At 40.2% G+C, this 57,671-nt stretch carries 48 protein-coding genes, 1 other RNA gene, 1 pseudogene and 1 CRISPR repeat array (2 of these 51 cut by a window edge); of the genes and pseudogenes, 37 read left to right on the forward strand and 13 right to left on the reverse strand.

Annotated elements, in window-relative coordinates:
• The 17 genes from pyrH to J8L98_RS04835 form a co-directional block, all read left to right on the forward strand.
• Positions 1-61, forward strand: partial view of a UMP kinase gene (gene pyrH / locus J8L98_RS04755; RefSeq protein ID WP_119862042.1) — the end only. The gene continues 677 nt to the left of window position 1, outside the view; the window shows 61 of its 738 coding nt (coding positions 678-738); its start codon lies off the left edge, out of view; the stop codon is at positions 59-61.
• Positions 62-84: 23 nt separating this feature from the next.
• Positions 85-642, forward strand: a complete 558-nt coding sequence (gene frr / locus J8L98_RS04760) for a ribosome recycling factor (RefSeq protein ID WP_010361626.1) — start codon at positions 85-87, stop codon at positions 640-642.
• 77 nt (positions 643-719) lie between these two features.
• On the forward strand, positions 720-1,493 hold the full coding sequence (locus tag J8L98_RS04765; protein WP_192508269.1) for an isoprenyl transferase: 774 nt from the start codon (positions 720-722) through the stop codon (positions 1,491-1,493).
• An 11-nt stretch (positions 1,494-1,504) separates the two neighbouring features.
• Positions 1,505-2,371, forward strand: a complete 867-nt coding sequence (locus tag J8L98_RS04770) for a phosphatidate cytidylyltransferase (RefSeq protein WP_192508268.1) — start codon at positions 1,505-1,507, stop codon at positions 2,369-2,371.
• Positions 2,368-3,561 (forward strand): 1-deoxy-D-xylulose-5-phosphate reductoisomerase, encoded by a 1,194-nt coding sequence (ispC, locus tag J8L98_RS04775; RefSeq protein WP_210995520.1) that lies wholly within the window; start codon positions 2,368-2,370, stop codon positions 3,559-3,561. Before J8L98_RS04770 ends, ispC begins: the two co-directional genes overlap by 4 nt.
• Before the next feature lie 2 nt (positions 3,562-3,563).
• Positions 3,564-4,916, forward strand: coding sequence for a sigma E protease regulator RseP (gene rseP, locus J8L98_RS04780; RefSeq protein ID WP_210995521.1), 1,353 nt, complete (start codon positions 3,564-3,566; stop codon positions 4,914-4,916).
• A 71-nt stretch (positions 4,917-4,987) separates the two neighbouring features.
• Positions 4,988-7,459: an outer membrane protein assembly factor BamA gene (bamA, locus tag J8L98_RS04785; protein ID WP_210995522.1), complete on the forward strand. Its 2,472-nt coding sequence runs from the start codon at positions 4,988-4,990 to the stop codon at positions 7,457-7,459.
• An 11-nt stretch (positions 7,460-7,470) separates the two neighbouring features.
• Complete coding sequence (locus J8L98_RS04790) at positions 7,471-7,989, forward strand: OmpH family outer membrane protein (RefSeq protein ID WP_210995523.1); 519 nt, start codon at positions 7,471-7,473, stop codon at positions 7,987-7,989.
• Positions 7,989-9,029, forward strand: coding sequence for a UDP-3-O-(3-hydroxymyristoyl)glucosamine N-acyltransferase (gene lpxD / locus J8L98_RS04795; protein ID WP_210995524.1), 1,041 nt, complete (start codon positions 7,989-7,991; stop codon positions 9,027-9,029). Before J8L98_RS04790 ends, lpxD begins: the two co-directional genes overlap by 1 nt.
• Before the next feature lie 13 nt (positions 9,030-9,042).
• Complete coding sequence (gene fabZ, locus J8L98_RS04800) at positions 9,043-9,495, forward strand: 3-hydroxyacyl-ACP dehydratase FabZ (protein ID WP_192508262.1); 453 nt, start codon at positions 9,043-9,045, stop codon at positions 9,493-9,495.
• 2 nt (positions 9,496-9,497) lie between these two features.
• Positions 9,498-10,268, forward strand: a complete 771-nt coding sequence (gene lpxA, locus J8L98_RS04805; protein ID WP_210995525.1) for an acyl-ACP--UDP-N-acetylglucosamine O-acyltransferase — start codon at positions 9,498-9,500, stop codon at positions 10,266-10,268.
• 85 nt (positions 10,269-10,353) lie between these two features.
• Positions 10,354-11,508 (forward strand): lipid-A-disaccharide synthase, encoded by a 1,155-nt coding sequence (gene lpxB, locus J8L98_RS04810; RefSeq protein WP_210995589.1) that lies wholly within the window; start codon positions 10,354-10,356, stop codon positions 11,506-11,508.
• Entirely contained in the window at positions 11,498-12,091 is a 594-nt protein-coding gene (gene rnhB, locus J8L98_RS04815) for a ribonuclease HII (protein ID WP_210995526.1), read from the forward strand. Before lpxB ends, rnhB begins: the two co-directional genes overlap by 11 nt.
• Positions 12,092-12,093: 2 nt before the next feature.
• Entirely contained in the window at positions 12,094-15,582 is a 3,489-nt protein-coding gene (dnaE, locus tag J8L98_RS04820) for a DNA polymerase III subunit alpha (RefSeq protein ID WP_210995527.1), read from the forward strand.
• Positions 15,583-15,601: 19 nt separating this feature from the next.
• Complete coding sequence (gene accA, locus J8L98_RS04825) at positions 15,602-16,558, forward strand: acetyl-CoA carboxylase carboxyl transferase subunit alpha (RefSeq protein WP_192508258.1); 957 nt, start codon at positions 15,602-15,604, stop codon at positions 16,556-16,558.
• Positions 16,559-16,612: 54 nt separating this feature from the next.
• Entirely contained in the window at positions 16,613-17,935 is a 1,323-nt protein-coding gene (gene tilS / locus J8L98_RS04830) for a tRNA lysidine(34) synthetase TilS (protein WP_210995528.1), read from the forward strand.
• Positions 17,925-18,272 carry a hypothetical protein gene (locus J8L98_RS04835; protein WP_210995529.1) on the forward strand — a complete coding sequence of 116 codons (348 nt, stop codon included), beginning with the start codon at positions 17,925-17,927 and terminating at the stop codon, positions 18,270-18,272. Before tilS ends, J8L98_RS04835 begins: the two co-directional genes overlap by 11 nt.
• A gap of 51 nt (positions 18,273-18,323) precedes the next feature.
• Here J8L98_RS04835 and J8L98_RS04840 read toward each other — a convergent pair whose 3' ends face one another.
• Positions 18,324-19,217 carry a GGDEF domain-containing protein gene (locus J8L98_RS04840; RefSeq protein WP_210995530.1) on the reverse strand — a complete coding sequence of 298 codons (894 nt, stop codon included), beginning with the start codon at positions 19,215-19,217 and terminating at the stop codon, positions 18,324-18,326.
• A 143-nt stretch (positions 19,218-19,360) separates the two neighbouring features.
• On the opposite strand from J8L98_RS04840, the gene J8L98_RS04845 reads away from it, so the two are divergent.
• Entirely contained in the window at positions 19,361-21,334 is a 1,974-nt protein-coding gene (locus J8L98_RS04845; RefSeq protein ID WP_210995531.1) for a monovalent cation:proton antiporter family protein, read from the forward strand.
• Positions 21,335-21,341: 7 nt separating this feature from the next.
• Here the strand turns inward: J8L98_RS04845 and J8L98_RS04850 are convergent, their stop codons facing one another.
• The gene (locus J8L98_RS04850; protein ID WP_210995532.1) at positions 21,342-22,493 is read right to left on the reverse strand and encodes a patatin-like phospholipase family protein; all 1,152 of its coding nucleotides are present in this window, start codon (positions 22,491-22,493) and stop codon (positions 21,342-21,344) included.
• Positions 22,494-22,644: 151 nt separating this feature from the next.
• Between J8L98_RS04850 and J8L98_RS04855 the strand changes: the two genes are divergently transcribed.
• From J8L98_RS04855 to J8L98_RS04905, 11 genes and pseudogenes are all read left to right on the forward strand, one after another.
• Positions 22,645-23,571 (forward strand): DUF3014 domain-containing protein, encoded by a 927-nt coding sequence (locus J8L98_RS04855; RefSeq protein WP_210995533.1) that lies wholly within the window; start codon positions 22,645-22,647, stop codon positions 23,569-23,571.
• 122 nt (positions 23,572-23,693) lie between these two features.
• Positions 23,694-23,790: signal recognition particle sRNA small type (gene ffs / locus J8L98_RS04860), an RNA gene on the forward strand.
• 238 nt (positions 23,791-24,028) lie between these two features.
• Positions 24,029-24,349, forward strand: a pseudogene (locus J8L98_RS04865) (type I-F CRISPR-associated endoribonuclease Cas6/Csy4); the annotation flags it as partial.
• A 122-nt stretch (positions 24,350-24,471) separates the two neighbouring features.
• Positions 24,472-24,679: a CRISPR direct-repeat array (repeat unit 29 nt; unit sequence GTGACCTGCCGCATAGGCAGCTGAAAATT).
• Between the two features lie 200 nt (positions 24,680-24,879).
• The gene (gene drt5, locus J8L98_RS04870) at positions 24,880-26,361 is read left to right on the forward strand and encodes an antiviral reverse transcriptase Drt5 (protein WP_210995534.1); all 1,482 of its coding nucleotides are present in this window, start codon (positions 24,880-24,882) and stop codon (positions 26,359-26,361) included.
• Between the two features lie 32 nt (positions 26,362-26,393).
• The gene (locus J8L98_RS04875) at positions 26,394-27,467 is read left to right on the forward strand and encodes a hypothetical protein (RefSeq protein ID WP_210995535.1); all 1,074 of its coding nucleotides are present in this window, start codon (positions 26,394-26,396) and stop codon (positions 27,465-27,467) included.
• Positions 27,468-27,530: 63 nt separating this feature from the next.
• Positions 27,531-28,637 (forward strand): hypothetical protein, encoded by a 1,107-nt coding sequence (locus J8L98_RS04880; protein ID WP_210995536.1) that lies wholly within the window; start codon positions 27,531-27,533, stop codon positions 28,635-28,637.
• Positions 28,638-28,708: 71 nt separating this feature from the next.
• Positions 28,709-29,251, forward strand: coding sequence for a hypothetical protein (locus J8L98_RS04885; protein WP_210995537.1), 543 nt, complete (start codon positions 28,709-28,711; stop codon positions 29,249-29,251).
• A 387-nt stretch (positions 29,252-29,638) separates the two neighbouring features.
• Positions 29,639-29,893 (forward strand): hypothetical protein, encoded by a 255-nt coding sequence (locus J8L98_RS04890; RefSeq protein ID WP_210995538.1) that lies wholly within the window; start codon positions 29,639-29,641, stop codon positions 29,891-29,893.
• Positions 29,886-30,071, forward strand: a complete 186-nt coding sequence (gene gmtX / locus J8L98_RS04895) for a gamma-mobile-trio protein GmtX (protein WP_210995539.1) — start codon at positions 29,886-29,888, stop codon at positions 30,069-30,071. The genes J8L98_RS04890 and gmtX overlap by 8 nt, the downstream gene beginning before the upstream one ends.
• 355 nt (positions 30,072-30,426) lie before the next feature.
• The gene (locus tag J8L98_RS04900; RefSeq protein ID WP_210995540.1) at positions 30,427-31,548 is read left to right on the forward strand and encodes a DUF262 domain-containing protein; all 1,122 of its coding nucleotides are present in this window, start codon (positions 30,427-30,429) and stop codon (positions 31,546-31,548) included.
• The gene (locus J8L98_RS04905; RefSeq protein ID WP_210995541.1) at positions 31,549-32,265 is read left to right on the forward strand and encodes a HEPN domain-containing protein; all 717 of its coding nucleotides are present in this window, start codon (positions 31,549-31,551) and stop codon (positions 32,263-32,265) included.
• A gap of 480 nt (positions 32,266-32,745) precedes the next feature.
• On the opposite strand, the gene J8L98_RS04910 is transcribed toward J8L98_RS04905, so the two are convergent.
• Entirely contained in the window at positions 32,746-33,708 is a 963-nt protein-coding gene (locus J8L98_RS04910) for a DUF5050 domain-containing protein (RefSeq protein WP_210995542.1), read from the reverse strand.
• A 119-nt stretch (positions 33,709-33,827) separates the two neighbouring features.
• Between J8L98_RS04910 and J8L98_RS04915 the strand changes: the two genes are divergently transcribed.
• Positions 33,828-34,085 carry a hypothetical protein gene (locus tag J8L98_RS04915; protein ID WP_210995543.1) on the forward strand — a complete coding sequence of 86 codons (258 nt, stop codon included), beginning with the start codon at positions 33,828-33,830 and terminating at the stop codon, positions 34,083-34,085.
• Between the two features lie 63 nt (positions 34,086-34,148).
• On the opposite strand, the gene J8L98_RS04920 is transcribed toward J8L98_RS04915, so the two are convergent.
• On the reverse strand, positions 34,149-36,035 hold the full coding sequence (locus J8L98_RS04920) for a PKD domain-containing protein (RefSeq protein WP_210995544.1): 1,887 nt from the start codon (positions 36,033-36,035) through the stop codon (positions 34,149-34,151).
• Positions 36,036-36,579: 544 nt separating this feature from the next.
• Positions 36,580-37,950 carry a hypothetical protein gene (locus J8L98_RS04925; RefSeq protein WP_210995545.1) on the reverse strand — a complete coding sequence of 457 codons (1,371 nt, stop codon included), beginning with the start codon at positions 37,948-37,950 and terminating at the stop codon, positions 36,580-36,582.
• Between the two features lie 203 nt (positions 37,951-38,153).
• On the opposite strand from J8L98_RS04925, the gene J8L98_RS04930 reads away from it, so the two are divergent.
• Complete coding sequence (locus tag J8L98_RS04930) at positions 38,154-39,005, forward strand: pesticin C-terminus-like muramidase (RefSeq protein ID WP_210995546.1); 852 nt, start codon at positions 38,154-38,156, stop codon at positions 39,003-39,005.
• 187 nt (positions 39,006-39,192) lie between these two features.
• Here J8L98_RS04930 and J8L98_RS04935 read toward each other — a convergent pair whose 3' ends face one another.
• Entirely contained in the window at positions 39,193-39,942 is a 750-nt protein-coding gene (locus J8L98_RS04935; protein ID WP_210995547.1) for a hypothetical protein, read from the reverse strand.
• A 23-nt stretch (positions 39,943-39,965) separates the two neighbouring features.
• Complete coding sequence (locus J8L98_RS04940; RefSeq protein WP_210995548.1) at positions 39,966-40,769, reverse strand: type II CAAX endopeptidase family protein; 804 nt, start codon at positions 40,767-40,769, stop codon at positions 39,966-39,968.
• 184 nt (positions 40,770-40,953) lie between these two features.
• On the opposite strand from J8L98_RS04940, the gene J8L98_RS04945 reads away from it, so the two are divergent.
• From J8L98_RS04945 to J8L98_RS04955, 3 genes are all read left to right on the forward strand, one after another.
• Complete coding sequence (locus J8L98_RS04945; protein WP_210995549.1) at positions 40,954-42,489, forward strand: winged helix-turn-helix domain-containing protein; 1,536 nt, start codon at positions 40,954-40,956, stop codon at positions 42,487-42,489.
• A 205-nt stretch (positions 42,490-42,694) separates the two neighbouring features.
• Positions 42,695-43,216, forward strand: a complete 522-nt coding sequence (locus J8L98_RS04950; protein ID WP_210995550.1) for a hypothetical protein — start codon at positions 42,695-42,697, stop codon at positions 43,214-43,216.
• Between the two features lie 69 nt (positions 43,217-43,285).
• Positions 43,286-43,684, forward strand: a complete 399-nt coding sequence (locus J8L98_RS04955; protein WP_210995551.1) for a hypothetical protein — start codon at positions 43,286-43,288, stop codon at positions 43,682-43,684.
• A 159-nt stretch (positions 43,685-43,843) separates the two neighbouring features.
• On the opposite strand, the gene J8L98_RS04960 is transcribed toward J8L98_RS04955, so the two are convergent.
• Positions 43,844-45,163, reverse strand: coding sequence for a hypothetical protein (locus J8L98_RS04960; RefSeq protein ID WP_210995552.1), 1,320 nt, complete (start codon positions 45,161-45,163; stop codon positions 43,844-43,846).
• Positions 45,164-46,219: 1,056 nt separating this feature from the next.
• On the opposite strand from J8L98_RS04960, the gene J8L98_RS04965 reads away from it, so the two are divergent.
• Positions 46,220-50,383, forward strand: a complete 4,164-nt coding sequence (locus J8L98_RS04965) for a hybrid sensor histidine kinase/response regulator (RefSeq protein ID WP_210995553.1) — start codon at positions 46,220-46,222, stop codon at positions 50,381-50,383.
• Between the two features lie 482 nt (positions 50,384-50,865).
• Positions 50,866-51,900: an AraC family transcriptional regulator gene (locus J8L98_RS04970; RefSeq protein WP_210995554.1), complete on the forward strand. Its 1,035-nt coding sequence runs from the start codon at positions 50,866-50,868 to the stop codon at positions 51,898-51,900.
• Between the two features lie 61 nt (positions 51,901-51,961).
• Here J8L98_RS04970 and J8L98_RS04975 read toward each other — a convergent pair whose 3' ends face one another.
• The 4 genes from J8L98_RS04975 to J8L98_RS04990 all read right to left on the reverse strand — a co-directional run bounded on the left by J8L98_RS04975 (position 51,962) and on the right by J8L98_RS04990 (position 55,215).
• Positions 51,962-52,810, reverse strand: coding sequence for a hypothetical protein (locus tag J8L98_RS04975; RefSeq protein WP_210995555.1), 849 nt, complete (start codon positions 52,808-52,810; stop codon positions 51,962-51,964).
• Between the two features lie 34 nt (positions 52,811-52,844).
• Positions 52,845-53,639 (reverse strand): hypothetical protein, encoded by a 795-nt coding sequence (locus tag J8L98_RS04980; RefSeq protein ID WP_210995556.1) that lies wholly within the window; start codon positions 53,637-53,639, stop codon positions 52,845-52,847.
• Between the two features lie 34 nt (positions 53,640-53,673).
• A complete protein-coding gene (locus tag J8L98_RS04985) occupies positions 53,674-54,498 on the reverse strand; it encodes a hypothetical protein (protein WP_210995557.1) in 825 nt (274 codons plus the stop codon).
• A gap of 546 nt (positions 54,499-55,044) precedes the next feature.
• Complete coding sequence (locus tag J8L98_RS04990) at positions 55,045-55,215, reverse strand: hypothetical protein (RefSeq protein WP_210995558.1); 171 nt, start codon at positions 55,213-55,215, stop codon at positions 55,045-55,047.
• A gap of 605 nt (positions 55,216-55,820) precedes the next feature.
• Here J8L98_RS04990 and J8L98_RS04995 point away from each other — a divergent pair.
• Positions 55,821-56,810 carry an FHA domain-containing protein gene (locus J8L98_RS04995; RefSeq protein ID WP_210995559.1) on the forward strand — a complete coding sequence of 330 codons (990 nt, stop codon included), beginning with the start codon at positions 55,821-55,823 and terminating at the stop codon, positions 56,808-56,810.
• Between the two features lie 173 nt (positions 56,811-56,983).
• Here J8L98_RS04995 and J8L98_RS05000 read toward each other — a convergent pair whose 3' ends face one another.
• Positions 56,984-57,671 carry the 3' portion of a hypothetical protein gene (locus tag J8L98_RS05000; RefSeq protein ID WP_210995560.1) on the reverse strand. It continues 542 nt past the right edge of the window, so only the last 688 of its 1,230 coding nucleotides appear in the window; the start codon falls outside the window, past its right edge; its stop codon occupies positions 56,984-56,986.

Genomic DNA, 57,671 nt, shown 5'->3' on the forward strand with positions numbered 1-57,671 from the left:
AAAACGCGTCATTATGGGCGAAGAAGAGGGTACTCTTATCTCTTCAGCACCTTCTGAATAATCAAACAAGACTAGGATTGAATTGTGATTAACGATATTAAAAAAGACGCGCAAGAGCGCATGCAAAAAAGTGTGGCAGCCCTAGCTAGCCAACTTTCTAAAATTCGTACTGGCCGTGCACACCCTGCATTGCTAGACGGCATCATGGTTTCATATTACGGTGCAGATACACCACTAAACCAAGTTGCAAACGTCTCAACAGAAGACTCTCGTACATTGACGATTAGTGTATTTGATAAGTCTTTGGCTCAGGCTGTTGAAAAAGCAATTATGTCATCTGATTTGGGCTTAAACCCTATGTCTGCAGGTACGATTATTCGCGTACCATTACCTCCGCTAACTGAAGAGCGCCGTAAAGACTTAATCAAAATAGTACGTGGTGAAGTAGAAGGCGGTCGTGTTGCTATCCGTAATATTCGCCGTGATGCCAATGGTGATATTAAGTCTTTATTAAAAGATAAAGACATTTCTGAAGATGAAGCACGTCAAGCTGAAGATGAAGTTCAGAAGTTGACAGACAAGTTTGTTAAGGAAATGGATACACAATTGAGCGCAAAAGAAGCTGAGTTGATGGAAATCTAAGCAGTTCGAAATTATTAGTTTTGCAACGCTGTCTGGGGTATACTAGGCGGCGTTTTTTTTTATAGAAATCGGGATTTATGAGTTTAAGCGCTGACACAATTTCGCAGCAATCTTTGCCAAAACACGTCGCTATTATTATGGATGGTAACGGACGATGGGCGCAATCTCGCAATCGCCCACGTACATATGGCCATAAAAAGGGCGTTGATGCGGTTCGTACGGCAGTACAGTTTTGTTCGAAACTTAACATTGAGTCTCTCACTTTATTCGCATTTAGTAGCGAGAACTGGCGTCGGCCAGAAGATGAAGTCAGTACACTGATGGAATTATTTCTATTTGTGTTAACTAAAGAAGTAAAAAAGCTTCATAAAAATAATGTTAAATTGAATGTTATTGGTGAAATTTCTCGTTTTCCGAACTCGTTACAAGAACGAGTTGCAGTAGCACATGCGTTAACTGAGAATAATACCGGCCTGCAGCTAAATATTGCTGCAAATTATGGTGGTCGTTGGGATATTACCCAAGCGGCACAAAAACTTGCTATTGAGGCTAGTGAAGGAAAAATTCAGCCAAGTGATATCACGGAAGAAGCAATAACTAACCATCTTTCTATGGCACATCAAAGTGAATTAGATTTATTAATACGAACTGGTGGTGATTGTCGTATTAGTAATTTTTTGCTTTGGCAAGCAGCGTATGCTGAACTCTATTTCACAGATACACTTTGGCCTGACTTTAATGAAGAGGCGTTTGCAGAGGCCATTGCATGTTATGTATCTAGAGAGCGACGCTTTGGCTGCACAGGCGATCAAATAAAAGAATTACTCGCAGTGTCAAAAGTAACAAGTTAAAGGTAATTAATTTGCTTAAACAACGTATTATAACTTCAGTGGTTCTTGCGCCGCTGGCTTTGCTTTTGGTTTTTTATACACCATTAGCTTTATTTAGTTTTATCGCAGCAGCTATCGTATTGCTAGGTGCTTGGGAGTGGTCTGCTTTTATGGGGCTCGGGAGAGTGCGTCAGCGTTTGTCAGTTGTTGCATTGATGGGCATCATCATTTCCATATTACATACCCATTGGCCGATAGAGTCCTTATGGCAACAGGGTAAGTTAGTTGCCGATGCAAATTATATTTTTACTTTGGCTTTTGCCTGGTGGCTGGTCGCAACCTTTTTGGTTTTTAAATACCCTTCAATGAGCAGAGCATGGAATGAGGGCATAATTATGCGTGCCATTGCAGGCATATTAACGCTCATTCCGCTTTGGTTAGCACTTAATGTGATGCGCAGTGCAGAGTATGAGCAGTCTCAACAATATGGGTCAACTCTCATAATGGTGGTACTCGGTATCGTATGGAGTGCGGATATCGGTGCATACTTTGCGGGTAAAAATTTCGGTAAGCGCAAATTAATGCCCAAAGTGAGCCCCAATAAAACCATTGAAGGTTTGCTTGGCGGGGTTGTAACTTCTGTGATATTTGTTTTGCTTTTTTGTTATTTTGCAGAAGTTGAATCACACCAATGGCTATTATATTCAGGGCTCACAATCGGTGTAGCGCTATTTTCTGCGATTGGAGACTTGCTCGAGAGCATGTTTAAGCGCGAAGCTGGTTTAAAAGATTCAGGATCTATTTTGCCTGGGCATGGTGGCATACTCGACCGAATAGATAGTTTAACTGCGGCAGCGCCCATCTTCGCTTTATGTTACGCTTGGATTGTTACTCTATGAGTATGAAAAACAATGTTGTAATACTGGGAGCGACAGGCTCGATCGGACTTTCTACAATTGATGTTATTGAAAGAAATAAAGATGAGTATACGATTTTTGCATTAGCCGCAGGTACAAATGTGGCTAAAATGACGTCATTGTGTGTTACACACCATCCTCAGTATGCAGTGATGCACTGTGAAAGAGCGGCTAAGCAGCTTAAAGATGCTTTAAAACATACCTCGGTTAAAGTTTTGAGCGGCACTCAAGCTATGTGTGATGTGGCTGCCCATAACAATGTTAATACGGTTATGTCAGCAATTGTTGGTGCAGCTGGGTTGTTACCGACGCTTGCAGCCGTTGAAGCTGGTAAAAAGGTGTTATTAGCAAATAAAGAGTCGCTAGTGATGTCTGGCCAGTTATTTATGGACAAAGTAGCGCAACACGGTGCCACTTTATTACCTATAGATAGTGAGCACAATGCAATTTATCAATGTTTGCCACAGGCGTTTCAACGCAATACTGATTTAGGTATACACCATCAAGGGATCAGTAAAATTTTGCTAACAGGGTCAGGTGGTCCGTTTTTGACGCGAGACTTAGCCACACTCCCGAGTGTGACAGTGAGTGAAGCTGTTGCACACCCAAACTGGTCCATGGGCCAAAAAATCTCAGTAGATTCAGCAACAATGATGAATAAAGGACTTGAGTTTATTGAAGCCAAGTGGCTTTTTAATTGTACAGCTGAAGATATCGAAGTGGTCATTCATCCGCAAAGTATGATCCATTCTATGGTGCAATATAAAGATGGCTCTGTGATCGCTCAGATGGGCCAACCTGATATGAGAACCCCCATAGCTTACGGCTTGGCTTATCCAGAACGGATTGATGCAGGTGTACAGCCTCTTGATTTTTCTAGCATAGCAAACTTTACCTTCACAAAACCAGATTTTGAGCGCTATCCAAATTTGGCATTGGCAATGGATGCGTGTAAGTCTGGGCAGGCCGCAACGACAACGATTAATGCTGCAAATGAAATTGCTGTCGCTGCGTTTTTGGCTCAGCAGATCGGCTTTTGTGATATCTATAGAGTAAATGCCGAGGTGCTTGCTAAATCGACATTAACTTCATTAAATTCGGTACAGGAAATTATGGCTCAGGATGCTCAAGCTAGGTTACTGGCAAAACAATGTATTAGTGAATTGAGATAATTATGTTTGAATTTTTCTGGAACTTAGGCTCATTTATTATAGCATTGGGTATTTTAGTAACCGTGCATGAGTATGGTCATTTTTGGGTTGCACGCAAAGCCGGTGTGGAGGTTTTACGCTTTTCAATTGGCTTTGGAAAACCATTATTCAAATGGCATGATAAGTTAGGTACTGAGTATGTTATTGCTTTGATACCGCTTGGCGGTTACGTCAAAATGCTTGATGCACGAGTTGATACTGTACCTGCTGATAAGCAGCATTTGGCTTTCGATAGTAAGCCTGTTTTATCTAAGATAGCCATCGTTTCAGCAGGCCCCATTGCAAACTTCTTATTCGCTATTTTTGCGCTTGCCATGATGTATATGATTGGGGTTCAGAATGTAAAACCGGTTGTTGGCGGGGTTGCAGAACATAGTCGGGCAGCAACGGCAAACTTTCTACCTGGCGACCATATTTTGCAGTTGGGTGATAAGGCAGTCTCTTCATGGCAAGAGGTTACTTTTGGCTTAATGAGTCATTTAGGTGAACAAGAAGTACAAGTTAAAGTACAAGACGCAGAGCAAAAAATTCAGTTACGAACGATTGCACTTAATGGCTGGAAGCTAGATAAACAAGACGAAGCTCCACTTCAGTCTATTGGCATTGAGCCTTTTAGACCTGCATTAACATTAACTTTAGGCCATATTCAAACTGGTTCGGCAGCGGATAAAGCAGGTCTTAAAGTGGGTGATACGATTGTATCGATTAATGAAATTGACGTCGTTGATTGGCAGTCCTTAGTGGATAAAATAAAAGTCTCGGCCAAACAACCTTTGCGTTTTTCTATTCGTCGAGCAAGTAATGTGCAATTGCTTACGGTTATTCCTGAAGCGAAGCAGATGAGCGATGGACGCTCTATCGGGTACTTAGGAGTTGTGCCTCAGTTAGAAAAGTGGCCTAACGGATATATTGAAACTAGACAGTACGGTCCTTTGGATAGTATGGTGCTGGGCATAAAAAAGACGTATGAGCTTATCAGTCTGAGTTTTGATATGATTGGCAACTTAATCACAGGTCAAGTATCAGTAAAAAACTTAAGCGGGCCTGTCGGAATTGCCGTTGGTGCTGGAAATAGCGTGAGCTATGGTATTGTTGCCTTTTTGAGCTTTTTAGCTTTGATTAGTGTTAATTTAGGTGTTTTTAACTTATTACCTCTACCAGTCTTGGATGGTGGGCACTTAATGTATTACATAATTGAACTAATCCGTAAAAAACCAGTCTCTGAAAAGACACAAGAGTTAGGGTTTAAGGTTGGTGCCTTGTTATTAATCGCTCTAACATGTTTTGCTTTATTAAATGATGTATCGAGACTGTAGCTCGAATTGGTGTATACAACACCCGTCACAGCGTTATGACGCTAATTGTTGTAAAGGATAAAGATAATAAAATGCCTATAAAAAAACATCTCGCAGTTACCAGTTTACTGGGCGCAAGTTTTGCCGCACTTGGGCAAAATACCTTTATCGTAGAAGACTTAAAGGTTGAAGGGCTACAGCGCGTAGCTTTGGGAGCAGCACTTACGCATATTCCAATTAATGTTGGTGATTCTGTAGATGACTACACGATTTCACGCACCATAAAAGCGCTCTATAAGTCGGGTCACTTTGATGACATCGCTGCATTACGTGATGGTAACCAGGTTATTTTCAAAGTTCGTGAAAGGCCCACGATTGCTTCAATTGAGTTTGATGGAAACAAAGACATCAAAGACGAGCAGTTAAATGAAAGCCTAGAAGGTCAGGATATTCGAGCGGGTGAGCCTTTAGATAAAACAGTATTAGACAATATTGAAAAAGGGCTTATCGAGTTCTTTCATAGTATTGGTAAATACAATGCGAAACTTGAAGTTAACATTGTTGATTTACCTCGAAACCGTGTGCGATTAATGCTTGAATTTGACGAAGGTGACGCAGCCTCTGTTCGACAAATCAATCTGGTAGGTAATGAGTTATTTTCTGATGAAGAGTTGTTAAAGCTTGCCGATTCTCAACAAGATTTACCTTGGTGGAAATTCATGTCGAATGACCGCTATCAAAAGCAAACGATTGAAGGCGATTTAGAAAAAATCCGTAGCTATTATTTAGACCGAGGGTATTTTCGTTTTAATATTGACTCAACACAAGTATCGGTAAGTCCAGAGCGTGAGTCAGTCTATGTTACGGCTAATTTGACTGAGGGTGAAAAGTATTCAGTTAAAAGTTTTGACTTCATCGGTGATTTATTGGGAAGAGAAGAGCTGATTAAAAGTGTGATCCCATTACGCGCTGGTGAGCTTTATAACGGTTCAATCGTTACTTCATCTGAAGAGTTTATTAAAAGCTATCTAGCACGGTTTGGTTATGCCAATGCTGAAGTTCGTACCATCCCAGAAGTTGATGATGAAAATAAAGAAGTGAAACTCACTTTATCGGTTAACCCCGGTAAACGTGTATATGTTCGCCGTATCATGGTCAATGGTAACCAGGTGACCGCTGATGAAGTGGTACGTCGAGAAATGACACAGCTTGAAGGGGCATGGTTGTCCAATCAAAGTCTTGAACGTTCTAAGTTACAAATACAGCGCTTACCTTATATGGAAAGTGTTGAATTTGAAGTCAAACCAATTACAGGAATTGACGACCAAGTTGACGTAGACTTTGATGTAAAAGAGCAGCCAGCAGGTAGTTTTCAGGCTGGTGTTGCATATGGCTCATATGCAGGAATGCAATTTAATGTCGGTGTCAGTGAATCCAACTTTTTAGGTACGGGTAACCAAGTTGCATTTAATGTGAGTACAGCAAAAGGTTCTGACCGATATAGTGTGTCGTATACAAATCCGTATTTTACCCCAGATGGTGTATCTCAAGGCAGTAGTATTTTCTTTAGTAATTACGATGCGAGTAAATTCAGCTTAGTTGAGTACAAGTCACGTAGTTATGGTTTAGGTACGAGCTTTGGTTTCCCTATTGACGCAGTAAATAGAATTAACTTTGGTGGCCGTTGGATTGAAGAGTCATTATCAGATATTGCTGATTATGAGCAAACACGTATTTTACGTTTGAGTTTCCTTGATCCCGAAAACCCTGAAGCTGATTTTGACTTCACTAAGTACGAGCTGAGTTTAGGCTGGTCTCGAGTGACAGTTAACCGTGGTATGTTCCCTACCGATGGTTCCCGTCAAACGTTGAAGTTGACAGCAACAACACCGAATTCAGATCTGAATTATTTTAAATTGAATTATGATTCACGTTTCTATTGGCCAATAAGTAACGATCATCGCTGGGTATTTTCAGCGAGAGCGGCCCTTGGTTACGGCAACGGTTATGGCGAAACGAATGGCTTTGAACAGATTCTACCTTTCCAAGAATTCTTTCGTATAACCGAAATGGAATTGCGTGGATTTGATAGAAATACAATTTTACCGCAAGCGATTCAACGCATTCCAACATCGATCCCTGGTTCGATATTACCAGATGGTTCATCGACGGGCAGTATTGGCGGAAACCCTGAGTTCGATAGACTTCAATTTGGTGGCCGTATCGGTGGTAATGCAAAAGCAATTGCAGGCGCGGAATTGATAGTACCGACACCGTTCTTAGATGAAGATAACACCAACTCAGTAAGAACGAGCTTATTTATTGATGCTGCGAATGTTTGGGATACAGAATTTGATGTAGATAGGTACCTACATTTGCCAGAAGATCAATATAAAAAATTGTCTGATTATTCAGATCCTACAAGATTTAGGGTTTCAGCGGGTTTATCTATTCAATGGATTTCACCAATGGGGCCAATGTTGATTAGTTTTGCTCATCCGTTAAGAAAAGAAGAAGACGATGAAACGAAAACAATCAGCTTTAATATCAGTAATACATTCTAAGGAGTAAATTTGTGAACAAACTATTTAAAACGACAGCAATGGCTTTAATGGCAACATTAATGATGGGTACTTCTGCGAGTGCATTAGCACATAAAGTAGGTATTGTTGATATGCAACAAGTTTATAAGCAGATCCCACAGATGGCTAAAATAGAGCAGCAGTTACTCACAGAGTTTGCAGAGCGTCGTCAAGAGCTTGAGAAAATTCAAGGTGATATCCGTTTTGAAGCTGAAAAATTTAAGCGTGAAAGTGCCACGATGAGTGACGAGCAAAAGGCAACACTGCGTGACAAAATTCAAGGCATGCAAAAAGTATTGGCTGAAAAAGGTCGTCCGTTAGAGCAAGAGATTAAAACTCGTCAAAGCCAAGAGCTTGCTAAAGTACAAGACGTTATCATCAAAACGATTCAAAGCGTTGCTAAAAAAGGAAAGTTTGACGAAGTAAGAGTAAAAGATACCACTATCTACTTTAATCCTGATAAAGTAACAGACCTTTCTAGCAAAATTGTTGATGCGGTAAGCAAAAAATAATGACCAAACAGTTTACTTTGGGTCAACTAGCGACGCATTTAGGTGCGTCACTAGTCGGTGATAGTGATTATCAGATTGATAAAATCGCGACATTACAAAAAGCCGGCCCAACAAACATCGCTTTTTTAGCGAATAAGAAATACCGTAACCAACTGGCTGACACAAATGCTGGTGCGGTTATTGTGTCTGAAGATGATGCAGAGTATTTTTCTGGCAATAAGATTGTTGTAAAAAATGCTTATACTGCATACGCTTACCTGGCACAAATGATGGACACTACTCCTGCGTCTGCATCAAATATTCATTCATCAGCCGTTATTCATGGCCGTGTGACTTTAAGCCAAGATGTGAGTATCGGTGCGAATGCAGTGATTGAAGCCGGATCTGTCATAGGCAAGAATGTTCAAATTGGTCCAGGATGTTTTGTCGGCCAAAATACAGTCATTGGTGATAACACTAAATTGTGGGCCAATGTGACGGTTTATCACGATGTTACCATAGGTGATAATTGTTTATTTCAATCTGGCTGTGTAATCGGTAGTGACGGTTTTGGTTACGCGAATGAGGCTGGTAAGTGGATAAAAATTCCTCAAGTCGGCGGTGTGAATATTGGCAATAACGTAGAAGTTGGCGCGAATACCGTTATTGACCGTGGCGCATTAGATGATACGATCATTCATGATAATGTTATTTTGGATAATTTAATTCAAATTGCACACAACGTTGAAATTGGAGAAGGGACAGCTATTGCAGGTGCAACGGTTGTAGCAGGAAGCGTGACAATCGGTAAGCATTGTCAAATCGCGGGCTTGGTTGGGATCAATGGACATATTGATATTTGCGATGGCGCTATCATTACAGGTATGACAATGATTACTAAAGCCATTACTAATTCAGGTGTTTATTCATCTGGAATACCGCACTCAACGAATAAAGAATGGCGTCGAAATATTGCCCATTTTCGTAATTTATCAGAGTTCAAGCAGCGTTTGAAGTCGTTAGAAACACTGACTGAGCACTTAAAAAACATTGATGAATAAAAAGGATGCTACTTTGGCAAACGAATTAAACAGCTTTGATACACAAGAAATTTTAAAGCTATTACCTCATCGTTACCCAATGTTATTGGTTGATAAAGTTATTGACTACAAAGCGGGTGAATATCTACATGCGATAAAAAATGTAACAGTGAACGAGCCTATTTTCACTGGTCATTTTCCTGGTCAACCTATTTTCCCCGGTGTGATGATTTTAGAAGCAATGGCACAAGCCACGGGTTTACTTGGGTTTAAAACGGTGGAAAATCGCAGCGAGAGTGAACTATACTTATTTGCAGCGATCGATAATGCACGTTTTAAGCAACCAGTATTACCTGGTGATACCATGCATTTGCATATCGATTTTGTAAAAGAGCGCCGTAACATTTGGAAGTTTCACGGTGAAGCAAAAGTAGACGGCAAAGTGGTATGCAGTGCCGAGCTAATGTGCGCGAGAAGAGAGTTATAATAGTGATCCATCCTACTGCGATTGTTGAATCGGGTGCGAAATTAGGCAACAACGTAACCATTGGTCCATATAGTTATGTTGGTCATGATGTCGAACTGGGTGATAATTGTATCATCGAGTCGCATGTTGTTATTAAGGGACCTTCAACCATTGGCTCAGGCAATCATATTTTCCAGTTTGCGTCAGTAGGTGAAGCTTGCCAAGACAAAAAGTATAAGGATGAGCCGACACAGCTCATTATTGGAGACAATAATGTGATCCGTGAGTGTGCGACAATCCACCGGGGTACAATTCAAGACCAAGGTATTACGCGCATTGGTAGTAATAACTTATTTATGGCATATACGCATGTTGCGCATGATGCAGTAATAGGCAGTAATGTTATCTTTGCTAATGGCGCTAGTGTGGCAGGGCATGTTCATGTCGGTGACTGGGTTATTCTTGCGGGCAATACTGGGGTTCATCAATTTTGTAAAATTGGAGCCCATGCATTTATCGGTATGTACTCAGGTGTTAACAAAGATGTGCCTCCATTCGTAACCACAACAGGTACTCCGGCAAAACCTGCGGCAATTAATACCGAAGGTATGAAACGTCGAGGTTTTGATAGTGATGAAGTGATGGCGGTGCGTCGTGCATACAAAGCTTTTTACCGCAAAGGTTATACTCTTGAAGAAGCAGTACTGTCACTTGAAGAAGATGCAAAGCAGTTTCCAGCGGTACAACAGATGATCGATTTTCTAGATACATCAGATCGCGGTATTATTCGTTAAATCGGCCGTGATAAAACGTTATTGATGAACGCCATACAGATTAATTTGTATGGCGTTTTTATTTATACAAACTCAGATAATAGACATGATAAATAAAAATAAATTAACCATAGGTATTGTAGCGGGCGAATTGTCGGGCGATATATTGGGCGCAGGTCTTATTCATGCTTTAAAGCAACATTATCCTCATGCAGAGTTTGTGGGTATTGCAGGACCTAAAATGCAGCAAGCGGGCTGTAAAACACTGTTTGATATGGAAGAACTGGCAGTCATGGGATTGGTTGAAGTGTTAGGGCGCCTACCTCGGCTGTTAAAAATACGCAAACAGCTTGTTCAGCATTTTATTGACAATCCGCCTGATGTTTATATTGGTATTGATGCACCGGACTTCAATTTACGAGTCGAAAAGCCACTTAAAAAAGCGGGTATAAAAACAGTACAATATGTGAGCCCTTCTGTATGGGCATGGCGCCAAAAGCGCATTTTTACGATAGCAGAAGCAACTAATTTGGTTTTATCATTACTGCCATTTGAAAAGGCATTTTACGACAAACATGATGTACCCTGTACGTTCGTAGGGCATACACTTGCTGACGAAATTCCACTTAAAGTGAATGCTAGTGCAGCCAGAGCTAAGTTAGGCCTCGCTGAAGATGACTTAGTGTTAGCACTTCTTCCAGGCAGCAGAGGTTCTGAGGTTGGCTTATTAAGCAGTACGTATTTGGAAACAGCCAAACTACTTAAAGATAAACTGCCAGAGTTAAAAGTAGTGGTACCGCTTGTCAACGCGAAAAGAAAAGCACAATTTGAATCTGTGTTAGCAGAGGTTGCGCCAAACTTACGACCCTTGTTATTAGAAGGGCAATCAAGCGAAGCAATGTCGGCTGCTAATGCTGTGTTATTGGCGTCAGGCACGGCAACACTTGAAGCCATGCTATATAAAAAACCAATGGTAGTAGGGTACAAGTTTAAACCATCAAGTTACTGGATATTTAAGCACTTTTTTACATTTAATATAAAGTACTTCTCTTTGCCAAATTTATTGGCTGATGCACCATTGGTACCTGAGTTTTTACAGCAAGAATGTAATGCAGACGCGTTAGTTGATGCATTGTTACCAATGCTCAGAGGTGAGAGTGAAGCGCTCGTTGCACGCTTCTATGAGATACATGAGAATATTAGGCTAGATGCAAGTAAACAGGCTGCTAAAGCCGTAGCGGAGTTAATAGATGCAAGTTGAACGTCCAGATGTACAATTTATTGCCGGCGTAGATGAAGTTGGTCGAGGCCCTCTGGTTGGCGATGTTGTGACCGCTGCGGTGATCTTAGATCCGAATAAACCTATTGATGGCTTAGCTGACTCAAAGAAGTTATCAGAGAAAAAACGTATTGCATTGGCGGAAGAAATTAAAGAAAAAGCGCTGTGCTATTATGTTGCGCGTGCGTCAGTGGCAGAGATTGATGAGCTTAATATTTTACATGCCACCATGCTTGCGATGAGTCGTGCTGTTGAAGGGTTAGCGATTCAGCCTGATTTTGTTTTTATTGATGGTAATCGTTTACCAAAATTAACAATGGCTGCTCAGAGCGTGGTAAAAGGAGATAGTTTAGTGGCGGAAATCAGCGCTGCATCTATTTTGGCAAAGGTCACCCGCGACAATGAAATGTTGGAGTTAGACGCTGAATTCCCTGAATTTGGTTTTGCCGCACATAAAGGGTATCCGACAAAGGCACATTTTGCAGCGCTTGAAGCGCATGGCATAACACCGCATCATAGAACAACCTTTAAGCCTGTTCAGCGTATTATTGCAGGTGAGGAATAACGATGGCAGTACCTGATTTTGTGCATTTAAGAGTTCATAGTGACTTTTCAATGGTTGATGGTTTGGCAAAAACGAAGCCTATTGTTGCAAGAGCGCAAGAGTTAGAGTTGCCTGCGATTGCGATTACGGACCAAATGAACTTTTGTGGTTTAGTACGGTTTTATGGCACAACGCACGGCGCAGGTATTAAACCCATTGTTGGTGCTGATATTTGGCTTAAGAGCGACCAGTTTCCTGATGAACCGTCACGCTTAGTGGTGTTAGCCAAAGACAATACTGGATACAAAAACCTCACCTTATTAATATCTGAAGCATACCAACGGGGCCACGTATTTCACCGTCCTGTTGTTGATAAGCAATGGTTGGCTGCACATAAAGAAGGGTTGATTTTACTCTCCGCAGGTAAAGATGGCGATGTAGGCAAAGCGCTTCTAAAAGGTAACCCACAACTCGTAGATGAAACGGTGCAATTTTATGAAGAACATTTTGCTGATAATTTCTATCTAGAACTCATTCGTACAGGTAGAGCCGATGAAGAAACCTATTTGCATGCGGCTGTGGAGCTTGCAACTACGCGAGGGTTACCTGTTGTAGCGACGAATGAAGTGGTGTTTCTTCATGAAGCAGACTTTGATGCCCATGAGATTCGTGTGGCGATATTTGACGGTTATACACTGGAAGATAAACGCAGGCCTAAACGTTTTTCTAAAGAGCAGTATTTAAAAACAGCAGAACAAATGCAGGAGTTGTTTAGTGATATTCCTGAGGCATTGCAAAATACCGTTGAAATAGCAAAACGATGTAATGTCACCGTTCAGCTGGGGACTTATTTCCTCCCAGATTATCCAACTGGGGAGCTAAAAATTGACGATTTCTTGGTTAAGGTCTCCCGAGATGGCTTAGAAGAACGGTTACTGTTTTTATTTCCTGATGAACAGGACAGACAATCAAAGCGCGTTGAGTATGATGAACGACTGCAATTAGAGTTAGACGTTATAAACCAGATGGGGTTTCCAGGTTACTTTCTGATTGTAATGGAGTTTATTCAATGGAGTAAAGATAACAATATTCCAGTAGGGCCTGGACGCGGATCTGGTGCGGGCTCGCTGGTTGCTTATGCCTTGAAGATCACCGATTTGGACCCACTTGAGTTCGATCTACTTTTCGAGCGGTTCTTGAACCCTGAACGTGTATCAATGCCGGATTTCGATGTCGACTTTTGCATGGATCGCCGAGATGAAGTCATCGACCACGTTGCCATGTTGTATGGCCGAGATGCTGTGTCTCAGATCATCACGTTTGGTACTATGGCCGCAAAAGCGGTAATACGTGATGTAGGTAGGGTGCTTGGCCACCCGTATGGTTTTGTTGACCGCATATCTAAATTGGTACCTGGTGATCCAGGCATGACCCTTGCGAAAGCATTTGATGTAGAGCCCCGCTTACCTGAAGTATATGACAGCGATGAGGAAGTAAAAGATCTCATTGACATGTGCCGAATTTTAGAAGGTTGTACACGAAATGCTGGGAAACACGCCGGTGGTGTGGTTATATCTCCGACGACAATAACCGACTTTGCTGCGTTGTACTGTGATGATGAAGGGAAGTTTCCCGTTACTCAGTTTGATAAGAACGATGTTGAAACCGCTGGGTTGGTTAAATTTGACTTCTTAGGTTTGAGAACACTGACAATTTTGCAGTGGGCGCTCGATATGGCCAATGAACGTCTTACGCGAGAAGGTAAAGAGCATGTAGATATTGCGGCTATTCCATTGGATGACCGCAAGAGTTTTGAGCTGCTGTTACGCGCTGAAACAACAGCGGTGTTCCAGTTAGAATCACGCGGTATGAAAGACTTGGTTCGACGGCTGAAACCTGACTGCTTTGAAGACATGATTGCACTGGTTGCGCTGTTCCGGCCCGGTCCACTTCAGTCGGGCATGGTAGATAACTTTATTGACCGAAAGCATGGCCGTGAAGAACTTTCTTATCCCGACGTACAGTGGCAGCATGAGAGCTTAAAGCCTATTCTTGAGCCGACCTATGGCATTATCTTGTACCAAGAACAAGTAATGCAAATCGCCCAGGTGTTGGCTGGTTACACGCTTGGTGGGGCCGATATGTTACGCCGCGCGATGGGTAAGAAAAAACCAGAAGAAATGGCCAAGCAGCGTTCAACATTTGAAGAAGGCTCAGTCAATAACGGTGTAGATGGTGAGTTGGCGATGAAAATCTTCGACTTGGTTGAGAAGTTTGCAGGTTATGGCTTTAACAAATCTCACTCGGCCGCTTACGCACTTGTGTCTTACCAAACATTGTGGATGAAAACGCATTTTCCTGCTGAGTTCATGGCTGCGGTTATGTCAGCAGATATGGATAACACCGAAAAGATTGTTATTTTGGTTGATGAATGTGAAAACATGAAGTTGACCTTGTTACCACCTGATGTAAACGCTGGTGAATATAAATTTACTGTAAATTTAAAAGGTGAGATCGTCTATGGTATTGGTGCTATTAAAGGCGTTGGTGAAGCACCAGTAGACACCATCTTGGAGTGTCGGGCACAAGGTGGTGAATTCAAAGATCTATTCGACTTTTGCGCACGTGTTGATTTAAAGCGGTTAAATAAACGTGTACTAGAAAAGCTGATTTATGCCGGTGCATTGGATAAATTAGGGCCTGATGGCACACAAGCAGGAAGAGCAACGTTACTTGCTAGCGTAAAAGATGCCATGAAGTCTGCGGAGCAACACCATAAAGCAGAAGCGATTGGTCAGTCTGACTTATTTGGATTGTTGGCTGTAGAACCGGAAGAAGTTGAGCAAGCCTTTGTACTGGCAAGGCCTCTGACTGACAATGAGTGGTTAGATGGGGAAAAGGAAACGTTAGGACTTTATTTAACGGGCCATCCTATAAACCAATATCGACGAGAATTGAGGCACTATACATCGGGTAAATTAGTTGATTTGCAGCCAACGAATAGAGATGTGCAGTCAACAGCTGCTGGTTTAGTGATTAATGCGCGTACGTTAATAAATAAAAAAGGGAATCGCTGGGGGTTAATAACTTTAGATGACAAAAGTGCCCGAATTGATGTACGCTTATTCCCTGAACAGTTTGAAACATACCAAGAATTGCTGCAAATTAACCAAATCTTGGTAATATCTGGACAGGTCAGCTTTGATAACTTCTCTGGTGGCATTACAATGACTGCCAGAGATGTCTGTACCATAGCTCAAGCACGTGAAAAACGTATTAGAGCAATTAAAATGACGCTAAATATGGTGCAAATAGACGAAAACTTCTTCGATAAATTGCGAAAAGTGTTAGAACCTTATAAATTTGGTACATGTCCAATAAAAGTTATGTACCAGCGTCCAGATGCGTTAGCAGAGCTAACGCTTGGGACCGAATGGTGTGTGACGCCTACAGATGACCTAATAACTCGGTTGTCGCAAATGGCGGCGCAAGAAATAGAACTAGAATTTTAATTAATAGGTAGTTTAGAGCATGAGTCTCAATTATCTTGACTTTGAGCTTCCAATTGCAGAATTGGAAGCAAAAATTAAAGAATTACAAAATGTTAGCCGTTCAGGTAGTTTAGATCTGAGCTTAGAAGATGAAATTTCTCGACTGAAAGAGAAGAATGTTGAGCAAACAGAAAAAATCTTTTCTGGTTTAGGTGCTTGGCAAGTTTCTCAATTGGCACGTCATCCTCTTCGTCCTTATACTCGAGATTACATTGAACGTATTTTCACTGAATTTGATGAATTTGCTGGTGACAGAACATTCGCGAATGACCCTGCTATTTTAGGCGGTGTTGCACGCTTTGAAGGTCAGCCGGTCATGATCATTGGTCAACAGAAAGGGCGTGATACAGCTGAGAAGATTAAGCGTAACTTTGGTATGCCTAAGCCAGAAGGGTACCGTAAAGCCTTACGTTTAATGGAAATGGCTGAGCGCTTTAAAATGCCAATAATTACCTTCATTGACACTCCTGGCGCTTATCCTGGCGTGGGTGCTGAAGAGCGTGGTCAAAGTGAAGCAATTGCCCGTAATTTAAAAGTTATGGCTGCATTGAAAGTACCGACTATTTGTACCGTTATTGGTGAGGGTGGTTCTGGTGGCGCTTTAGCTATTGGTGTAGGTGACAGAGTTAATATGTTGCAATACAGCACTTACTCGGTTATTTCTCCAGAAGGGTGTGCTTCAATTCTTTGGAAAAGTGCAGATAAAGCCCCACTAGCTGCAGAAGCGATGGGTGTATCAGCTACACGCGTTAAAGAATTAGATCTCATCAATAGCATTGTAGATGAGCCTCTAGGTGGTGCGCATCGTGATTATGATGTGATGGCGAAAAACTTGAAAGCGCAGTTAAAACGCGACCTGACAGATCTTCAGGCATTAAGTACAGAAGAAATGTTGGAGCAACGTTATAACAGGCTAATGTCTTTCGGTTATTGCTAAGTAAGATGAATTAGCGTAAAAAGCCGCAATAGCGGCTTTTTTGCGTTCTATATTATGAAATCGAGTTTTTTATTTAAGCAGTTTAATACTGCGTTACATCAGCTAAACCCAACGCGGCAAACATTATGTGTTGCTTTATCGGGTGGCGTTGACTCAGTTGTATTGCTGCATCTATGTGTGGCTTTAAGAGACACATCAAATGTGGACATAGAAGCGGTTTATGTTCACCATGGTTTATCAGTCTATGCTGACGATTGGCTACACTTTTGCGACAGGCTATGCAAACAGTTACAAGTGCCATTTAAGTATGAATATGTTGATGTTGAACATAAAGCTCGGCACAGTGTTGAGGCGCAGGCACGCGATGTACGCTATAAAGCATTGCATAATCAGGCGTCTGATGATGCACTTATCGTATTGGGTCAGCATGGTGATGATCAACTTGAAACCTTTCTATTACGATTAAAGCGAGGGTCTGGTTTACTTGGGTTAGGAGCGATGCGAGCGCGTACTCAGTTACCCAATGGACGCGAGTGTATCCGACCTTTACTACATGTAAGTCGTGATGACATAGAAGCATTTGCTGATCACTATGCACTCTCTCATATTGAGGATGAATCAAATAAGCATGATCACTTTGATAGAAATTTCTTGCGTAACCAAATAATTCCCCAATTAAAAACACGTTTTTCAGGTTTGTTACCTAGTGCGTTGAGAAGCATTCAATTATTGCAGCAACAGCAGCAACTTATTGATGAAATCACGCAAGATGATTTAGCCCTTAGTATCTGTAATCAAAGAGAGTCGCGATGTGTAGATTTAGCAAAATTAGCGAACCTTTCACCGTTAAGGCAAAAGAACGTCGTCAGAGCGTGGTTAGCACTGCATAATGTGGCAATGCCGTCATTGGTGCAGCTTGAACAGATTCTAGTACAAAGCTTAACGAGTAAAATAGATGCGCAATTAAATATTGATTTAAAGTCGGGTTCAATCAAACGCTACAGAGGCCTGCTGTACTGGGTCGTCACTCAAGATAAGCCAATTGAAAAAAGCAATGTCGGCCTAGATTCTGTGATGTTTGAGACCGGCTATGTTTTATGCGTAAAGCAAGGAAAAGGGATTCGAGCGCCACACCCTGATGAAGTTGTGTCGATTAGGTTTGGGTGTTTAAACGATAAAATAAAACCGCAATTTAAACCCGGACGAAACACGGTTAAGCATTGGTTGAAAGATGCCAAAGTGCCAACTTGGCAGCGTGCATTGGTACCACTGATTTATTATAACGATGTGTTGGTACAAGTGGTTGGGTATTATTTTAACCACGATCACGTAACGCAAGAGTGTGGAATTTATTGGGAAGAACGCAGTGATAGATAATCTGAAAATTGGCGCTTCATTGGCTAAGCAATCCCCTTGGGCATTATTACTCACAGGGCTTATTTTTTTGATGTTATTCCTTAATCAAGCAATGAATATCAACAATGTTATTTATGCTGTATTGCTCGGTCAATTGACCAGTGTGACACTGTTGGCTTATTGGCATGGTAAAGGTGGTATCTTTTTTATTATGGCCGTGTTGGCGCCTTTGGTACTGATCATCGTCACTGAGCTACCGACATTTATAGCGTTAGCATGGGTAATAAATGGCTTCTTTTTTGGTATGGCATTGCTGTTATTTTTCTATCATATGTACGTTAGTAAACTGAGTAAATAATAGGTAAGTGAGTGAGAAAAGGCTCAGCTAGGGGGGCTGAGCCAGTGATTATCAAACTGCGCGAGCGCAGTTTCGTCCCGCCGCTTTTGCTTTGTATAAACCTTTATCAGCTCGTGAAAATATTACGTTTTCACAATCATGGCTTGCAGCCAGTGTAAATCCAATACTGGTTGTTACACCAAAGTTTGCTAACAGACCACACCGTTGCACGGTTGCCATAATACGCTCTGCGATTAATTTATTAGTAGGAAATTCAGGGTCATCAATTAACACCGCAAATTCATCCCCACCAAATCGATACACGCTGTCAGTTGCTCTAATTGACTGTTTTAAAATGTTGGCAAACTCAATGAGTACATCATCACCGGCTTTGTGCCCATGTATATCATTGACTGCCTTAAAGTTATCTAAATCTAATATCATTAAACTAAAACTACGGTGGTGGCGCCGACTACGCTCTAACTTTTGTGCAAGATTGTCATTAAATTGACTGCGGTTGTTGAGCCCCGTTAGTGAATCTTTAGTTGCTAGCTGTAAAACTCGGCTGTACATCAGTGCATTGCGAAGTGGGTAAAGTAGAGCACTGTGTAAATGACGCAATTTGTTCTGAATACTACTGCTTAATTGATACTGGCAAAAATAAACGAGTTGCCCTAAATGCTCACCATTAAGCTCAAGATCAAAAGTATAAGGTGTATATTGATTGTCACTATCTTTCATTTGCGCCACGCCTAAGGAGGAGTGGAACTGTAGGCCAGATAATTTAATAATACGTTTTGCATAGTCGGCAAATAAGGTGAGCTGTTCGTCGAGCTGTAATGTTGTTTGTAACTGCTCAACTAAGCGATGAGTTGGCTCTGGCTGACTCGTGAATTGCTCGTTACTAAACGGCAAATAGTCGCCACGCGTGGGCATTCGCTGAGTCAAAATATGGACATTCTCCATTTATAATTCCCCTAAATACAATTATGGGGAATATAAAGCTAAATTCGTGCCATAAATTTAAACTGGCTGAAAAACAGTTGCTTGCTATAGTTAATGAAAGCTTGTTCATTTAATTAGCAACTTTTTGACGCTCAGGAGGCTGTTTGCAGACTATATTTGCCGAAGTGTTTGCGCTATTACTTGCCGCTGTAATTTTAGTGTGGTTGTTTAAACGCGTTGGTTTACCTGCAATCTTAGCCTATTTAGTGACAGGTATTCTTGCTGGCAGCCATGGTATTGGCTGGATGACGATTAGCTATGAAATGCACTTTATAGCTGAACTTGGCATTGTGTTTTTATTATTTAGTCTTGGGCTAGAGTTTTCAGTTCCTAGATTAATGGCAATGCGTCATTTGGTGTTCGGGTTAGGTAGTTTACAGGTTGTATTGACCACGTTATTAGGTACTGTATTGTTGTGGTTTTTGCAACTAAATTGGCTTGAAGCATTTGTTATTGCAAGTTTAGTCGCGCTCTCGTCAACGGCAGTTGTTGTAAAGTTATTGAAAGAATCCGGTTCACTTAATTTACGCAGTGGCCAGCTCGCAATTGGTGTGTTGCTGTTTCAAGACATTGCCGTAGTTCCGTTGCTTATTGCTTTTCCTTTAATTGCACAATCAGACAATCAAGTACTCGTCGGCGCTTTGAGCCTTGCATTGGCCAAGGGCGCCTTAGTATGTGTGTTTTTATGGGCTGTGGGTAAGTGGTTACTACCTAAAATATTCAATGAAGTAGCGTTAGTTAGAACCGATGAGCTATTTGTGCTAACCACATTGGTTGTCGCATTGTGTGCGGGTGGATTAACTTACTTGTTTGGTTTATCGATGGCATTAGGCGCTTTTTTAGCTGGAATGATGTTAGGTGAAAGCCAATACCGACATCAATTAGAAGCTGAGATACGACCGTTTCGCGATATCTTGATGGGGTTATTCTTTGTCACCGTCGGTATGCAGCTTGATATACCTTATGTTGTGTCTTCATTTTTATACATTGTACTTGCATTAGGCGCATTGCTATTTTTTAAGCTGTTGATCATTATGGTTTCTGCGCAATTGATGGGAGAGCGTAAAAAGGATGCTATTGCAACCGGTATTTTATTATGGCAAATGGGCGAGTTTGGTTTTGTACTGGTGGCGCTGGCCAGCAAACATCAACTTTTAGATGCCAATATTGCCTCCTTCTTAATTGCTTTAGGGGTGCTTTCAATGGCGTTGACGCCGTACTTAATTGAACAAACTGAGCGTATTCTCAGTTGGTTTAAATTAGACAAAGAGCGCTTCTCAGGTGACTTTCATCATGGCTTAGGGGTCGACGCGTTAAATGATCATGTTGTGATCCTTGGTTACGGGCGAGTAGGGCAAACGATCACCCGGTTTTTGAAGCCTGAAGCCATTCCTTATGTTGCAATAGAGCGCAATCCAATACTGGTGCAAGAAGCGCAAACAGCGGGCGAACCCGTATTGTTTGGCCACGCAGGACAAAAAGCCATATTAGAGTCGGCGAGTGTAGATAAAGCACGGTTGTTGATCATTACTTGTGGAGATTTTGAGCAATGTCAAAAGCTCATAGATTCAGTAAAGCAAGCCGCACCTGAGGTAAAGATTTTAGTACGCATGAGAGACGACATTCATTTAGAGGCGTTAAAGCAGCTAGGGGTGACTGAAGTGGTACCTGAAGCGCTAGAAGCAAGCTTAATGCTGGTATCACATGTGTTGTATATGTCGGGTGTGCCGATGCGCCGGATTTTAAAGCGGGTAAGCAAAGAGCGACAAAATAGGTATGAGTACTTACATGGTTTTTTTGCGGGTGACAGTGCTGACTTATCAGAGCACTCGACCGATAGGCTTGAGTATCTTCATGCTATCGCTTTACCTGAATCGGCCTATGCTGTGAATAAAACCATTAAAGAGTTGGCCTTGGATAAGCAAAGAGTTGTAATCACCGCATTGCGTCGCAATGGTGAAGAGATAGACTCGCCCGTTGAAGAAACAATGTTATTGGTTAACGATATCTTATTATTAAAAGGCAAACCAAGACGAGTTGAACGGGCAGAGCAATATTTACTCGAGGGCTTGGCATAATTGCGCTTTATTTTTTATCTAAGTGTAAAAACGCTCTGATCTCGTCAAGCTGAGCCATACCATCGTTAAAACCGATTTCCATTAGCTTCTGTGTATAGGCTTTTTCAAATAATAAATAACTGGATAAACTTGATTGAGAATGCCTTTTTATACCAATTCCACGCAATAGTAGTTTTATTGCCATAGGCATATCATCATAGTACTCTGAAGCTAGCGTAGTAAAGTTTTCAGATGGGTTGACTAATAGCGTAGACACTTGTTTTAACTCTTTATGTTTATCTCGTGCTGGTAGTAACCCCACGGTACGATTAACCCGTTCAAGCCGTTCTAAATCAGACTGTAATGTGTCGCTGAAAACACTATCAAGTAAATGCCCAGCAACGGTAGACATACCAGGGAAGTGCGGCTCGTAGCCCAGAGGTTGATGCGGCTTTGGCTGTTCAACACCAATAATGAATATTTTTTCCGCCCCTAAATGAATCGATGGACTTAGTGGTGAAAGCTGGTGGATTGATCCATCGCCGTAATAATGATGTTTTACTCGAACACTGGGAAACACCATAGGAATAGCACTGGATGCCATGAGCAAATCAAGCGTAATATTATCAGCAACTCCTTCTCGTTTTGAGCGTTGCCATGGTTGAACATTATTCGCTTGATAAAATGCCACTGATTTTCCGGTAGAATAGCTAGATACGGTAATGGACACCGCTTCTAAATAATGTCTATGTAAGTTTCGGTCAATACGAGATAAATCTAATACCTCACTGAGCAGCGTACGTAGCGGAGTGTTATCGAGTAAGCTGGCTGGCGGCAAGTTTAAAAACTCAGCTTTAAAGCTGCGCATGATATTAGAGAATATTCTGCCGTAAACGCCACTAAAATTACTCTTATAAACCATGTGCGTATGAAAGTTCTTCCAAACCCACTCTATTTTACGCACGGCCAAATGCATACATGAAGCATAACAGGCTAAAGCGGCAGAATTGATGGCTCCTGCTGACGTGCCATTGATGATTTGAAAAGGTAATGGCGCTGTGCGAGGCATACTTTGCGCGAGCGCTTTTAGTACGCCGACCTGGTATGCAGCTCGGGCGCCGCCTCCGGTGAGTAACAGAGCAACCTTTGGTTTATCTGAATTGCGTTGCTTTATACTCATAAATCCCCTTTAATAGAATGAACTTTTTGGTACAAACGTCGTCAGTAATGTATGGCTGTACTCTTGCAAGTAAAGTTTGTTACCTTTACTTTATGTTTTTATTTTAAAATATTCAAAGAATATTGTTTTTAAACCAATTAATGGAGCTGCTATGTCAGAACATTCCTCCCCATCAAAGCCTTCTCAAAGCCAAATGTTGCTTGCGGCGATCGCTGCTATGGCCCTTATTGTGGTGGCGGTTTTTGTATTATCGATGAAAAAAGATAATCCGAAGGAAAATAAAAAGTTTGAGCAAGATGTCGTAGTACCCGCAGCACAAGTCTCACAGCTGAATACCGCAGGTTTAAAACCAGAACAAACAGAGCCTAGTGCAGAGCAAGCAGTGAATGCGTCAAATAGTGAAAACACGGCACCTCAACAGCAAGTTAATACCACGATTAATACGCAGCCGAGCCTAGTGCAGCCAGAGCCGGTTGCAAACGTTAACATTGCAGCGCCAGCGCCTTTGAAGCTGGACGATAGCGATAACGCGGTACGCAATCGTATTGCAGAATACATGGCAGAAAAGTCGGTTGAGTTGTTTGTATCAGATGACATGATCAGACGCATGGTGGTATTTGTTGATAATACCGCCAAAGGGACCATCGCGAAAAAGCACATGCCAGTAAATCGCCCAGCAGAGGCATTTATGGCGTTAGAAGACGATATCATAGTGACAGACCCTAATAGTTATGAGCGTTATACCCCATATGCCACCATGTTTGCTAATCTAAGTACTGCACAAATTGTACGCTTATATCAGCAATTTCAGCCCCTTATTGTAGAAGCCTACGAAGAGATTGGTTACGAAGGAGATGAATTTAACGGTGTGCTGGTACAAGCCATTGAAGAGCTATTAGACACCCCAGTGCCTGAAACGACCTTACCCTTGATCAAAAACTCAGTGACTTATCGCTATGCGTATCCTGAATGGGAGCAGTTAAGTGATGTACAAAAGCAGTTCTTACGTATGGGGCCAAATAATATGAAAAAGGTAAAACAACGTTTAGTGACCTTGCAAAAGCAGTTAGCTGAGTAAATTACTACGACCAATTGTTTGATGTTTAAGCAGTTGGTCGTAATTAATGAGTTTTTCCTTGTAACTGATAACAATTCTAGAGATAATTACCCCGCGCCCAACAAGGCCCACTATGGTGGTCTTATTGGTCCTCTCGCAACAATAGCATGTGAACCTGGTCAGGCCCGGAAGGGAGCAGCCACAGCGTGTGACTTGTGTGCCGAGATGTGGCTGGTAAGACTACCACCCAATCTCCTCGTTTTGTTGTTTGAAGTATAAGTCTGCAAATTTGTAGTAAAACCCCGCATAAAAATTGAAATATAGCCCTGCAAGATTAATTAAAGTCTAAGAATTTTTCTATTTCTATTAGACAATTAAATCAATTCTGTGAAGACAACATGCATATCATTGGTTAACTCTAAAAATACTAGGAAGGGATGATCTTTGATAAGATTTTAAGACCAATGCTACCAAACTAGTTCCTGCTGATGCTCGTAAAGTTTCCATTATCCACGACCAAAGCTTAGGTAAGTTGTTTATGGGTGAAAAACGCCGGCGAATGGAACGCGCAAAACGCAGAGCTGAAGCTCGCGGCGAAGAATATATCCCACAATACGTGCCGAAAGATATGGAAATTAGCGCATTTCATAAAATCCCCATCGTCAGTAAAAGCAATCAAAACGACTTTTTACTGCATTTAAGGTTGGAGCCAACAGACTCAATACAAAACACCTTTAATAGCTATGGCTTTGCAACAAACAAAGAATACAAAGGCAGTGTACCGTTGTTAACCTTTTAAATCTCAATAGCTTTAGGAGTGTTGTATATCAGAGAGTTACGAGCCGTCGGTAAAACAAAGGTTATTTGTAAAAGGTTGGTTTAATCGTATGGAATTTATAAACTTTTAGGCTAACTTTAATAGTGACCTGCCGCATAGGCAGCTGAAAATTAATTAGGGCGGCCGTTATTAGTAATTAATGTGTGACCTGCCGCATAGGCAGCTGAAAATTGCAAAGGTTACAGCGGACTGCTTTCACCAAATTGACCTGCCGCATAGGCAGCTGAAAATATTAGTCCACATAATCAGTTTCATATTAACTTGTGACCTGCCGAGTCGGTAGCTGAAATTAGGCCAGGAAGTAAACAACTACATCGTATGACATATAACTGCCGAAAAGGCAGAGGCCAATTTAAAAGCCCCAGAATTTACTGGGGCTTTTTGTTTTAGCAACATATATTTTACTTTTTAGGTTGACGGAGATTAGACTAAAAGGGTTAACTAGGACAGGTATCAGTTACTATCAACAAGCCATTAATATTAGGGAAGATATGTCATCAATTAGCAACACAATAGAGTATTTCAAAGACGACTTCTCCAAAGGTTTGTTCCCACTAGATACAAACAAAATAGTGATCACGAATAATGCTAATGCGATCAGTGATTATGTCTACCAGCAAGTGCTTAACTCAAGTTCTACTAAAGAGCATTTTCTTCCTCAAGCAAGGTGTCATGCTGCGAAGCATGGTTTGCATCTAAGACGAACTTTTAAGCTTGACCCTGTTGCAGAATTTTACATTTACGATCTGGTATACAGGAATAAATCGTCATTTAGGAAGGATTTTTCTGAAAATAGATTAAGTTTTGGGCATCGCTTTCAAGATGGAAAACCTATCCCCTTAAGCACCGCTTATCGTAAGTTTAAGAGGGCGGTATCTAAGGCTAACAATGAGTTTGAATATGGCTTAAAGCTCGATATAGCCTCGTACTTTAACTCAATTTATCATCATGACTTAGTCAAGTGGTTTGATAATGGTCGAGCTCAGTCTGATGTAGAAGGTATAGGCCAGTTTTTGAGGGAAATAAATTCTGGTCGTAGCGTAGATTGTCTCCCTCAAGGAATTCACCCGTGTAAGGTGATCGGCGCTGAGTTTTTGAAATTCATTGATAACTCTAGGCTTCTGAAATCAGAGCTGACATTACGGTTCATGGATGATATTTATATATTTTCCGACGCAGAAAAAATGATACAGCATGACTTTTTATTGATTCAGCACTTAGCAGGTGAGAAGGGGTTAAGCTTCAATAATTCAAAAACTAAACAGGGTAAAGTCGCGTTGTCAGATGTAGATGAGCAAATTGAAGAAGTGAGAAAGCAGTTGCTGCATGTTCGAACGGAATTAGTTGAAACCTACAATGGAGAAGAAGAAGTTGAAATTGAGGAAGAGCTTACACTCGCGCCCGAACAAGAAGAATATCTCTACTCCTTACTCCACACTCCTGATCTAGAGGAAATGGATGCTGAATTGATACTCACATTTATGAGCGAAAAAGGTGAGGATGTTCTTGAATACTTGACAGTTTTCTTTGGAAAATTTCCTAACTTAAGTAAAAAAGTATTTTATTTCTGCAAGAATATCGATGATAAAAGTGGCTTAGCTCAGGTTATGGAGAGTCATTTAGACAACTCTGAAGTTGTTACTGAGGAACAATTATTTTGGTTCGGAAAAATTGCAGAAGAACATTTGTCAAGAACTCCCGAGATAGGTTCGATTTTAATAAAGCTACTCGAACATAGCTACGCTAGCGATATATCAAAAAGCAAAGTGTTAGAGTCAGCCGAACAAAGGTTCGGACTACCTGATATACGAGAACAATACTTACGTGTAGGAAGGGCCGATTGGCTAGCATGGTCTTCAGCTGTGGGCACCAGAGGAATGAGTCGCAACAATAGGAATCACTTGTTAAAGTATTTTAGCAATGTTTCCCAAATGAATTTTTTAGTCGCATCTTCTGTAAGGGAACTGCCTTGATTATTAAAAGATATTTGTGAATAAGGATGAAAATGGAAGCAATTATTTTTCATGAAAGGCTTTACGAATTTAAAAAAGTCGAGTCACTTTTAGTGGATGCAAAAGTATTAATGAATCCCTATGCAATAGAGTCTGAAGAAACGTACAAACTTGAAAATTATCTTTTAAATCCAGGAAAGAGAGTGAGTTGCTTGTTAGATAGGAACATCGTTTCTTACCTTATAGATCTCGCTAAAGGTATACAACTTTCTGATAATTTCGAGCAAAGTCGGTGTCATAGACTAGCAGCTGGACTCCAAGCTTTTTTCAATGCGGCTAAAATTACATCAGAACCGGGGCTTTCTTATCATGAATATATAGAGAGAACCTCTGTGAAAGCTGCTGATTTGGATCTTAGTTATTTTCGCTCGGCTGATAATATTGACGCAAATTACTATCTTGATATTTGTTTGAATAAGATATCAAGCATTCCCAAAACCATAGTCCCAACGTTTGAAAGTGGTGAGCTGATAAGCTTCGATGAGTCGTATCGAGTCAAAGGTTTTGAATTTAATATTGTGGTTATCAAGAAAGCATTATGTATCCGTGCACAATGTAAAAATGACTACGAAGCTGTGGTTATGTTGCTAGATTGGATGTTTGAAGAGTATGTGTTCTGTGCTCCAGGGTTTTACTTCATGGCTATTTATTTCAGTCACAAGAGAATTCCGAAAATGTTGAAGTCCCAATCGGTGTTAGATGTGAGAAATGCGGCATGGGATTTGGCTTTACTCCAACAGTGGATAAGTCTAGCTAATAATGATACTGGGCAGGCGTGGTATTTAGCAACTATGGATAAAGCTATAAGAGAAGTCGCCAATTTGATGCTGATTAAATCAACGGAGACAGAAAAAGACTACTTCGAGCGGCTTCAATATGAATTTTCACTCATGTGGGGGAAAAAGTTTGGAGGTGGTAGAAAGTTGTTTAAACGGCTTACTTTTTGGATGGAAAATCCAGAACATCCTCAAAGAAAAGCCTACCGTTCAAAAAATAATGACAATGAGTATATGCTTACCTTAAGAACCTCTGTAGATGAAGAGTATAAAAGATTAGCGACTCCTTAAGTACAGTTTATAGTCAAATAAACATATTGAAACCCAGGCTCCGTAACTTATAAAGTGAACAAAATGAGAAATTCAGCAGTTATATCAAATTGGTGTATAGACGCGTTTGATTGCCTTTCAAGCAAACTCTATAAAAAGCTATCTTTTGAGCAGATATCTAGAGTTGAGGCATTCATTTCGTCCGTAATTTTATTTGATGAAGTCTTTGTATCTGAAAACTACGTCAATAACAGAATCGTGTTAGAGCTGAGTAGGCGGTGTGAAGGAGCAATTAAAACTGTTGCCAGAGAAGCTCTATCTCACTCAACTGACATGACAGATCATATTTCTATAGATGTAAACTTGCACGTTTTGGCATTTGAGGAGTTAGCAAAAGAAAATGACTTGTGGCAAATACAACATGATCCGGGAATCGGTCTTGAAATTGTACGGAAAGCTCAAAATGACTTGCATTGCAAGGAAATGCTTGAGTCAAAGTTCTTGACTCAACTCAGGCTTTGGCACTGGTGTTATACGAATGAAATGGCAGAAATTACAAATAGTATAAATGTGTTGCCACTTTCCTTAGGCGCTGTTTCTGAGTTCGCTTATAAAAATCATAACATTACAGATGCTATTCTAAAAGGCTATTTGGACTATGCATTATATCATAATCAGAGGTTTGTTAGGGTGTCTGAGACATTGGCAACACCTTTTGTATCTGAGGTTAAGTCTATTCCACCACTAATGTCTGTGCTTCTAAGTCGTTGTAAATCTAGCGAAGATATGGTTCCCGTTCTAGCTGAGATGCGATGTGAGCTTATTGAGTTTAGAGTACTACGGCACGAATTTACAGGTGAAATCACTAAAGCGCGCAATATAGGTGAGCAAGAAGAGATTGTTAGTGCGTGGAATAAGAGTTGGGAGGTCTTGTCTGCTGGAGAGTTTAAAAAACCAAGTTTGCTAAAAAGAAAAATTAGTTCAACGGATGTATCTACTTCTGTTGTATCTATTGAATCTGGCAGTTTAAAGACGATCTTGAAAAACTTGATTGATCATCATCAGTACAAAAAAGCATACAAACAATTTCAGATTTACTCACAATTGCATGAGCAGGTTAACAGTATAGAATTACATAAATTACTGTTAGGTAATAAGTTTGGAGTTGAGAGCATCATACCTTTTAACTGACAAGTAAAAACTTAAACCTTGTAGAGGTATTTGATTTAAATGAATAAACTTCAATAGTGAAGGAGTATGACTTGAATATTGACATTACCATAGGAGTTGCTATCGGGGCTGTCTTGGCAGCGCTTATTAATATCTACTGGAGCTATAAAATAGCTAGATTGGATGATAAAAATAATAAAGAGGAGAGTATACGGTTATTAGCTGGAGAATTGTTGAGTGTAGCACACCACTTTTCCGTTCCATTATTTCCGATACGTTATTTAGATGAAGATATGAAACAACGTACCGAGGTTATGCGACGCTTGCGCTTGGCGAAATATGGAGCTCTGAAGGCTTCAGAAGATACAAGCTTGTTTGGTTTTCTTTCAGCAGAACATATTCGCAATGTTCATCAACTTGCTAATAAAATAAGGAATTTTGATATTTTAATTGATGAGTTTCTAGCTGAACCAGAATGTAATGATGTCGATTTGTATAGGATGATAGAATCAAGAAAGGACTATATAGAAGACTGTTCTCAGTTAATACTAGCTTACATCAATGAACATCACCCAGAATACGAAAGCTTAATTTCGCAATCAACTGTGAATGGGGAGCCAAACTATCTCATATGATGACTGCAAATCAGAATGTTTCATTTACTGGATAGTGAGGTCATTTTTTGCATCTTTTTACTTCACTTTTATGCCAAGTTATACTTCAATCACACAGTTAATTCATTGAAGTAACCGGCTCGCTTTATGCAAACTTAGACTACAAACTCCAGTTTGTTGTTTGAAGTGTAAGTCTGCAAATTTTTAGTAAAACCCCGCATAAAAATTGAAATATAACCCTGCAAGATTAATTAAAAGTCTGAGAGTGTTTCTATTTCTATTAGACAATTAAATCAATTCTGTGAAGACAGCATGCATATCATTGGCTAACTCTAAAAATACGAGGAAGGGATGATCTTTGATAAGGTTTTAAGACCTCTGCTATCAAACTAGTTCCTGCTGATGCGTGTGGGCTACCAACCAATCTTGATGCAGCTTAAGCTTGGCAATGTGATGGTCAATGCTATGCTACATGCCACCAAAGAGCCAGACAAAAGCAAAGCCATGACAATGCTTTCAACTTACCTTGATACTGAAGCTTACTTAAAAGACGCAGGCCCGCTCGAACAAGGAGTACAAGCGCTTGAAAGTAATACAGGCATTAGCATTAGAACATTAGCAAATATGGCAACAGCCACTTTAGGAGTAAAGAAAAATGGCTAAACCAGTTGACCCAACCCTAGTGCTGCAAGAGCTTTGCGCAAGCGCCACCACAAGAACTGCCAATGCCTTAACCGTATTGAATGCAGTGCTTGAGCAACAAAGTAAAATAACGCCTCTCGATTTTTCCATGGCAACAATTGGGCGGTTGTCAAAAGAGCAAGGCGGGCCATCAGCGTAAGTCGTTTCTGCCCCAAAGTTGCTTAGACCTTTTACTCATTCGCATCCTGTTCATGAACTCTTGATCGACTAAATGTTATCCATTCTTATAATGTTGGTCGCTGTAAATCGCCGTGTTATATCACGGGGTAAATTTGAGCTATCTATCACTCTTCACTGAATCAATGACTAATTGTTTCCATGTTGAAATCTCAACTCATTTAACATACCTTTAGACATATTGCTTGAAAAACATTCTTGAAAGAGTACTTCCATAACAACTTTATTTGCCAACGTCCGTATCATTATTTTCTGTAGACAATTTTAATATGCAACTATAAAGTATACAAAAATTCAATATGTTAGATAGGTTGACAATGATTCCTGACTTTTTTGCTGAAGATGCAGAGGAAATTGAGATCTTCGAAGATGAATCTGGTGATAGCGATATCGAACCCAATGAGATCCCAAAGGAAGTAAGAACGCTAAGAACACAATCATATGATAAAAGTGTTAAAGACTTAATTTGGATGATAGATGACAATGATATCGACTTGGATCCTGACTATCAGCGTAACTATCTTTGGGAAAACAAGAAAGCCTCACTTTTAATTGAGTCAATCCTTCTAAATATACCAATTCCTGTTATCTATGTTGCAGAGAATAATGAATCACAATGGAATGTTATCGATGGCATGCAGCGCCTTACGAGCCTAAATAGATTCTTCAAGAATGAGTTCAAATTATCGCGTTTAGAAGTACTTTCAGAATTAAACGGACTTACATTCCATAATCTACCTCCAAAAGCAAAGCGAATGTTGGGTAACGGAATGTTCAGAGTTGTAGTGCTTTTGGCTGAAACGCACCCTGATATTAAATACGATGTATTCATGCGCCTAAATACAGGTTCTGTAAAACTAAATGAACAAGAACTTAGAAACTGCCTTTACCGTGGTGAGTTCAACGCGTTTCTTAAACGATGTTCAAATAACCAGTACTTTTTGACTTCTTTAAAACAAAGTGGGCCTCATAAGCGTTTTGCAGATGTTGAAATTGCGTTGAGGTTCTTTGCAATAAGAGAAAACTACGACCTAAACGAACAGAAGCTCAACTACCCCGGTAGAATGAAGACTTTTTTAAATAACTTTATGGAAAGTTATCAAAATAGCGAGGCAAGTAAACTTCAAGAGCTTGAGAATGCCTTCACCATCTGTATGAATAACATTCACAACGTTCTTGGGGACGAAGCTTTTAGGAGACCTCTGCCAGATGGCGGCTACGAACGTAGAGTAAACCGCTCTCTTATAGATGTTTTGATGCTTTGTTTTTCTCATTTATCACCGGAGCAGTGTCAAAATCGTCAGGATTTCTATATTAAGTGCGTTAAAAACCTTTGTCTTAACGAAGAGTTTATTGAAGCAATTACTTATGCAACAGCTGATTCTAAAAAGTTTGCTACTCGTTTAAAGCTTGGCTTGAAAGAATTTGAGGTAATCTAGATGGCAGTTCAATACTTCGAGGCTGTTACAGATTTTCATGATTCACTTGGGGAGCTTAACCAGCTTATAAAGATAGCCAATGGCTATAAGAAACTAGGAAAGCTTAATAAAAGAGATTTAATGTTACGTTCTACTGTCTTATTTCTTGGTACTCATCTGGAGTGTTTATTTGAGACGATAGCTGAGGAGTATATATTTAAAATTGAACAAGCAGGCTTACCCAGGGATAAAGTACCAGAAGCGTTATTAATGTCTTCTGTCCACTATCATTTTAATGAAGAGCTGGTTCAAAAAGTGAAAGCAAAGAACCCGTTATGTAAAGATCCACTGATCAATTTGGCTAAGATTTTATCTTGTGATAGCCCTGTTAACGATTTGAAAATTGATACCAGCTTTAGTTATGGTAAACACGGTAGTACCGTGGTGGAGAAGTTATTTAAGCGTTTAGACATTGAGGACTTATTTTCGAATTGTCTTGTGACAATTTCACGTGAGTCTATGTTACAGGATGAACCTGAGGTAACAGTCGTAGATATCAAAGGTAAATTTAATGCTTTAACTGGCGCTAGAAATGCTCTTATTCATCAGTACTCTATGCCCAACGAGCGTACTATTGACCGAATAATTAAAGATATCCCTTTTTATAAGCAGTTTGCAGATTCCCTTGATGAGCTATTACATCAGCGTTTAGAAAATATATTGAATCAAGCAGCTTAAGGACTCACTAAGAGCCGAGCTCTTCTTATAGTTCAGTTCTTTTTTAGGTGTAGCTTATTGAATATATTGCTATTTTTTCATATTCGCTATAGCTCCGGCTAATCTCAACAAATATGTCGAAGTCTTGACCTCTAATTCTGATTGAATTCCAAAAGTGCAATCCCTGCTAATATTCGTTGCAGTTTCACCACTTGACCTGTTGTAGCTCCATCTTGTCATACAACATTATGGACTGTCACAAATCTTCACAGATGTTAAGTTCCTGATCTTTGGTCATGCTCATGAGCTTTTTACATTTGGGAGGAAGTCCATTCCTCTCATCCCATTCCGTGACGGTTCTCACACTTTTAAAAGACAGTTCAGAGACCTATTCCTAAGCCGTTTGGCATGTGAACTTCCCTGACTTTGCTAGATACAGGTAAGAGTACCTGTATCTAGATGATGATTCTTGCCAACCCCCGATACGCCATATTGTTTTTATTATTGTGTGGCGCGCGTTAATCTTTCCAGATAGTGCTTATCAACGTGAAAGACAGTGGCTGTTTGAGATGCATTAATTAGCACTCTCTCAGTGGATGAGCCATCTTTGTCGACCTTATAAATATCATAAATTCCAAATACGTTCTGCGATGTAAAAAAGACTTTAGATCCGTCGGGAGACCAGGCAGGGTCACCATCTCTAATTCGGTTTCTAGTAAGCCGTGTTTGGTTGGAGCCATCGACGTTCATCACATAAACCTCTTGGTTACCATCTCGATTTGAAAGGTAAGCGATTTGGGTGCCATCAGGCGAGATCTTTGGGTTGAAGTTATCTGTATCATCATTGGTAAGTTGGATCACGTTACTACCATCGATATTGGCAATGCTTATTTGCGCTGCAGCCGTTTTAGAAAAGCGGCCTTTAGAATGAAAGAGTAGTCGTCCATCGGGCATAAAATCTGGAGCGCCTCCCGCTAATCCTTTTATCTGGTGTTGTTCGGTGCCGTCTGAGTCCATCAGCCAAATTCCTTCTTGCATGTCGCCGTTTTTATCAGTGTACTCTCGGCCGAATACAATGGTTTTCCCATCAGAAGAAAATGCAGGGCCGTAGTCCCAAGCGTTTTTTAAATTGGTTAAACGGCGCATGTTGGTGCCATCGATATCAGCGGTGTGAATAGACCAAGTTTTTCGTTTGTCGTATTTACCATAAAAAGCAATTTGCTTACCTGTAGGCGAAACAGCAGGGTAGCCGCCTGCGTTATTAGGCACATCAATAATCTTTATACGTCTCTTCCCTTGTTCATCGCTCAAATAAATTGATTTATTATCACCTTCTTTGAACCCATAAATAATGGAATAAGGCTGGGAAGTCGCTTTTTGATTCGTTTGACATCCAGTCGTTACACTAAGAAAGCAGATAGAAAACAGTAGACATTTTATTCCTGAAATTTTTTTAGATGACATAGAGCACCGTCTTTATTTTAATGAAAAATTTAGGGAAATTATAAAGATATTAAAGAGGTAAACATGACGTTTTACTGATTTTTCACTGATTCTTGACGCTATAGTATTTATAGGAGGTATTGAGTAACGGAGCGACAGTAGAATATCTGATCCATGATTTATTGGAGCAAGCATCTAGTTTTCGTGTAATTGAATTGACATCATACTTGAAGGAAGGGCACCTGCTAAAATACTCTGCGTTAGTAGCATATGATGCTGATATATTTGAATTAAATAGTACTGTGAAGCAAGCGGCTGACCCGTTTTATTTAGCGAATTATACACTTTCTTGTATTCAGCCACTAACCGTCACATCTATTTTAGAAACGTGGAAATAAAAGATTGAACCAAGTTAAGGCTAGCACTTTAACTCGGTTCAATCTTGTATTAGTTCAAATCACTTAATTACAGTTTCTCACCCATTTCCAAACTGCCCATGTAGACGAGTTATCTGCCGGAGACTGAGCTTGTGTCCACCATTTCGCTTCATAAACGCTGCCATTTTGAGACGCTTGGTCGCCTTTGAGGTAAACACTTGAACTATCCCATACGGCAACATTACAGTTGCTATCCGAAATGACGACTGAACTTGATTTAGTCGATTGTTCACCTTGTGCATCGGTCACTGTGAGTGTGACAGGGTAAGTACCTGCAGCAACGTAGGCATGAGATGGGTTTTGCATTTGGCTGCTATTGCCATCACCAAACGCCCATAAATACTCTATAACGCCTGAGTCATCTGTTGAAGCATCGGCAAAGTTCACTGACAGGCCATTGACTGAATACGTGAAGTCAGCAACAGGGGCTTGGTTACCAGTTGCCGTGACTGTCACCTCAACTACGGCACTGTCTTGCGCGTTGCCGTTGTCTGTCACAACCAGCGAGACGTTATATGTTCCGGCTTGCTGATAGGTATGTGTGACTAAACCAGCAGTCGTACTTGTTGTACCATCGCCAAAATCCCACGCAGTGGCGACAATATTACCGTCAGAGTCAGATGACATGCTTGAATCAAAGCTGCATGTTAATTGCGAACACTGTGTCGTAATCTGAGCAACTGGCGGGTTATTGCCTGAGTTACCATTATCTCCTACTGGTAACACACCACCAAAATGGGTGGCTACTTTTGGCCAAATTAACTCAATACGTGTGCCGCGGTTTAATTTAGTTGTACACTGCGTGCTATTACCATAATGGTGTAGGGCAATAACATCGTTGTTTTTTGCCGACAATACAGGTGAGCCTGAAGAGCCTCCGATGGTGTCACATTTATAACCCATGTCTGTATCGCTACCACGACCCGCTGTGACGGTTTGGTCAATCTGACACAGCCCATTTGCGTTTAAGTCACTTTCAATTGCCAACTCTTTCGGGTTACCCGCACCATGCTGCGGGATATAGATACGCTCGCCTTGATTTTGTGCATTTGCATCTAGCCCAAAGTGGCCAAACTGTTTAATTTTTTCAAACTCTTGCACAGTAAATAAGGTGTAATCTAGCGCATAATCGGTGGCCAAAAGCTGGTCGCCGTTCACTTTCACTGTGTTATTGGTTGTGCCTGTACCACAGCCTGTACGTTGGTAGTTAAACCATACTTCAACATTTTTGGTATCTGCTGCACTGCTAAAACAATGGTTGTTGGTAAACATATGATTATCGGCACCAACACGCCACGCAGTACACAGGCTACGACCACCGATAAGCAAGCGCGCAACTGGGCGGCTACGTTCATATTCAACCGGGTGAGACTCTTCCCAACAGGCAACGTCTTGACGCTCATTAACACCGCAAGTTGAGTTAGGCTGAATATCACCACTTTCAAAAATAGCGGCTCTTTCAGCTAATTCAAAATCAGAGAAGCCGGCGTAGAAGTCTTGTATTTCAACACCATGACTTTCGCCCCATTGTACTGAGCTAGGTGAAACTAGCGTTACTTTAACTGTGTCTGATGACACCGACATAGACGCTTTGACATCGCTGTCATTGTGGTCATAACGATAGCTTTCTGTACCTTCTAAATTACTGACTTCAATGTATGCCCCTTCAGGTAACGACAACTGCGCAAAGTTTATTTTAATAAACTGTGCATCAGGGTGATTAATAATATGCTCTTTAACATCTTGGGTGGTGATCCCAGCGTGCCCCGCATTAAGCGATAGCTGATGAGAGACAATTTTAGCGATGTCTGTTTTTTGCGCTGAGGCGTCTAATACACCAGCAAAAGTAGCTGATGACAAAAGCAATGCACATACTGGAAGCACGGCCTTGCGAACTTTACACGGTATCATAGGTATTATCCTTTAATTTTAGTTGTTGTGTTTTTGAACAAAACACAGAGAATGTATGTTAATTAAAGGTTTCATTCAAGTGTTTTAAATGTAATTAAAGAAGATCGAAGTACGATTCTCCTTCCTCAGAGATGAGTTGTTTGTCCCTGTTTTTATTGAGCTCGGAATTTGAATATTTTTAGCTTTCAATCTAAACACATTGTGAGAATAATTATCGATAAATGATGAGTGGCGGGTAAAAATAGGCTGTTAACTCAATGGAGGATGCAGCGTTATTCTTAATTAGAGTGGCTATGACACGAAGAGGCGCATTGATTACTCCGTCAGCAGAAAATGTTTTATAAGGGGAGCGCTACTGGCAGGTGACTCCTTTCAAGCAAATGATGAAAGCTGTTGTGTGGAATTTAAACAAGTAAAATGGTTGGTTTTACTGACCCACTTTCTGAAGTGACTGGCTAAGCGAAATCTTTTAACGGATTTATGAATTAACGAGGCAGACGCTTTTCTTATGGCCTATGGTGGTATATAAAAGTAAGTGCGCTGATTAGTCATTTAATGCTTCGTCCATTAGTTCAATCGCAACAATTTCAGAACGGTTCATGGTGAGTTTGTAGCGTTCTAGTTGCGTACTGTGATCGGTTGAAAAACGTAGTACAAGGTTAATTTGGTAGCGCCGTTCTACCGACTTTTTAGATACCTTTTGGCCTTCTAAGGTATATAGCTTTCCAGCACCTTTCTTCAGGTAGCGAACAAATGAAGCCATGTTGAATGTAATACGTTGCTGCACTTCATCGTAACCGGGCAAGAATTCACTGACATGAACTTGATCTTTAGTACAGAAATGCATTAAATGTGCAGCCTGCTTATTTTGCTGTCGGCGTTGTTTAAATAGTTTATTAACCTCAGATGGTAGGTCTTTTTTGCGAATGTGCTCGAGCCAAATGGTTTGTGTGCAGACGATATCGTCACTCACGGAGTTTTTAAATCTATTACGCCATTTGGGGCGACCTCGCTGTATTAAGCGCCATGCCCATTGGGTTAAATCTTCTTTGAATGTTTCCCTGAGTCCATAAATTACACCTAGTAGCGCGATGAGGGCAACGGTAACCTCTTGAAAATTAGAGCGCGCGTTAAGCACAATAAACATCACAAATGCCATGATCACACCGGTTACGAGTCCTTTTACTAATCGCTTTAAGTTTAACGTTAAGTCAGTGGTTTGTTTATTAAACACCACCCCATATTCAATCAGTCGTTCGAGTAGCTTCATTTTATTGGTGATGCGGTTCGGGTCGTCCAATGTCACTTGTGAGTTGTAGGTTTGTTCAGTTCTGTATTGGCTTTCTTGCTGACAAAAATCAATTAACGTGGCACGTTCTTCGCTAAACTCACTTGATTTAGGGCCTCTGGAGAGTAACTTTAAAAATGTTTGTTCGGTATGCCAGCTGAGGTAGTTGTCAGCATTTTGAAGATATGATTTGAGCTTGTTGTCGGGCGGAGTATAGCGCCTTAAACTTTTCAGTAAGCGGTCTGTTTGTTCAACTAACATAGCCACGGCAGGGAAAAATTCATCAGGCTCTTTAAGTTGTAGTGTGGCTTTCACATCGGCGTCTAGTGCGATTCTGAGCTGGTAGCAAAATAGATTTAAGTTGAGCCGATAACCGGTTTTTTCTCGCTTGGTTTGGCTGATAAAGCGACTATGAACCAATGGTAAATGTAATTGCTCAGAGTAGTAGGCACTATGAGATTTAATGTTGGCATTGAAGAAGTCGACTTCATTGAGTGTATTTGTATTGATCCCCATATCGGTCGGGATTGAAAAATACAGGTCGAGTTGATTGGTTTCTTTGGGAAGAAGTTGATAATTGATCTTGAAGGATAAGTTCTCATCTTGACTTAGCTTTGCTCTACTCACTCTTAGTTACAGCCTCCTGAGTTAATGTCTTTTATAGTTTAGCACAAATGCTTGAGTTACATTGGTTTATGTTGAGTAATAATGTGCTGCTGTGATTTAAAGATGCGTAAATAGAGGTCGACTTACTTGGTACTAAAGCTGTATCTAGAGTTCATACAGAGGTAACATGACTCATAAAGGGAATTAAAGAAGGACATAAAAATATGTTGAAACTTGATGATGGTTTTAATCGCGGTAGAGCCCAGTTTAGAGATGAAGTTCGACACTTGCAGCGTGTTTTAAGACTAATAGGTATTCGCTTGGAAGCAGATGGGTACTTTGGTGTTAGCACACAAGATGCGGTTAAGAGATTGCAAAAAGAAAACGGATTAGTCGCATCAGGTGAAGTTGATAATAATACCTGGCTGGTCATTGAAAATAATCTCGCTGGTGTTGTTAAATCAGATGTAACCGAGCTAGAAGCACCTTCAGCAACCGTCATTAACTTATTGCAGTCATTTCGAGGTGATTTGGCTTGGATACATACTCGTGAAGGGCATGCAGGAAAAGCTTACTGGCCAGGCGGCCACTCAGGGATTACATTAGATCCTGGGTTTGATTTAGGGCAACAAAGTAAAGATGAACTTCTTAAACACTACACTCATATTTTGAACCAAACGCAATTAAACGCATGTATAGATTGTATAGGCTTAACAGGTAGAGAAGCGAAAAGTCATTTAAATAAGGCTAAAAATCTGATTGATATTCGTATTAGTAAAGGCCAAGCATTGCAAATACTGCCAGTAATTATTGACCCTTACTGGGTCGCAATTGGCAAGAGGTTTCCGCATTTGTTGCATGCAACAACTCCGGATAGTGTGCAAACAGCATTATTGTCTTTAGCCTTTAATCGGGGGGCTCATAATCGAGGACTAGATGTTTTAAATACACCAATAGCGCAAGGAAACTGGAATGAGTGCGCTAATTTTATTGGGAGTATGCAGCAAAACCACCAATTAGAAGGGATCCGTAGGCGTCGCCGTATGGAAGCTGCATTAGTTCAACCGTCGAGGTAAACAATATTATTTGTTACATCATACCAATTTTAAAAGGTTAGGGGTGGCCTAAGCCTTTTAAAATAGTATTTATTGCAGATGTAAACTGTGTAAACTGATATGCCAGTACTTAGTCTTCACTGTTACTTTAAAGTATGCCGATTATGCTAAATTCTTGTTATTTAGTATGGACGTTGTTTTTCAAACTTTAGGGTAATGAAGGTTGTTTAACCATTCGAAAGTCAAGGAACTTTGTGTTAGATGATTCATCAACTGTCATAAAAAATGCATAGCTGCCTTTCACGACTCTTGAAATAGACTTAGCTACCCAAGGACCGTCAGGCCAAGTTTGTCCATAGTCTATCTTTACGTGGAATTTACTGATCTTCACTAAAGACTCAGGTTTAAACGCTTGTTTCGAATATGTTTTCAATGACACAAAGCGCAGTGATTGTTTAGAAACTGTTAGTTCAGACGTTAACGCTGACATCAACCGTGCGTTGACTTTTTTATTGTCGACTTGCTCCACCGTGTCGTCAATATCTGCGCTGACCATAGTTGGAATATGGAATATCCACGTCGTTTCGGTTTCATTAATAAGTGCGGGGTTATCTGGAAATCTAGCGGAGTTAATTAATAAACTGCTTTCCCAGTTTAGCCCAGTTTGTGCTTCATGCTGTGTCGAGTTATCCAATAGTGTGATATGTTCTTCTCCACTTGAGGTTAAACTCAGTAACTTTGCAGTGGATTTTGATTCCCCTGTTGGCTCCTCGTGAACTTCTACAAATGAAATAGACTTGCTTGCCAGCAGCAATGCCCGATCAGACTCAACTTTAAGTAATGCCTGTTGGTAAGCCAATTGCGCGGCGGTCGTCGCTATACTTTCGTTTTTATTCTCAGCAGCCATAATGGGCATAACGGCCAATGATAAAATTAATAATATTTTATATAGTGTCATATTTAACCTCTGCGTCTATTTTCTCAGTAGCCGTTTTGTTCTGTTACATGCAGCTGACTGGCTTTAATATAAAGCAAACCGGGTAATGTTGAGAGTAGTAAAAAAATCACAATGATCACAATATACCCAGTAAAACCAGGGCTTTGTAATTCATTCGTGTGCGGTACTAGATAGTCGTTAATGGTGCCAGCGCAATTGATTATGGTATGCACGATAATGGCAGGCCATAGTGACTGTGTGAAGTACACGAGCCCAGCAAAACCGATGCCGATCAAAGTCGCAAATATGACTTGTGCGCCAACGTCTATCATAGGCATATGGTATAGGTTACCAAGGTGCGCTAAACCAAACACGATGGCTTGGAACACAGCGGCAAGGAGTACGCCTTTCTTGGTCGCTCCCCAAGCTTTAAGTAATATGTAAAAACACATACCACGCATGAGAACTTCTTCGAAAAACCCAGTTGCAAAATTTGAAAAGAGCCAGGCAATTAGCACCTGCGTTGAAAGTTGTACTTCAGCCCAATTTGCACTTGTCATACTTAAAAGTGCAATGAGTAGTAGTGGGGTGGTACAAAGAAGCCACTTAGGGTGCCAAGATGAGTATGGTGAAGTGACCCCGACGCTTTTAGTCCAACCAAATTGTTTTAGCATACTAAGTATGGCAGCAGAACTGACCGTAATGAGTATTAATCTTGGCCAATTAAATAATGGAACTGGGGTTGGCTCGAATACTTTGACAACAAATAATGCGCCGACAAACAAGCACGTCATGATGATGGTGACCATTGCAGGGTATATATGCATATATTTTTTAAGTTTGTTCAATTGTAAATTCACTGGTTGCGTTAATTTGGCGCTACAATATCGTAAATAGCGTAGTATCGCGTATTATAAAACTCTATAAGTTTCTATAATTCTATATTTAACAGTTGCTTACTGTTTTTTGTGAAAGGGAGAACCTATGATGTTTTATATGACCTAAACAATAATAATTGGATTGAGAACAAGCATGTTAAGCTATTTTCAGGTTGGTGAGTGGTTATTTTACCCCCATAAAAATGAAATTCATTGTAAAGAAGAAGTGTTTAAAATCAGGCCTAAAACAGCCGAAGTATTTAAGGTATTACTGCAAGCCAATGGTGAAATAGTCAGTAAACATGATTTACTGCAACAAGTCTGGAACGACGTAATCGTTGAAGAACATGTTGTTTTTCAGTCTATGACTGAATTGCGTAAAATTTTTAAGGGCACATCAACGATAAAAACACACCCACGCAAAGGGTACTCCATATCGGAAACTATCACTGAAATTGATATGCACAGTGGACGTGAAGAGCCTGCTTCTAGCATAAGGTCGCGTTTTAAATTAGACGACCATAAAAAATATTATTACTTAGCTCCCCTAATTGTTTTTTTATGTTTATTGTTTTTATTCGCTGTGAAGTACAGTACGGAAAATCACGGTGCGAAACAGGGTTCTGTCTTGATATTACCTGTCACGAATAGAATTGAAGATTCTGAGCATATGTGGGTCAAATATGGCGGTATGGATCTGTTGATTAAATACTTACAACCTCAATTAGATGCACCAGTATTACCTACTGAAGAGGTACTTGATACATTAAAACGTGCTGATGTTAACCAAGAAGAATTTGATGAAGTAACGGTTTCAAGGTTATTTGAAGTATCAGGTGCAGAGGTTATTGTTGTGCAAGCTATGTCTGGGTACAGCGGAGATTATCAGCTTGTGTATAGTATTTATAAGAAAGGGAGTATCACGCGGGGCGCGTTATTTGCCGATAATACCAACCAACTATACTCCGATTTATATTCACTGATACTGCATTCTATGGGGGTGACTGAGATTAGCGAAATTCAAACGTATCAGCACAACTTTGCAAATGAGATGCTTGCTACCGCGATAGATGAGATGCAGTCTGATAGTTTTGCAACCGCAGTGACTATGCTTCAAGCTGTGCTTGTCACTGAACCTGAGAATCTCTTAGCAAGTAGAATGCTAGTAAAGTCATTGGTTTATTTAAATAAATATGAAGAAGCCAAGCAAGCAGCCAAGCGAGGGATTGAGTATGCGATTAAAAATGGTGATACGAAAAATTTAGGCAGACTCCTGTTTTGGCAAGCGTTAAGTACGACTCAGCAAAGGCAGTTCGATGAGGCTTTGGCGATTTTGCATCAAGTTAAAATTAAAAGTGAACAAACCAATGATTTATTATATTTAGCGAATACATACAGAGTGATTGGTAAAATACATCTTCATAAGAAAAAATTCAGCCAAGCAAGAGAGGCTATCTTTGAGGCGTTAAGGTTTTATCAAACCATTCAAGAGCCGTATGGGCAATCGAGTATGCATATTGATTTGGGGGAACTGGCATTAGCTGAACAAGATTGGCAAGCAGCCATATCATCGTTTAATACCGCACTGGCCCTTGCAACTAAAAGCAACATAAGTCAGCTTGTTGCTATGTCAAATGAATGGATAGCGAAAACTAATGAGGCAAGAAATACAAACGAAGAAAATTATTAAACTTTTGATAGTAATATATTTCTTAAGGTGCTGTGATTGGGACGTTAATATATAATATTCAAATTTATATTTTTTAAAGCCATTGGTATGCTCTTCAAGCATCCACTGGCAATAAAGTAAGAATTAAACATTGCTGTTTGGTATGCGTTGCGACTTGAAAAGCGACACGATATGAGTATGCACTGTTGCAATGAAGGATCTCATTATGTATAGAAATTATTTATTCTTTGCTACATTAACCTTTCTGTCAGGGTGTTCAACTTATACGCCTCTTAGTTCGGGTCCTATTGCTACCCTGAAGCTGAGGTCATTATCGAGTGTGAGTGATACTAACGTCGAGTATTGCAAAACAGAAAGTTGTGACACTCCGCTGAAAATCGGTTTGCTTGCAGGGCAGCAGTTTTTGAATGCTTTGAGAAACTCCCCCAAAACATTAAAAAAATATGAAAATAGGCGGTCACATCAAATAAAAATCGCTGCGAATGAGCGTTCTTTTATTCGGTTTACCACGGAAAAAACAATTATTCAATTTGACAAAGCAAGCGATATCGCTGACAAAGTTATAGATTATGGTCAGTCCAGAAAGAAGAGAAATGGTATGGGCGAGATTAATCTGAAATGCGAAGCAATTATTGATGTTACCCCAATCGAAAACTCCATGACAGAGATTATCCACACATATAATGATAAAATGGAAAGTTGCCGAGCACGTATATTTATACAATAGGCCGTGATGCATTAATTACACAAAGTTTCTTTGAATTTATAGGATAGTTAATTAGTTGGATAATATACGATGAAGAGATTACTACCATTATTCGCAGTTGGGTTATTGAGCTCATGTACAAAAGCGCCACAATATGAGGTCTCGCCGCTGGAATTAATGCAAGGAACATGGAGCTTTGTTGATGATAACTGTGGAAAAAATTTATTTAAATATTCCCTCTCAGAAGATAAAAAGAAACAAATCTTGGAATATGAGAACGGACAGACTGTAAGTGCTGAGATATTGGTTGTTGCACCCAAAATGATTCATATCAGGTATGATAATGAGTCAGGCAGAACACAAGAGGGTGATCTTTATTCTTGGTGGTTTATTCTTGGAGATAAAGATACTTATTGGATGAGACGTAATGACTGGTCCTGGTCTAATAGAACGACAGGTTCATGGATCCGATGTACAAATTCATTTTAGCTTCAGTGAATGAGCTATTACCGAGTAGATATTCTTATTACATACCGGCCTTTGTTGATTTACTCATATAACTTAATCTAGCGAAGTAATACACTTGCATGAAAATTGAATCCATAGATACGCAAAGTTAAGCTGAGTATCTATGGGGTCATAATGGTGTTATTTATTGATTAAATCTTGAATGTGAATGTTTTTTTGTTTTTCAAATAGACTCAAAACTTCTGTTTCTAACGCATTTAAGTCGATACCAAATTGCGCGAGTGCTTTAGTTTGACTCCACACACTGACACCAGAGATATCTGCTGACCCTTTAATAGGAGCGGCTTGTACTCTCATTTCACCTTTATGGATGAGTATTTCTTGTCCCGGTTGACCAAATAGACCTTGGGTATCTTCGATTAAAATGCCTTTGTATCCTAGGCGGTTAGAAATTAAGTTAGTATTGGTATTTTTTGAGGCTGGTAAGATAATAGATGAATATGCTGAAATTGCAGACAGTAAGTCTTCGACGCCTGTTGAGCTAAGTTCAGCAAGTGAAATAGTTGGGTTTGGTCGACCTGAGTACATCAGTAAACTGATATGAGAGTCATTATTTTTAGCGAACGTTTCATGAGCAAATGGTGCAAAGCCGCCCCAGTTTCCAGATATAGATGCACTGCCTGAGTTTTGTGCTCTATTTGCGCTTCGGGTTTTGAAGTAACCACAAAATTCAGTGTATATACCTCTATTCGCGGATCTCGGATCCGTGATGATTTTACCACTATTATCTTTATTCTTTGCAGGTGTTTGACCTGCTTTATGTGACCAAGCCCCATTGTTATCACGACGATACCAGTGGTAGTCAAATCCAGGGGCAACCACTAAAGCTAATAGCGTTTCGTCAGGGTTGTACCTGTTACTGAAATAGCTGGTGGGCTCTATCCCTGCATCTCCTGTCGCGGCTGCAACAACGGACGCGCAGGTGCCACTGAATCTACCTGAGCGAGATGCATAACCTGGTTGCGCAAAGTTATTGGTTGCTACATTCGCAGCATAGTTATAACAGTTGTTCTTGCTCACGCGCGATGACGCATTCCAAAATTCGGAGGCGTATTTTGGGCGCTTAAATTGCGGACAAGTGAGCTTAGTTGGGTATAAATCGCAGTATGATAAATTTTTTGATGCCGCGACCACCGTCCCTTTACATGTGCCTGTGACATTTTTCATTGCTGAGATTTTAAAGTGTGCGACATCCAAAAAATAAAGCTTTAACTCTCTTTCGTACTCTGTTGTGGTGAGAAATCGATAACAATCATAGGTAGTAGTAGACAATTTATAATGTGTTGCACCAGCTACTGGACTCCATGACACGCGAATATCTTCGTCGCCATCATGAGCCATGTTGAGTTTAATTTCAGGTAGCGCGTATGAATTTATTGAAAGCACAACTAAAGCACTTCCAACAAATGAACTGACCTTTTTGTAAAAAGAGGTATTCATATTCAATTCCTTTTATTGATGATTTATTTTTGTATAGGGTATTCATGAAATACATTAACAATAAGGTGTTAAGTTTTTGTTGCATTGTATATTGTTTTTAAATTGAAGTTTTTTGCAGATATACCAGTAACTTCCTAATCAAGCGGGAAGTATTGTCAGAAAAATTGGCTAGGAAAGTGTGGGAGTACGCAGAAGAAAGTCGCTGCTGCTTAGTTATATGTCACTATAAATCTGCACTTGTGTCAGTTTTTCTGTAGATTTTTACTAGGTTTAGTCAATTTTTAATAGTGAACATTATGATTTAACATAATTAAATGTGTTACGGCATGGAGTTCAACAAGATAAAGACAATAATGCTTCCAACTGCGCTAGTCGGCTTTGTTTCAAGTTGTCTGGCACCAGTCAATTATATTTTAGAGTCTTCATTTAAAGTGACAAAGGGTTGTTCACTTAACATTAAGCGATGGCTACCTCACGATTTCACCAAATGGCAAGCACATCGCGTTTTATAGAAAGTACGATGATTATAAAACACGGTATATTTATGCCGCACAGATAGATGGCAACAATGTGTAAAAATATACGAATTTAAAAGTGTTGAGGTAGCGAGGTCTTTTGGTCAGCAGATGGAAAAGCGATGAATTCCAATGGTAGTTAGCAACGGAATAAGCACGATTTAAATAATTAACGTCAAAGTAATTTAGTAAAAAATTGATAGGTGGAAGCGCATTTAAAGCATGTGTTTTTCAGGTAAGTTAGATGTTCCACACTAGACAGTGGAGCAAAGGCACCATTGTTTAATGTGCTACTTTCTAGCCCAATTCATAGCGTTACGATCCCTTTTTGAAGCATTCATAGCAAAATCAAATACTAATTAAGCAAGTGCCAAGCGAGTTGTTTAATAGCTCGTGATTCAGTACAAGTTCACCAGCTGGCCTAAAAGCTTTATAAAATTTAATATCTTAAGGATAGAAATAGTTTACGATATAAACTAATCTAAGATTACTTGCGTTTCATTTTTCATGTGATGAATTACGGCGGCTTCAAAAACTTCTTATGAATAAACAGTTCACTTTAATCCGCATCATCGTATTGCTTACAACAATAGCGTCAACGTATTGTTTTGGCCAAATCCCCATGCTTGCGAATGAATATTCTGTGAAAAAGCTTACCGCAGAAGATGGCTTTGTGTCCTCAGAAATTTATTCGATTATTCAAGACCAACAGGGGTTACTGTGGTTTGGAACCGCAGAAAATGGGGTGATGCGATATGATGGACGTAAAGTCACCTTGTTTGAGTTCGATAGTACCAGTACTAATGGATTATCACATAATGATGCTGGCAACTTAATGCAAGATAGACATGGTAATGTATGGGTTGGTACCTGGGGCGGCGGTGCAAATCGATATGATCCACAAACGGGGCAGTTTGAGAATTTTTTGCATGATCCGAAACGCCCGGAATCATTATCTGCAAACCGGATCCAGTCACTGTATCATGACTTAGATGATTCAATTTGGTTAGGTTCTTATGATAAAGGGTTAAATCGATACCTGGGTAACAACCAGTTTGAGCACATCATCAAAGCCCAGCAAGGAAATTTAGGCTTGTCACATAATCGAGTCTGGGATATTGAAAATAATGACGTACATAGCTTATGGGTCGCCACAAGTTATGGTTTAAACTTGTATAATAAGACAACGCAAACCTTTCACTACTTCTTCCCGAATCCAGATAACAATACGCCCACAGGCGCGAATGAAATAAGACATATATTAAAAGCATCAAATGGGAAACTTTATGTGGGTACACAAAAAGGCCCTTTTATTTTTGAACCGACGGTAGGCCAGTTTACACAACTTGGTGTTGTGGGTGAAAGCCATTTAGGTCAAGTGAATTCAATGATTGAAGATCATGAAGGACACATTTGGTTTGTGACAAGTAAAGGTGTGTTTAGGTTGTCACATTTGAGCCAGAAAATAGAACAACTTGATCTTGAGCACAACAGTGGCCTACGCGTGATTTTTGAAGATAATTCGAAAACAATTTGGATCACAAATGAAGTGCATGGGATATATAAACTGGTACCACACCGAAAGTTTAAATCTATCAATAGCCCAGAGCTTGTTGCGCCTAACGGCATTATAACGGATGACAATGGTGATTTGTTAATAGTGACGTCATCGTCTGAACTATTTAAATGGCATACTTCAACACAAAGATTAGAACCACTTGCTTCTTCAATTTTTCATGCGCTCAATGGCTTTGACGAAAATAGATTATTAGAGCGACCAGTCTTATACCTCAGTGATGCCCACACATTATGGGTAGCGCAAGATGAAGGGTTGGCTAAATTTGATTTAGCAACGAAACACATCGAGTTATTAACATATCCTGATACTGAGCCGCATCATGAAGAGTTTCGAGAAATACGGGCATTGAATGTTGATAAACACGGCAAACTTTGGATCGGTACCTATAAGAATGGTGTTTACACTTATGATATTAAGAATAAGAAATTTAGTCACTTAGATGAAAAGCTTGGCCTGTCACACCCAGAAGTTTTGGAGATATACAAAGATAACGCACACAATATGTGGGTTGGTACCGGTGAAGGTGTTAATTTGTGGCTCGAAGAGCGTCATCGTTTTCAGTCTTTCATAACTAACAAGTACAAATCAGATAGTTTATTGGGCAGCATTGTCCAAGATATACATCAATCACGAGATGGTAATATATGGATTGCCACACAAAAAGGGCTGAATTTATATCAACCACAATCGCAGAGTTTTACCCATATAAGCACGGAACATGGGCTACCAACCACATTAATACGGGCCATTGCTGATGATAAAGAAGGTAATTTGTGGTTAACCACGAACAAAGGTGTTTCTAAGTACGCGCCGTTGACCGGTGATGTGGATAATTTCGACAGCCAAAATGGTTTGCTCGGGTTAAACTATTACCCTAGTAGTTTAATTAAGGGTAAAGATAATACGCTATTTACGAGTAGTCAGAGGGGAATAGAATACTTTAGTACCTTGCCCCTTGAGTCGAGTCAAAGTGAGCCTAACTTGATTTTAACTGGTTTTAGTAAAATGGGGCAGTCAGCAAAGCTTGGCATGCCATACTCTTATGTAACTGACATTGAAATATCTTATCTAGATTATATTTTCTCTTTTGAGTTCTCTGTGCTCGACTTTATTTCTCCTAGTAAAAATCAATACGCTTATAAATTGGTTGGGTATGATGATAATTGGATTGAAATAGGCAATAGAAATACGGCTTCATTCACAAACTTAGATGGTGGCTCGTATCAATTTCAGGTCAAAGCAACAAACAGTAATGGTAAGTGGGGAGAAAATATTCTCTCTATTAACTTGTATGTGTCACCGCCGCCATGGCTAACGTGGTGGGCATACTGTTTATATGCACTGATACTTGCGTCAATTATTTTTGTGGTTATTTACATGCGGACCCGTTTGCAAAAAGCGGAAATTATTCGACAGAAACAGTTTGTTGTGCAACTCGAAGAGCAAGTATCAGAAAAGACGGCATCACTCGAAACACAAGCGCGCGACTTGGCCGATGCGCTACAAGAAGCGGAAGCTGCGACACAGCTAAAATCAGAGTTTTTAGCCAATATGAGCCATGAGATCAGAACACCCATGAATGGTGTTTTGGGTATGCTAGACATTTTAAAGAACACTGAATTGACCTCAGAGCAAGCCCACTCGGTCAATATAGCCAGTGCAAGTGCACACTCCTTATTGACTTTAATAAATGATATTTTGGACTTTTCAAAAATCGAAGCAGATAAACTTGAATTAGAGTACATCGATTTCGATTTAAGAAAACTCATTGAACAGCTATCAGAATCAATCGCTTTGCCCGCTCAAAAAAAAGGGGTGGAGATCATCCTAGATTTAGCCGATATCCATACGCAACACGTTAATTCTGATCCCGGTCGTATAAGGCAAATTCTCACTAATATATTAAGCAATGCGATTAAGTTTACCGAGCAAGGAGACATTACCATTAGTGCGCAGCTTGAAGCCACGAATGATGCGGATCAATATGTATTTAAATGCCTTATTCGAGATACTGGAATAGGGATCCCCAAAGCGAAAATTTCCGCGTTATTTGATTCTTTTAGTCAGGTTGATACATCTACAACAAGAAAATATGGTGGCACGGGGCTCGGGCTCAGTATCACAAAAAGGCTGTGTCAATTGCTCAATGGAGATGTGACTGCATCAAGTGAAGAGGGGCTAGGGAGCTGCTTTACCATAACATGCTTGGTGAACAAAAGTACTGTTGAAGGGAAAGAAACCCCATCGTATGAGCACCTAAACCTAAACTTACTTATTGTTGATGGAAATGCCTCTAGCATTGATGCGCTTCGCAAACAGTATGAGCTGTGGGGAGTGAAAGTGTTTCAAGCAATGAATGCAACCGATGCCATACACATGTGTAATAAACATTCTACATCTAATGATTTGGCTAAATTCGATACTGTACTTTTCAATAACAACTTGCCTGACATGACAGGTGAATTGTTGGTGAAAGCGCTTAAAAAAGAGGAGAAGTACGCGAATTTAAAGCTGGTAATGATGACTCAGTTAGGTGAACAGTATGATACCAAAGAGATAGAGAAAAGTGGGGTGAGTAGTGTCTTTTCAAAACCAGCTACAGCTTTTGATTTACTTAATACCTTAGCGATCACCAATGAAGAGATCAAAGCTACTTTATCTGATGGGCACCAGAGCACACAACAAGCAACTCATGATGAGTTGGCAGTCAGTGATAATGAATGGGTTAAGCGGACTCATGTACTGTTAGTCGAAGATAATAAGGTCAATCAGCTTGTTGCATTAAGAGTGTTAAGTAATATGGGGTTAATAGCCGATGTGGCTGAGAATGGGGTGGAGGCATTAAGTAAACTCAAGGAGTCAAATGATACTCGTCCTTATACCGTCATTTTGATGGATTGCCAAATGCCTGAAATGGATGGCTATGAAGCAACAAAACATATCAGAGAAGGGCAAACGGGTCGTTATTATATGTCTATTCCAATCATTGCTATGACCGCAAACGCCATGCAAGGAGATAAACAAAAGTGCTTAGACGCCGGTATGGACGACTATATAACGAAACCAATAGATGCGAGCAATGTTTTGCAAGTCGTACAACATTGGGCTCATCAGATTCATGACTGAAGCGGTGACAGATTCTGGCTTACTTACTGGGGTTTATACCTAGTTAACCTCAGCTCTGGATAAGCGAATTTGCCCAATAAAGCTATTTTTCTCACTCTCGGCGTTGCTTTCATTTGTAATAGCCCGCTATTACGGCATAAAAGCGCCTTGATATTGAACGAAATATCATCATTGGATTGTACGTAAGTTTATTTTCAAAACATTTTCTATTCCAAAACCCTTATCCAAACCTGAGGTTAGTTAAATCGTTTGGCGTCTCACATTTAATGAGGGGAAAGCCATCGTGTCACTTTATAGCAATTCACTTTGTCTTAAGTTCAATTAAACGCTAGCGAACACATTCTTTTTAGTCATTAACGTATCGGGTTGGATTTAAAATGGGTATTTAAGAAATAAAAGTGAGGTTTTTTTGTAGCTGAAATGTAATTTATTTTGAGGTGAGCGGTCTAGTACGGTAATAAAGTCAAATAAGGAATGTTGAAATGTTACAGATTTTTATTGAAATTACTCGTAACTTTTATGTATTAACCCTATTGTTAGGCTGCTTACTTTGCTTTTTGCTATTAACAAATAAGTCTAAAACTCAAGCGTGCAGCTTATTAAGTGTGTGGATTCTAGTTTTTACCTTAGAACTTGTACAAGTTGCATTGATTTTTTTTAATGTTGTTCAATATAAGTCATACCTCACTTTTGACCCATTTTATGGCCCTTTGTTTTATTTGTATGCTAGATCTTTAATTCACAATACGCGGCTGTCTCATAACGACATATTTCATTTATTACCTATTTCAGCGTCTTACTTATTTATGTTTACATGGCCATTTTGTTTTGGTGTTGTGTGTGCTTTGGGCTACTCAGTGTATACGCTGATACACCTTAAACAGCCGATGTTTACGCAAGAGACTCGCAAAAACTTAATTTGGTTGCGTCGCTTGAGTCAATATCAATTGAGTACTTGGGTTATTGTTTTTGCTATGTTGTGTATCGATAATGTGTTTCCGGTGCCTTTGAGCAAATGGGTATCACTTGCCAGTTATATACCTATGAGCGTAGGCCTGTTTATTCTCACCTACCTTAACTTAACGAAACCTAATACAGTGCAACGCTTATCTTCGTTGGAGGATATAAGCAGCCCTCAAAAAAAGTTCAAATGTGCGGAGCACGCCGATTTAGTGAAAAAATTAACTTATGCGATGCAATCTGAAAAGTTGTTTTTGAATCCTCAATTGAGCCTTTCAGAACTGGCTGAGCATATTAAAATTAATAACACCGACGTATCTGCAACGCTTAATATATGCTTACAAATGAGCTTTTATGATTTTGTTAACCAATACCGCATTGATGAAGCTAAGCGGCTGTTATGTAAAAGCAGGTGTAAAATTTTGGCCGTTGCATATGACGCAGGGTTTAACAGTAAATCTAATTTCAATCGCTTATTTAAAGCGCATACGGGTGTCACGCCCAGTCAATATCGTAAACACAGTTGTGCTATTGAAAGTCCGCAGTTTGCTAATTAAAAGTACCGTTTAAGCCATACTGTCTTGTATGGCTTAAACGCACTTTTAGGAGTCTCGTTATTTACTGATTAGAGAAGAAATTAGCCCCTGCTCGATAGTCGTGCTTGCCTGTGGTACTGCGCTTTAGGCCGCCAGCGACAGTGGATAGTTCACCGTTTGCTTCGTTATATCGGCCACCAAGTACTACTGCGGCACGGGCTGTGGCTTTGTTCTGTGAGCCACCAACAACCACAGCAAGCTCACCGGAGGTTTCATTAAATTGGCCACCGCTAATAGCCGAAGCGCGCGCTTTTGCGGTATTGTGACGACCTCCAACAATACTGGCTAAATGCGCTTCGACATTATGAGACTCTCCGGCAGAAATACTGCCCCAGCTCACGCCAGCGGCAATGGTATTACCTGCGCCACCAAAAATGGTGCTGTAGTTACCATGTGCTTCATGGTATGAACCTGACAGCACTGTTGAAGCAATTCCATTGACTTGATTGAAGACACCTGCGACCACGGCAGAGCGGCTTGTTACTCGGTTATTCGCGCCTGCGATAATGGCACCCGTTGACTGGTAACTATGGCCATCTCCAATAACTAAGTTATGAGAGCCTGTATGAGAGTATGCAGGGGTTCCAGTGGAGGTATTAATAACGTTATAGCCAAGAATAAGGTTACCCAGTCCATTGGCTGAACTTGTGCCATCAGAGTTTTGGTGTGTTTTATTACTGCCATTGGCTAAATGCAAGTTACACCCATTGATCACAAGCGTGTTATCTACTTTGGTCATACATTGTAAAATTGCGCGTAACGCGTGCTCGCTTTGTATAGGGTCATGGCCATGGTCATGTGAGTTAGCCATTACACTGCCAGCTGTGATGCCGAGGCCAATAAGTACTGCGATTTTATGTAGGTTGAACATAATATTTTCCTTAAATTTTATTTATTTCGTTGCATTACTTTTCAGAAAAGAAATAACCGGCTTGATAGTTATCTCGGCCATGAACTGCGCGCTTTAGACCGCCACCAATGGTCGATGTGAAGCCATTAGCTTGGTTCGCTTCTCCACCTAAGATAGCACTGAGTTCGCCTGTTGCTTTATTGTTTATCCCACCAGTAATGCTAGAGCTTGGCCCAGTTGTGCTGTTTAATGTACCGCCTAAAATGACAGAGCTTTGTCCGGTTGCGATGTTTTGCTCACCTCCGAGTACCATTGAGAAGAAATTACTCGCTGTATTTCGTTTACCGCCAGCTATGACGGCAAAGTTATGCAGGTCTGGCGTGTGGTTTTCTTGGCCACCTAAAATGACAGAGAAGAGGCCTTCTGCGGTATTTGATTCTCCTCCCCAAACGGCGCTGTGAAAGCCTTTAGCTGAGTTGAACCGGCCTGCGACAGTCACTGATTCTGCAAGTGCGTTGTTGCTATCGCCTGCGACAACTGAACCAACTGATGTGTATTGGTGAAAATCACCAACGACGAGGTTATGAGAGCCAGTTTTTTGTGCGTAAGGGCTATCTGCTCGGTTGTAGCCTAAAATGACATTGCCTTTACTATTCGTTTCATTGTTACCATGTAAGCCGTTGACGACTTGTACATCACAACCTGTGACAACCAGGGTATTATGAACTCGGTCTAAGCATGAAAGAATGTCGATCAGGGCTGTTTGTTCTGCTTCTGTAAGGGCGGCATTGGCGGCCATTGAACTGGTTGACAGTGTAATAACAGCCGCTAATTTTGATAATTTAGTCATGGATATTTTCCTTTAATGTGGTCAGTGACGGTGTTTAGTTTTTTGCGTTAAAATGGCCAGCTCTGAATTCTTGCCATTCTGTGGTTTGTCTGTCAGCACCACCTGCGATGGTAGACTGAAATCCATCAGCTGCATTATTTTGCCCGCCCAGTACAACAGCTGCTTCTGCTGACGCTGAGTTAAATCGGCCACCCGCAATCACCACTTGTTGCTTGGTAATAACATTGTCTTCCCCCCCTAGGATATTGGCTTGTAATGCATTGACCACCTTATTGCGAACACCCCCAGAGATAGTACTGTATTGACCTCTTACCTCATTATGGTTGCCACCTAGTATCACCATATGCGCAGAGCTAAAATCAGAAATTGTATTATTATTCCCGCCAGCAATGCCGCTTAGTACGCCTTTAACGACGTTACCTAGACCGCCTGCGATGGTGCTTCGTTGGTAATGAGCGTGATCGATTGTGCCCGACGCTCCAGTGGCGAAACTTGCATCGCTTGACACTAAATTGTTTCTGCCAGCAATAAATGAGCCGTTACCTGTATAAGTATGGCCGTGTCCTAAAACGAGGTTATGTGAACCGCTTGCCTGCGGTGATGGGGCTGATGGGGCCGTTGCGCCATTGTTATACCCGATAATGAGGTTACCTGTACCGTTACCGGTATTGGTATCACCAGAACCATTTACAATTTGCAAGTTACAGCCATGTATATGGATGGTGTCATTGGATTGCGACATACACCCTAAAATTGCATCTAATTTGCTTTGCTGATCGGGCGTTAAATGATCTGCACTGGCATTAAGTGATGCAAAAGCAAGTCCTGCAAAAACTGTATATTTAGTAAACTTAGTCATATCTATTATTCCTGTCGTTCCTTTAGAAAGTACTCATCAATTATGCTTATTCGCTCAGTTAATGAGGCCATGTTGTATCGATGTGAAAACGTATTCTCGTTAACACCGGAATAAATTTAACGAAAAGATAAAGCATTGACGCCCAAATAAATTGGATAAGACCATTTAATTGAATAGACTTTCAATATATTGATTTTATTTATTATATTTTTTCATTACGGAGAGGTTAAAGTAGGTAAGACTTTACTTGAGACGTTTTTGGATTTTATTTAGCAAAAAAAGTGGAGTAGGTTTGAGTATGTTGACCTGTTAACGTTGCAAATGAAATCATCAGTAATGAAATAGTGGGGTAGTGGAGACTTTTTAAATATTGTCCATCTTAAATACGCAAAGGGCTCGATATTTGTTAGCTTTGTGTCAATACGAGTAAGCCAATATCTTAGAGTGCGGTTGAATCGAAGGCCTTATAGTTACAACACGGGCTATAGTGACTGAGGGCTACTCTACGGTTTGGAAGCTGAGAATGCAGCACCTGAGTAGTACGAATCACTGCGAGTCGGAAATATTTTTACTGAGGTTGCTTTGCCAAGTGTTAAATGCTTTGTCATTGCTATTACGTGCAGCGTTACCGCGTGTTGCACGGGGCGTCTGGTCAGTGGGTATTTTTGATCCCTCTTGATATCCGGTCATTGCCACTGCCAGATGATATGGCGTCACTTGAGTTGCCGTCAAAAGTTAAATCATAACAGCCGCCTGTTTGAATGGTGTTTTTACTAATTTGTACCGTATACAGTCATATTTGAGCGCGTGCCCGCTAATTTTAGGCTGAAAGATAAATATTTCATATGTTGATTTGATAGTGTTTCTTCAATTGTCATGGCACTTCTATTAATACCGTCAGAGCATAAGCTCCAAGACATTGCGTGAGAATGTGAGCTAATACACATCAAGGTTAAAGTTGACATAGTGAGCGAATGTTTATCTAGCATGCTTATTATATTTATGATGGATTGAATACGAGTGTAAGGTAAGGCGTAACTGTGCAAGCAATATCTATATAAATACATATTGGTAATATCGAAAACACATGGACATTATCGGTTTGGGGTAATAATATCCTCGACCGCCAAAACGAGCAGTATGACATTTGGTGTAACCGACGCCTCTATTGATATTTTTAGAGTTTTGAGCATAGCTTAGAGATTTAATTTCCAAGTTATGATTGTATTATTGCGATGTTGACTGGCAGCTTGTTAAGATCAATTTAAATGATAAGGCTTTGTTTTTTTTATTGAATACTTTCTATTTTAAAAGGGGGGGCTATGGCGTATTTGGTATCAAATCTGGATAGTACTAAGCTGTATTTAAAAGCATTTCACTGTATAGGCCGGCTGCATCAGTCAGTTGATAGCTGTGTAGATCATCCAGAGATATCAAGAATGCATGCGATTATTGAATGGCTTGATGAAAAGTGGTGGATTCGAGATGTCAGTAAGAATGGCGTATGGATAAATGATCTCAAGATTAACTCTAAGCAACCACAGCAATTGCAACTCAATGATACAGTCTGTTTAGCGAATGTTTCCGGCGCGACGTTTAAGGTCGCAAATTTAAGCAGCCCACAGGATATTTTAATTCCATTTTACGATGAAATTGAGCAAACGAATACAGTAGATGAAGAGTTGTTTTTACACCAATATCATCTATTACCGTCACAAGAGTGCCCCGATGTTGTTATTTATTATGATAATGTCGCTAAGCAATGGTGGTGTGAAAACATTGCGGATATGCAAAGTCGGCCGATCAGGGATGGTGAGCAGCTCAACATTGGTAGTACGAGTTGGCAATTGTTGCAAATAGTTAATAGGAGCACCGAAGAGACTGTTGATATAAGTGATGATTCAGGAAAAAACTTGAGTTTTGTTTTTCAAATAAGTCAAGATGAAGAAATGACAGAACTCAAAGTATATTGTGATGAGGAAGTCATTGATTTGGATGTTCGCAGTCACCATTATTTATCAGCTTTACTTGTAAGGTATAAGGCTGATATGGAGAAAAAAGGCATTTTACAAGGATGGGTGTCAATTGAAAGGTTATCGAGAGATCTCGGCATGGGTGAGAATCATGTCAATATCCAAATCCATCGAGCTCGCAAACAATTTGCTGATGCAGTGTCTTGTTTAGGCATAGAAGTACCTTTATTTATCGAAAGAAAAAAAGGGCATGTACGATTTTTTTCAGATAGATTTAAAATATTTAAAGGCAGTAAATTGGAGTTCAGTACTGATAGCCTCAAGCATTTATCATTGTAATATATGAATTGAATTTTTACGGTAAATAATAGAAGTACTACGAACAGTCATTACTTGTGATGGTTTAACAAGCACAGATAAATAAGTGAAGGCTATTACCTTCGCTCATGGGAAAGGTATTTTAAAGGCGGCTAAGAGACTGACTCACTTGAGTGAGTCTCTTTTTAATTAGATTATAGACTCTTAGCATATTCCTTCACTAAAAAGTCTGTATAAGCAATATCACCACGGTAACGGGATAGGTGTGTGGTGTCTCTGAACATATCAGGTGTGACGGCGCTAATATCTTGATGATTTTTGATTGTAATACCAGTTGCCTGTTCTATTTGCTGAATTGCTTGAGCTAAGCGGTGTTTGCCTGCTGCTGAATAAGTAATATAACGACTGTTTTTTGGCAGCATGACCACCTCAACAGTATTTGAAAAACGCTGAAAGTTTTTCACAATGTTAATAAAGCTTGTAATTAAGCGCGGCTCAAAATGCATGTCTTCAATGTCAGTGGTACGAATACGACTGAGACGATCATTTTTCATTTGGGCGTCAGTTTGTGTAACTGCGTAATACTTATCAAATACTTCAAGGGTGTGGGCTGCACGCTCTTCAGGAATAGTGCCAGCGCCTTGCCAGGGGTAATACCACTCTTCACCTTGGTAATTAGGATATTCTTTCTTAAATAATGTATTTAACTCACGACCTAATTTGCGACGTTCTAGGGTAACTTTCTCATTATCTTGAAAAACATCTCTTCTATATGGTGGAAATATTTCTCGTGCATAGTAGCTGGTGATCATCTCAGCAGAGACATGATTACGAATATACTTAATGTTGTATAAATGCACCCCACGAGTTAGGTCCTCACGT

Source organism: Pseudoalteromonas sp. MMG013 (assembly GCF_018100885.1).
GTDB classification, from domain to species: domain Bacteria; phylum Pseudomonadota; class Gammaproteobacteria; order Enterobacterales; family Alteromonadaceae; genus Pseudoalteromonas; species Pseudoalteromonas aurantia.

Coding starts and splice junctions, on each gene's coding strand:
- J8L98_RS04765 (WP_192508269.1), top strand. CDS start 720: ATGAGTTTAAGCGCTGACACAATTTCGCAGCAATCTTTGCCAAAACAC.
- ispC (WP_210995520.1), top strand. CDS start 2,368: ATGAGTATGAAAAACAATGTTGTAATACTGGGAGCGACAGGCTCGATC.
- rseP (WP_210995521.1), top strand. CDS start 3,564: ATGTTTGAATTTTTCTGGAACTTAGGCTCATTTATTATAGCATTGGGT.
- bamA (WP_210995522.1), top strand. CDS start 4,988: ATGCCTATAAAAAAACATCTCGCAGTTACCAGTTTACTGGGCGCAAGT.
- lpxD (WP_210995524.1), top strand. CDS start 7,989: ATGACCAAACAGTTTACTTTGGGTCAACTAGCGACGCATTTAGGTGCG.
- lpxB (WP_210995589.1), top strand. CDS start 10,354: ATGATAAATAAAAATAAATTAACCATAGGTATTGTAGCGGGCGAATTG.
- rnhB (WP_210995526.1), top strand. CDS start 11,498: ATGCAAGTTGAACGTCCAGATGTACAATTTATTGCCGGCGTAGATGAA.
- dnaE (WP_210995527.1), top strand. CDS start 12,094: ATGGCAGTACCTGATTTTGTGCATTTAAGAGTTCATAGTGACTTTTCA.
- accA (WP_192508258.1), top strand. CDS start 15,602: ATGAGTCTCAATTATCTTGACTTTGAGCTTCCAATTGCAGAATTGGAA.
- tilS (WP_210995528.1), top strand. CDS start 16,613: ATGAAATCGAGTTTTTTATTTAAGCAGTTTAATACTGCGTTACATCAG.
- J8L98_RS04840 (WP_210995530.1), bottom strand. CDS start 19,217: ATGGAGAATGTCCATATTTTGACTCAGCGAATGCCCACGCGTGGCGAC.
- J8L98_RS04850 (WP_210995532.1), bottom strand. CDS start 22,493: ATGAGTATAAAGCAACGCAATTCAGATAAACCAAAGGTTGCTCTGTTA.
- J8L98_RS04855 (WP_210995533.1), top strand. CDS start 22,645: ATGTCAGAACATTCCTCCCCATCAAAGCCTTCTCAAAGCCAAATGTTG.
- drt5 (WP_210995534.1), top strand. CDS start 24,880: ATGTCATCAATTAGCAACACAATAGAGTATTTCAAAGACGACTTCTCC.
- J8L98_RS04875 (WP_210995535.1), top strand. CDS start 26,394: ATGGAAGCAATTATTTTTCATGAAAGGCTTTACGAATTTAAAAAAGTC.
- J8L98_RS04880 (WP_210995536.1), top strand. CDS start 27,531: ATGAGAAATTCAGCAGTTATATCAAATTGGTGTATAGACGCGTTTGAT.
- gmtX (WP_210995539.1), top strand. CDS start 29,886: ATGGCTAAACCAGTTGACCCAACCCTAGTGCTGCAAGAGCTTTGCGCA.
- J8L98_RS04900 (WP_210995540.1), top strand. CDS start 30,427: ATGATTCCTGACTTTTTTGCTGAAGATGCAGAGGAAATTGAGATCTTC.
- J8L98_RS04905 (WP_210995541.1), top strand. CDS start 31,549: ATGGCAGTTCAATACTTCGAGGCTGTTACAGATTTTCATGATTCACTT.
- J8L98_RS04910 (WP_210995542.1), bottom strand. CDS start 33,708: ATGTCATCTAAAAAAATTTCAGGAATAAAATGTCTACTGTTTTCTATC.
- J8L98_RS04920 (WP_210995544.1), bottom strand. CDS start 36,035: ATGATACCGTGTAAAGTTCGCAAGGCCGTGCTTCCAGTATGTGCATTG.
- J8L98_RS04930 (WP_210995546.1), top strand. CDS start 38,154: ATGTTGAAACTTGATGATGGTTTTAATCGCGGTAGAGCCCAGTTTAGA.
- J8L98_RS04935 (WP_210995547.1), bottom strand. CDS start 39,942: ATGACACTATATAAAATATTATTAATTTTATCATTGGCCGTTATGCCC.
- J8L98_RS04945 (WP_210995549.1), top strand. CDS start 40,954: ATGTTAAGCTATTTTCAGGTTGGTGAGTGGTTATTTTACCCCCATAAA.
- J8L98_RS04950 (WP_210995550.1), top strand. CDS start 42,695: ATGTATAGAAATTATTTATTCTTTGCTACATTAACCTTTCTGTCAGGG.
- J8L98_RS04955 (WP_210995551.1), top strand. CDS start 43,286: ATGAAGAGATTACTACCATTATTCGCAGTTGGGTTATTGAGCTCATGT.
- J8L98_RS04960 (WP_210995552.1), bottom strand. CDS start 45,163: ATGAATACCTCTTTTTACAAAAAGGTCAGTTCATTTGTTGGAAGTGCT.
- J8L98_RS04965 (WP_210995553.1), top strand. CDS start 46,220: ATGAATAAACAGTTCACTTTAATCCGCATCATCGTATTGCTTACAACA.
- J8L98_RS04970 (WP_210995554.1), top strand. CDS start 50,866: ATGTTACAGATTTTTATTGAAATTACTCGTAACTTTTATGTATTAACC.
- J8L98_RS04975 (WP_210995555.1), bottom strand. CDS start 52,810: ATGTTCAACCTACATAAAATCGCAGTACTTATTGGCCTCGGCATCACA.
- J8L98_RS04980 (WP_210995556.1), bottom strand. CDS start 53,639: ATGACTAAATTATCAAAATTAGCGGCTGTTATTACACTGTCAACCAGT.
- J8L98_RS04985 (WP_210995557.1), bottom strand. CDS start 54,498: ATGACTAAGTTTACTAAATATACAGTTTTTGCAGGACTTGCTTTTGCA.
- J8L98_RS04995 (WP_210995559.1), top strand. CDS start 55,821: ATGGCGTATTTGGTATCAAATCTGGATAGTACTAAGCTGTATTTAAAA.